Source organism: Brevundimonas diminuta (assembly GCF_039673845.1).
Classification (GTDB): domain Bacteria; phylum Pseudomonadota; class Alphaproteobacteria; order Caulobacterales; family Caulobacteraceae; genus Brevundimonas; species Brevundimonas diminuta_E.
The window spans coordinates 56,550-114,220 of record NZ_JBDJMK010000006.1; the positions used below are offsets into that span (position 1 = coordinate 56,550).

Sequence of the window (57,671 nt, forward strand, 5' to 3'; positions counted from 1 at the left end):
CGCGCCGACCGTATCCCGGCTGAACTGGTCGTCGACCTGAAGGGCCGTGAAATCGGCGAGAACATCCGCATCTCGGACATCCAGCTGCCGGAAGGCGCTGCGCCCACCATCACCGACCGCGACTTCATGATCGCCGCGATCAAGAACTCGGCCGCTGGCCAGTCGGACGCCGGCGACACCACGGCCGAGGCCGAAGCCGAAGCCTGATGGTTCTTCCCCGCTCGCCCTGCGCGGCTTGAGGGGATCAGGAAATCAGCCCCGCCCGGTTCGCCCGGCGGGGCTTTTCTTTGCCTGACGCACGGGGCATGAGAACCGCATGATCATCATCGCAGGCCTGGGCAACCCCGGCGCCAAATACGAAAAGAACCGCCACAACATCGGCTTCATGGCCGTGGACGAGATCGCCAGCCGCTGGCGCTTCGGCCCTGCGCGCGCCAAGTTCCAGTCGATCGTCGCCGACGGCGAGGTCGAGGGGACCAAGATCCTGCTGATGAAGCCCCAGACCTATATGAACGAGAGCGGCCGTGCCGTCGGCGAGGCGGCGCGCTTCTACAAGGTGAAGCCCGAGCACGTCATCGTCTTCCACGACGAGATCGACCTCGCCCCCGGCCGCTTCCGCATGAAGAAGGGCGGCGGCGCAGCGGGTCAGAACGGCGTGCGCAGCCTGATCAGCCACCTGGGCGCCGACTTCCGCCGCGCCCGCATGGGCGTCGGTCACCCCGGAGAGCCGCAACTGGTCATGCACCACGTCCTGGGCGACTTCCACAAGGCCGACAGGCCGTGGCTGGACGCCATGCTGCAGGCCTGCGCCGACGCCCTGCCCTTCGCGGTGAACGGCGACGACGAACGCTATCAGGGCGAAGTCATGCGCCTTGCTCCAGCGCCGAAGTTCAGCCCGCGGCAGGCGGCCAAAGGCGAATAACCCTCTCCCGATGGGAGAGGGCTTGAGCGCCCGAGAGCCGAAGGCGAGCGGCTGCGCGAAAGGGTGAGGGTTCACCGATGCAGTCGGCGACAGCCGTAACTGTTGTTGTCCCTCTCGAAAGCGACTCCGCAATCGACCGACCTGGGGCGTCTGGGTGATCCGACCGGGAACCCTCACCCTTTCGCCTGTTCCAGTCGCTGCGCTCCTGGAGGCTCAAGCCCTCTCCCATCGGGAGAGGGTCGATCAATCCGTCGTCGTCCACGCCGCCTTCAGGGTCGCCGCGCCATTCGCCGGCACGCTCAGCGTCCAGACCGGATAGCCGGTGTCGTCCACCCGGCTGCGCACCGACTGGCTGCGGATGCGGAAGCCGCGGTGCATGGCGGCGTCGGCGACCAGTTCGACGGTCACCGGCTCCGAGCGCGCATTGGTGATCGTGGTCTCGACCTCGGTGCGCTCGGTCGTGACGGCGCCGCGCGTCGCGCTGTCCGATTTCACCAGCCGCGTCTGCACCCGCACGTCCGGCGATTCGCCGAAGGCCAGCCGCACCGGCAACCCCACGCCCTTGTCTTCAAATCGGTCCTGACCAGCCAGCAGCAAGCCGCCCGCCCCGTCCGGCTGCATCACCGCCACCGAACCGCCGGGCATGGCCACGCCCAATCCTGCGCGCGCCTCATTACGCAGCTTCATGACGATGGCCGTAGGGCGCGCCTCTTCGTCCGGATTCAGCACCCCGGCGCGATAGACCCTTTCATAGGCCACGCCTTCGCGCTCCAGAAAGCGCACCTGCTTGGTCTGGCGCGCCGCCACCGTCGTCGGCTCGGGCAGGGTGTAGATCTTGTAGTCGCCCAGCTCGCCCTGTTCAGCCAGCTTCGGAGCGCCCGCCATTCGACTGGCGGTCACGACGACACCAGCGGCCTCCATCACCATCGGCCTCGGCGGCGCCGGCGGAGGCCCATCGCCATAGCCAGCGACCTGGCCCGACCCCAGCGTCGTCGTCCCCTGCGGCCAGCATTCGTTCTGCTGATAGCGGACCAGCGGCTCAACCGGTCTGGTGCCTGCGTCCTTCCGCAGCGTGCCCGCCACCACCTGCACCGGCGCGTCCGGGAAACCCGTGCCGCCGAAGTTGGCCAGCGTCAGCCAGCCGGTCAGGTCCAGCGTCCCGTCCGTCGGGTCCAGCCTCGCCACATAGTCGGCCGACCACTGCAACCCTGTCGTCAGATAGGCCAGCGTCACCGTGTGCCGCCCCGCCCGTTCGGCGCGCGTGCGCACCGACAGGGTCGGCTGGTCGCCCAGCCCTTCAGGGATGCGGTCGAACACGACCCGCTCGGTCTGGCCCGAACAGTCCAGCGCCTCGAACCGGCCGTCGATCTCCAGCACCGTTCCTTGAGCGCCCGCACGGATGACGGCGGCCTTCTCGACCTGTTCGCCGGTCGCGGGATTGGTGCGAACGACCCGCACCACCTCGCCCACCGACTTCGCCATCAGGCTGGCGGGGGACAACAGGTCGAAGTCGGCGTTGCGCTCGATCACATGGGCGGGCAGGCCCTCCAGCACCGCGCTCTGCGGCACGACGCCGGTGGCCAGTCCGCGAAAACGGACGATGCCCTCGCCCGCCGGAAGATCGACCGTGCGCGTCTCGACGATCAGGGCCAGTCCCTGACGGTCCAGTCGGCTCCACGACTGGCGCGACTGCTCCATCAGGGCGACGGTATCGACGGGCCGGTCGCGATAGATCACCACCGTCGCCCCGTCAGGACGCGCGGACACGCTTTCCGTCTGGGCCCAGGCCGCGGGGGCCCAGACCATGGGCGCCAGCAGGCTCAGCGCAGTGGTGATCGCCAGAAGACGGCGCATGGGATCAGCCGCCCGTGGTGATGGTCGCGGTCAGCTTGGTCTCGCCGTTGGCGGGCACGGGCACGCGCCAGACGACGGTGCGCGCGTCACGCATCTCGCCCGTGATGCTCTGGTCCGTCAGTTCCGTGTCGCGGCCCAGACCGCGCTGGCGCACCTCGACTGTCACCGGCTCGTGCCGGGCGTTGCGGACCGTGTATTCCATCGCATAGCGGGTGCGGAAATAGTCGACCAACCGCTTGGAAACACGCTCGGACGAGACCAGACGCGGCTGCACCGTCACATCGAAGGCGTCGCCGGTCGTCACCACGATCTCGGACCCGGCGGGCGAGTGGTCGACCTGGCTTTCGCCGATGAAGCGCGGCTCGCCCGCCTCATCCTTCACATAGACGCGGATCACCCCGGCAGGCAGGGCGCGCGCCGCGTTCCCCGATCCATTGGCGAAGATGACGCCGACCTCAGCCGCGACCGGTTCCTCGGCGCTGTAGAAGCCGTCGATGACCCGCAGATAGCGCTTGGTCGCGGGCACGCCCGCCGCGTCGATCAGGCCGACCTGCTTGGTCTGGTTGTTGGCGACCGTCACGGCCTCGGGCAGCGGATAGACATAGACGTCGGCCAGCGCGCCCTGCCCGCCCGACTGGGTCCCGTTGCCTCGCAGCGGGCCGCCGCCCCGGACCGGCGGGCGCGGATTATAGCCGCCCTGATTGCCGATCAGATTGACGTCGCCCGCCACCACCCGCGTCTGGGCGTTGCTGAAGGTCGCGCCCGAATTGTTGGTCAGCGTGACCCAGCCGTTCAGGTCCAGCTTGCCCGCCTTCTCGTCGAAACGGGCGACATAGTCGGCCTTCCACGTCAGACCGCTGGTCAGATAGGACAGGGTCGTCTCGCGCCGCCCCGCCCCTTCGGCGTCCAGGGTGACGCTGAGCGTCGGGCGCGGGCGCAGGTTCTGCGGCACCTGATCGAAGATGACGCGCGTCGGCACCCCGTCATCGCGCAGCACCTCGATGCGGTTGCCGATCTGCAGCACCACGCCCTGATTCGCCGCCAGCACGCGAGCGCGCTCGGTCGACTGGGCGCCCGATCCGGGGTTGGTGCGGACGATGCCGATCTCATTGCCGACGGCGCTTTCCATCAGCTTGCCCGGCGTCAGCAGATCATAGTCGAAGTTCTGCTCGACCACCGACAGGCCGCGCCCCGACAGGCCGACCGTCTCGGGCCGGATGCTGGCCGAAACGCCCGGAAACTCCTGACGCGAGCGCCCGGCGGGCACGTTCAGGTTCCGCACATCCTCCACCAGGGCGATGTTCTGATTATAGACCGTCAGGGAGACGCGATCGGGACCGCCCGGCCCCTCCTCTACCTGTTGGGCAGCGGCCGGCGCCGCGAAAAGCAGGGCCAGGGCGAAGGGTCCGATAGCGCGGATCATGCGTATCCTCGATAAGTGTCCGACCCCCACGCTGGCACGGAAAAAGCGACATTGTCGAGGCGGCGCGCGACCCTCGGTCGCCCCGTGCGGTCTGGCTTCCCTGCGTGGTAAGGTTTAAGGGGCCTGTATCGTGACCCGCTCTCAGGCAGAAAACTGGTCGACCTGGCGCTCGCTGGCCTTCCTGGCCGCGACGTTCGCCATCGTGATCGGCAGCCTGATGCCGTTCGCGGCGCTGGCAGCTTCCACGCCCGGCCAGCCCATCGTCATCTGCTCGGCCGATGGTCCCCAGACCATCCAGTCCGGCGGCGTCGATGGCCCGATCAAAGCCGAGATGGGCGCCAAATGCGCCGCCTGCGTCATGCCGCTGCTGGCCGCCCTGCCCGCGCCCGCCGCGCCGGAACCAGCGCCGGTCGTTCGCCTGACGCAGGCCGTCGTCTACGCTCCCTTCATCGCCAGCCCGCCGCCCCCGGCCCGCGCCCCGCCGCGCCCGCCGTCGCGCGCCCCGCCCCACGCCTGAAAACCAGACTGATCGACGCCGCGCGCCTGCTTGAAGGCCTGCGCGGCCCTGCCTCTGTTTTCAGGATTTCATCTCCATGTCTCTCAAGACCGCTGCGGCGCCTTGCGCCCTGCTGATCGGCGCCTGTCTGGCGCCCGCCCTTGCTTACGCCGACAGCCTGCCGGCTGCTGACAGCCCCACCATCGTCGACAGCATCATCGTCACCGGCCGCCGCAACGCCGAAGACCCGACCGTCGTGGCCGAGGCGCGCGACCGTCTCAGCCGCACCCCCGGCGCCGTCGCCGTGGTGTCGGCCGAAAGCTATTCCGACCGCTTCGTGCAGGGCTTTTCCGACACCCTGCGCAACGTCCCCGGCGTGCTGGCGCAAAAGCGGTTCGGCGAGGAAAGCCGTCTGTCGATCCGCGGCTCGGGCATCGCCCAGGGCTTTCACCAGCGCGGCGTCCTGTTCGCCCAGGACGGCGTGCCCTTCGCCGACGCTGACGGATTTTCCGACTTCCAGAGCGTCGATTCCCTCAGCGCCCGCTATGTCGAGGTGTGGAAGGGCGCCAACACCCTGCGCTTCGGCGGCGCCCAGCTGGGCGGGGCGATCAACCTCGTCACCCCGACCGGCCGCACGGCGGACCAGCGCGCCCTGATGCAGGTCGAGGGCGGCAGCAACGGCTTCGTGCGCGCCCACGGCGCCGTGGCAGAAACCTATGGCGACTGGGATATCTACGCCGCCGCCACCGCCATGCAGGGCGACGGCTGGCGCGACCACAGCAAACAGTCGCAAGGGCGCCTGACCGTCAATGCGGGCCGCTCGTTCGGCGAGGACCGCGAGGTGCGCCTGATCGCCCAGGCCGCCGACATCAAGCAGGACATGCCCGGCTCCCTGACACTGGAAGAGGCGCTGAACACCCCGCGCATCGCCTCGAACGACGCCCTGACCGGCAATCAGGCCCGCGATCTGACGGTCAAGCGGCTGACGCTCCAGACCCGCTGGCGCTTCAACGAGTCAACCTTGTTCGAGGGGGCGATCTGGGGCTGGAAGACATCGATGTATCACCCGATTTTCCAGGTGATGGATCAGGACACCACGACGCACGGTGCCTTCGCCCGCATCGACTGGACCGGCCATGTCGGCGGCCTGCGCGCCGACGCCTTCTACGGCTTTTCATGGCGCGAGGGCGAGGTCGAGGCCCTGCGCTATGTGAACCTTGCCGGGCTGCGCGGCGCCAAGACCGCCGATGCGCGTCAGGACGCCTCCGGGCTGGACGTCTTCGCCGAGGGGCGGCTGTTCGTCACCGACCAGCTGGCCCTGGTCGCGGGCGGCTCGTGGGGGCGCGCCACGCGCGACTATCTGGACCGCCTGACCCCGGCCAACGACGCCAGCCGCGATTATGAGTGGTTCTCGCCGCGCATGGGCCTGTTGTGGGAAGCGGAAAACGGCGCACAGGTCTTCGCCAACCTGACCCGTTCGGTCGAGCCGCCGACCTATGGCGCCCTGGTGCAATACCCGGTGGCCGGCTTCACCCCGGTCGATGCTCAGGACGCCTGGACCGGCGAGATCGGCACGCGCGGCCGTCACGGCCCGCTGGCCTGGGATCTGGTCGCCTATCGCAGCCGGATCGAGGGCGAGATGCTGGACTTCATCACCGGCCCCGGCATCCCCGCCGCCACCTTCAACGCCAAGAAGACCATCCACCAGGGGATCGAGGCCGGGCTGGACTGGACCCTGCCCGTCGGACTGGCGGACGGGTCGCTGATGCTGCGTCAGGTCTATAACTGGAGCGACTTCCGCTTCGACGGCGATGCGCGTTGGGGCGACAACCGCCTGCCGGTCGTGCCGCAGCATCAGTACCGGGCCGAACTGACCTGGCGCCATCCGACCGGCGTCTTCGTCACCCCGTCGGTCGAGTGGCGGATATCCAGCCCCTATGTCGACTACGCCAACACCCTGAAGGCGCCGGACTACGCCGTGCTGGGCCTGACCGGCGGCTTCAACATCAACGCCAACACCTCGGTCTACATCGACGCGCGCAACCTGACCGACAAGCGCTACGTCGGCGAGTTCGCCGCCGTCACCGACGCCGCAACGGCGTATACGGACGTCTTCTTCCCCGGCGAGGGCCGTTCGGTCTTCGTCGGCCTGCGGTTGGCCTACTGATGAGCGGCGCTGTCAAAAACCGGGCGACAGGCCTGATATCCGACGCCTATCGGGCCGTCTGGCGCTGGCACTTCTACGCCGGGGTGCTGGTGATGCCGTTCCTGATGCTGCTGACGCTGACGGGCGGCCTCTATCTGTTCAAGGACGAGATCGACCACGCCGTCTATCGCTCCATGATCGAGGTTCCGGCGGGCGCCCGGCAGGCCGATCCAGATCAGTGGCTGGCCGCCGCTGCCCGCGCGGGCGAAGGCCGGGCAGCCAACGTCCTGATCCCCGCGCGCGCCGATCAGGCCGTGCGCGTTCAGGTCGACCGCCCCGACGGCGCCCAGCGCACCGTCTTCGTCGATCCGCACACGGCCGCTGTCACCGGCGTCACCGCCTATGGCGGCGTGACCGAGACGATCAAGAAGCTGCACTCCCTGACCCTGTTCGGCGGGCCGGTCGGCACGGCGCTGAACATTCTGGTCGAGATCGTCGCGGGCTGGGCCATCATCCTGTGCGCCACCGGCCTCTACCTGTGGTGGCCTCGCCGGCGCACCGGCGCCGTGCTGAGGCCGCGTGAGACGGACGCCGGACGCCGCCCCTTCTGGCGCGACGTTCACGCCCTGACCGGCTTCTATGTCGGCGGGGTGATCATCTTCCTTGCGGTCACGGGTATGCCCTGGTCGGCCGTCTGGGGCGATCGGTTCATGGGCGTCATGCGCGACACGGGTCTGGGTCGTCCGCCCGCGCCCGCCGCCGCCAGCCCCTGGAGCCACGCCAAGCCCCACGACGCCCCCGCCGGCGTCGGCTGGACGCTGGAGAACGCCGTCCTGCCCGCCGATGACCACGCGGCGCATGGACACGACCATGAACATGGGCATGAACAGGGCCCCGCCGTCGCGCCCAGCCTGAACCGAGTGCTTCAGACGGCGCGTGAACAGGGCCTGCCCCGCCCCTTCACCGTCAGCATTCCCCAATCCTCCGACCTGGCCTGGACGGTCGCCCGCCAGACCCGCAAGGTCGAGGACACGCGCAGCCTCTATGTCGACGGCGCCAGCGGGGCGGTGAAGGCCGACCTGCGCTGGCATCAGTTCGGCGTCATGGCCAAGGGCTTTGAATGGGGCATCGCCGTCCACCAGGGGATGCAGTACGGCTGGATCAACCGCATCGTCATGCTGATCGGCTGCATCGCCGTGTGGCTGCTGGCGATCAGCGGTCTGGTCATGTGGTGGAAACGTCGCCCGCCCAGCCTGTCGGGCCGCCGCACGGGCGCTCCGCCCGCGCCGCCCGGCCCGCGCGCAAGAATCGCCGTGCTGTGCATCGTCATCCCCCTGTCCATCCTCTATCCCTTGACGGGACTGAGCCTCGTGGCCGCCCTGCTGCTCGACCGGGCGGTGCGGGCCTTCACCGGGCCCAAGCCCGTCGCAGCCTCTTGATAAGGAGCTTCAACATGAAACGTCTGTTCGCCCTGACCGCCCTGTCGGCCGCCGCCCTCAGCCTCGCCGCCTGCGGCCAGCCCGCCGAAAAGTCGGCCGAAACCGCCAAGGACGCGACCGTCGCCCCCGGCACGGTCCAGGTCGCCGACGCCTGGTGCCGCCCCACGCCCAACGGCGCCAAGGCCGGGGGCTGCTACCTGACCCTGACGGCAGGTTCCGACGACCGTCTGGTCAGCGTCTCCACCGCCCTGGCCCAGTCGGCCGAGGTGCATGAGATGAAGATGGAGAACGGGGTCATGAGCATGGCCCACCTGCACGACGGCCTGCCCCTGCCCGCCGGAACCCCGGTCGAGCTGAAGCCCGGCGGCAATCACATCATGCTGATGGGCCTGCGCGATCCGCTGGTCGACGGCGGCGTCGCCTCCTTCACCCTGACGTTCGAGAAGGCCGGCCCCATCGGCGTCCACGCCGCCGTCAAACAGCCCCCGGTGGTCGATTCGGAGGAATAACACCCTCTCCCGGCGGGAGAGGGCTTGAGCGCACGACGGCGCAGCCGTCGTTCTGGCGCGAAAGGGTGAGGGGCTTGGCCTGTCCGTCGGCGTAAGCCGCCGCATAGCCGATCGGCCACGGCCTTCGGCCGAGTTCACCCGCGAAACTCTCACCCTTTCGCCTTCGCCAATCGCCTCCGGCTCTTGGAGGCTCAAGCCCTCTCCCAACAGGAGAGGGCCCATTCCTTGCCCCACACCTGACAAACCGGCCCGAACCGGCTAAAGGCTCGCGCTCACGAGGAATACCATGGCTCTTAAAGTCGCGATCGTCGGCCTGCCCAACGTCGGCAAGTCCACCCTGTTCAACGCCCTGACCAAGACGGCGGCGGCCCAGGCGGCCAACTATCCGTTCTGCACCATCGAGCCGAACACCGGCGACGTGGCCGTGCCGGAACCGCGCCTGAACACGCTGGCCAGCATCGCCGGATCCAAGGAGATCATCCCCTCGCGGATCACCTTCGTGGACATCGCCGGTCTGGTGCGCGGCGCATCCAAGGGCGAGGGTCTGGGCAACCAGTTCCTGGCCAACATCCGTGACTGCGACGCCATCGCCTTCGTCGCCCGCTGCTTCGTCGACGACGACATCACCCACGTCGAGAACCGCATCGACCCCATCTCGGACCTCGAGATCATCGAGACCGAGCTGATGCTGGCCGACCTGGAGAGCCTTGAGCGCCGCCGCGTCCAGATCGAGAAGCGCGCCAAGGGCGGCGACAAGGAATCCCAGCTGAACCTCAAGCTGATCGACGCCGCGCTCGAAAAGCTGCGTGACGGCAAGCCCGCGCGTCTGGCCGACGTGTCCAAGGAGGACAAGAAGGCCTGGGACATGCTGCAGCTGCTGACCGCCCTGCCCGCCCTCTACGTCGCCAACGTCGAGGAAGGCTCGGCCGACAAGGGCAATGAGCTGTCCGACCTGGTCGCCAAGCGCGCCGCAGAGGACAACGCCAACTCCGTGGTCATCTCGGCCCAGATCGAGTCGGAAATCGCCGTCCTGGACGACGAGGAGCAGAAGGAGTTCCTCGAAACCCTGGGTCTGGAAGAGCCCGGCCTGAACCGCCTGATCCGCGAGGCCTACAAGCTGCTGGGCCTGCAGACCTATTTCACCGTCGGGCCGAAGGAAGCGCGCGCCTGGACCATCCCCGTCGGCGCCACCGCGCCGCAGGCGGCGGGCGTGATCCACACCGACTTTGAAAAGGGCTTCATCCGCGGCGAAACCATCGCGTTTGACGACTATGTCGCGCTGAAGGGCGAAGCCGGCGCCAAGGAAGCGGGCAAGATGCGCGCCGAAGGCAAGGCCTACATCGTCAAGGACGGGGATGTGATGCATTTCCTCTTCAACAACTAGGCCACTTTCTCAGGGCGGTTAGAAAGTCTGACCGCCCTGATAGAATTACTGAAATTCCATACCCTTGCAGGTATCGCCAAAGCCCTGGATGAATCAGCCCGACTGACGCTGAAAATTCTCCAGGGACGCCATGAAGTTCGATACCCTCGCCGTGCATGCGGGCTATTCGCCTGATCCGACCACCAAATCGGTCGCCGTGCCCATCTATCAGACCACCAGCTACGCCTTCGACGACACCCAGCACGGGGCGGACCTGTTCGACCTGAAGGTGGCGGGCAACATCTACACCCGCATCATGAACCCAACGTCCGACGTGCTGGAACAGCGCATCGCGGCGCTGGAGGGCGGCATTGCGGCGCTGACGGTGGCCTCGGGTCAGGCGGCGATCACCTATGCGATCCTGACCATCGCCGAGGCGGGCGACAACATCATCGCCACCTCGACCCTGTATGGCGGCACCTATAATCTGTTCGCCCACACCCTGCCCCAGTACGGCATCACGGTGCGCTTCATCGACGCCGCTGACCCGGCCGCCATCGCCGCCAATACGGATGAGCGCACCAAGGCGGTCTTCTGCGAATCCATCGGCAATCCGCTGGGCAATGTCGTCGACTTCGGCGCCCTGGCCGACGCGGCGCACGCGCAAGGTCTGCCGCTGATCGTCGACAACACCGTGCCGACCCCCTACCTGACCCGCCCGATCGAGCATGGGGCGGACATCGTCATCCACTCCCTGACCAAATACATCGGCGGCCACGGCACCAGCATCGGCGGCGCCATCGTGGACAGCGGCAACTTCCCCTGGGCCGAACACAAGGCGCGCTTCCGCCGCCTGAACGAACCGGAAGTCAGCTACCACGGCGTCGTCTACACCGAGGCGCTTGGCCCGGCGGCCTTCATCGGCCGGGTGCGCACCGTGCTGCTACGCAACACCGGCGCGGCCATCTCGCCGTTCAACAGCTTCCTGATCCTGCAGGGCCTTGAGACGCTGGCCCTGCGGATGGACCGCCACGTCGAGAACGCCACCGCCGTCGCCCAGTGGCTGAAGGCCCACCCCAAGGTGGAATGGGTCAACTACGCCGGGCTGGAAGACCACCCGTCCAACCCGCTGATCAAGAAGTATTTCGGCGGCAAGGCGTCCGGCCTGCTGACCTTCGGCGTGAAGGGCGGCCGCGAGGCGGGCGCCCGCTTCCAGGACGCGGTGAAGATCTTCACCCGTCTGGTCAACATCGGCGACGCTAAGTCGCTGGTCTGCCACCCGGCCTCAACCACCCACCGCCAGCTGTCGCCGGACGAGCTGAAGAAGGCGGGCGTCACCGAAGACACCGTGCGCCTGTCGGTCGGCATCGAACACATCGACGACCTGATCGCCGATCTGGATCAGGCCTTGGCCGCCGTCTGATTTAACGCCCTGTCCCAGCCAGGCGCCCCTGACAGGGCGCTTGGCTGTCGACACCCTCGATCAGGCTCTTTACGGTCCCCGGCAGTTATACTTACCGAGGGGTTGAGCCTGTATGCGTCTTTCATCTTCCGTCGCCGTTCTGGCGTTCGCTGTCGCCCTGGGCGGCGCAGTCGCCGTTCAGGCGCAAACGACGCCCGCCTTTGACGCCGACCGTATTTCCGAACACATCCGCATCCTGTCCGACGACAGCTTCGAAGGACGCGGCATCGCCACCCCGGCCGAGCAGAAGGTCATCGACTACCTCAGCCGCGAATATGCAGCCGCAGGCTTCGCCCCAGGCGGCGAGAACGGCGGCTGGACCCAGGCCGTGGGCCTGAACCGCTTCACCGTCTCCAACGTCTCGGGCCAACTGAAGCTGGGCGACTGGAGCCAGTCGCTGTCGCAGGGGCAGGAAGTCACCATCACCACCCGCCTGCCCAGCAACGGCGTCGATCTGAAGGACAAGCCGCTGGTCTTCGTCGGCTACGGCATCAAAGCGCCCGAGCGTCAGTGGAACGACTTCAAGACCGACGTGCGCGGCAAGGTCATCGTGGTTCTGGTCAACGACGCCGACTTCGAAGACCCGTCGCTGAACACCTTCGGCGGCGAGGCCATGACCTACTATGGCCGCTGGACCTACAAGTTCGAGGAAGCCGCGCGTCAGGGCGCCGCGGGCGTGCTGATCGTGCATGAGACCAAGCCCGCCTCCTATGGCTGGACCACGGTCGCCAACTCGTGGGGCGTGCCGCAGTTCGACATCGTCCGCGCCGATCCGTCGGCCGAGCGCGTGGCGATGGAAGGCTGGATCCAGCGCGATCTGGCCGTGGACCTGTTCCGCCGCGCCGGCCTCGACTTCGAGCAGGAGAAGATCAAGGCGCGCAGCCGCGACTTCCAGCCGGTCGAGTTGAAGGGCGCCTCCATCGACGCCCGCATGGACGTGAAGTCCGAACGCATCGTCACCCACAACGTCGTGGCCAAGCTGGAAGGCACGACCCACCCGGACGAGACCATCCTCTACACCGGCCACTGGGACCACATCGGCATGGGCGAGCCGGACGCCACCGGCGACCGCATCTTCAACGGCGCCATCGACAACGCCTCGGGCACCGCCGCCCTGCTGGAACTTGCGCGTCAGTGGGCGGCCGGGCCGAAGCCTGAGCGCACTATCGTCATGATCAGCTTCACCGGCGAGGAAAGCGGCCTGCTGGGCTCGGAATTCTACGCCGCCAACCCGCTGTATCCGCTGGAGAAGACCGTCGGCGGCTTCAACATCGACTCGGCCGCCGTCTTCGGCCGGATGAACAAGCTGGGCGTGACCGGCTACGGCCATTCGGAACTGGACGAGCCGGTGATCGCGGCGGCGGCGGCGCAGGGGCGCGGCTTCGTGGGCGACGCCGGGGCCGCAGCGGGCATCTATTTCCGCTCGGACCACTTCCCGCTGGCTAAGAAGGGCGTGCCGATGGCCTATCTGTCCTCGACCGGCGAGTTCATCGACGCCCCGATTGAGCCGCGCATGGCGCGCGCCGCCGACTACCGCGCCAACCGCTACCACCAGGCGGCGGACGAGTGGGAGCCGGATTGGGACTACCGCGGCATGCTGCAGGACCTGGAGGTCATGTTCACCGTCGGTCAGGATCTGGCCAACAGCCGCACCTGGCCTGAGTGGAAGGCCGGCTCCGAGTTCGGTCCGGAACGCGCCAAGAGCGCCGCTCAACGCCGCTGATCCCGGTCGTTCAGCGCAAACATGACAAAAAAGTAAGGGGCGGCCTCGCAAGGGGCCGCCCTAACACTATGCAACGGGCCTCGTGGGGAAGGCCGAAAGGAAACGCCATGCATCATCGCTTCATCCGCGGCGTCGCGGCCGCCGCACTGCTTCTTGTCGCAGGGGCCGCCACGGCGCAGGACTTCTCGATCCAGCGCCTGTCCGACGAAATCCGCATTATCAGCGCCGACGACTTCCAGGGCCGCTATCCGGGCACCGAGGGCGAGAAGAAGACGCTGGACTGGCTGCAGGCCCAGTATGAAGCCATGGGGCTGGAGCCCGGCGGCCCCAACGGACAGTGGCTGCAGGCCATCGACCTGAAGCGCCTGACGCCCAAGGCGCCGCCCGCCCTCAGCTGGACCGGCGCGAACGGCAAGGTCACAGCCCTGACGCCCGGCGCCGACTTCACCCTGCGCGCCATGAACAGCGCAGCGCAGGGACGTCTGGTCGATGCGCCCGTCGTCTTCGCCGGTTACGGCATCCATGCGCCCGAGCGGGGCTGGGACGACTATGGCGATCTGAATGTCACGGGCGCCGTCGTCCTGGTGGTCGCGGGCGAGCCGGACGGTGAACTGTTCAACGGCAGCTACGCCACCAACTATCAGTCCGCCGCCTATAAGGCCGACGAGGCCAAGCGGCGCGGCGCCCTGGCTGTTCTGACCGTCACCGACGGCGGCGCGGGCGAGGCCGCCTGGCGGCGCGAACTGATGGGTGCCGAGCGCACCCGCACCCTGACGCCCGGCTCGGCCGAACTGAGCCTGAGCGGCGCGATCAACCGCGATGTCGCCGTCGCCATGGGCGTGGATCTGGCGGCCATTACGCCGCGCCTCCAGACCGGCGACTTCCGCGCCTTCCCGATGGATGTGAAGATCACCGCCTCGGCCGAGGAAACGGTCGAAATCCTGCGCACCCACAATCTGCTGGCGCGGATCACGGGGATGGAACGCCCGAACGAGGTCATCATCTACTCCGCCCACTGGGATCATATCGGCGTCAATGAAAACGCCCCCGGCGATGACAAGATCTTCAACGGCGCCTGGGACAACGCTTCGGGCACCATCGGCGTGGTCGAGATGGCCCGCCAGTTGAAGGACGCCCCGACGCCGAAACGCACCTTCGTCTTCGCCCATATGGCGGCCGAGGAAATGGGTCTGCTGGGCGCCTACGCCTATGTCGCCGATCCGGTCTATCCGCTGGAGACGACGGTGGCCGACATCAACATCGACATGCTGCCCCTCAGCGGCCCGACCCGCGACGTGCCGATCTTCGGCAAGGGCCAGAACAGCCTTGAGGACAACCTTCAGGCGCTGGCTGAACAGGAAGGCCGCTATGTCTCCGACGACGGCGAGCCCGAACAGAACTTCTATTACCGCTCGGACCACTTCCCCTTCGCCCGCGCGGGCGTCCCGGCCCTGATGGCCTGGCACGGCGTGGACTGGGTCGACGGCGGCCGCGAGGCCGGTCTGGCCGCCTGGAAAGCCAAGTTCGCCGCCGACTATCACAAGGTCAGCGATGAATGGTCCCCCGACTGGGACCTGCGCTCGGCGGTCGAGAACCTGACCCTGATGTATCGTCTGGGTCTGGAACTGGCCAACAGCAGCGAATGGCCGACCTGGAAGCCGACTTCCGAGTTCGGCCAGGTCCGCGACCGCAGCGCCGCCGCGAGACGTTGAAGACCCCGCCCGGAGCGTCGCACAGGCGCTCCAGGCCCCCTCTCGGCGCTCCAACGGGCTCTGAGGCGTGCGCGGTCCCTCCGCGCGCCCGATGACAGGCAGACACGAAAAAGCCCGCCGGATCGCTCCGGCGGGCTTTCTTGTTCAGATCGGGGATCGCCTTAGTGGGCGACGCCCTTCCAGATGCGGCGATAGCTGGCGTAGGTCACGCCTGCGAAGGCCAGCAGGAAGATCAGGACGCCGAAGCCCATCTGCTTGCGCTCGACCATCTTCGGCTCGGAGGTCCAGGCGATGAAGGCGGCGACGTCCTTGGCCATCTGGTCCACGGTCGCCTCGGTGCCGTCGTCATAGGTGACCTGACCGGCGCTCAGCGGCGGAGGCATGGCGATGAAGCCGCCCTTCGGCACGTCGCCCTTGCCCGTCCAGAACGGAGTCATGTCCCCGGCCATATAGGGGTTGTAGTGCTGGGTCTCGGTCATCTTCAGGCCCGCCGGCGGGGCCGAATAGCCTGACAGCAGCGAGTAGATGTAATTTGCGCCGTCGTGGCGGGCCTTGGCCATGACCGACAGGTCCGGCGGCATGGCACCGCCGTTGGCCGCAGCCGCAGCCGTCGGGTTCGGATAGGGGTTGGGGAAGCGGTCGGCCGTGGTGGCGTCGCGCATCAGGCCCTCGCCCGTTTCCGAGTCGATGTCGGCGACCTGAATTTCCTTGGCCAGGGCCTTCACGATCGGGTTGTCGTTCGGGTTCGAATACTTCTCGTTCCAGAACGGCCCGTGCTTGTCGCCCAGGTTGCGGAAGTGCATCAGGTCCATGCCGTGGCACGAGGCGCAAACCTCGCGATAGACCTTGTAGCCGCGCTGCAGCTGGCCCTGATCAAAGGTGCCGAACGGCCCGTTGAAGCTGAAGCCGCCATCGCGCGGATGCTTGGCGCCCCCGGCGGCCATCGCCGGAGCGGCGATGGCGACCAGGCCGACAGCGGCCGTCACTGAGACAAGGATCTTGCGGAAGGACACGGTCTTTTTCTCGTTGCTCATCATCGCGCTCAGACCTTCTCGGCTGCGGTCGACGGGAGCACGGGCTCCGAGATCGTCGCCGGGATCGGCAGCGGCTTCTCGCGCAGGCCGACAACCGGCATCAGCACCACGAAGAAGACGAAGTAGTACGCCGTCAGGAAGCGCGTCAGCCACAGGTAGGAGTTCAGGTCGCCATCGATCAGGGTGAAGGTCTTGAAGCTGCCGATGACCGGCGAGTCCGGCAGTTGCGCGCCGCACCAGCCCAGGCCGAAGCAGACGAACAGGAAGATGATGAAGAAGGTCTTCATCGTCGGGCGGTAGCGCATAGAGCGCACCTTGGACGTATCCAGCCACGGCAGGACGAACAGCACGCCGATCGCCGCGAACATGGCCACGACGCCGCCGAACTTGTCGGGGACCGCGCGCAGGATCGCGTAGAAGGGCAGCATGTACCACTCAGGCACGATGTGCGCCGGGGTCTGCAGCGGGTTGGCCGGGATGTAGTTGTCGGCGTGGCCCAGGGCGTTCGGCTGATAGAAGACGAAGACCGCGAACAGGATCAGGAACAGGATGATCGCAAAGCCGTCCTTGACCGTGAAATACGGGTGGAAGGGCAGCATGTCCTTCTTGGCGCGATCCTTCGGGATCAGGATGCCGACCGGATTGCCCTGACCCGCAGCGTGCAGCGCCCACAGGTGCAGCACCACGCAGCCGGCGATGACGAACGGCAGCAGGTAGTGCAGCGAGAAGAAGCGGTTCAGCGTCGCGTTGTCGATCGCCGGGCCGCCGCGCAGCCAGATCAGGATCGGCTCTCCGACGACCGGAATGGCGCCGATCAGGTTGGTGATGACCTCAGCGCCCCAGAAGGACATCTGGCCCCACGGCAGGACGTAGCCGAGGAAGGCGGTGGCGATCATCAGGAAGAAGATCACGCAGCCGACGATCCAGATCATCTCGCGCGGCGCCTTGTAGGAGCCGTAGTAGAGGCCCCGCAGCATGTGCAGATAGACGGCGATGAAGAACATCGACGCGCCGTTGGCGTGCACATAGCGGATCAGCCAGCCGCCGTTCACGTCGCGCATGATGCGCTCGACCGAGGCGAAGGCCATGTCGACGTGCGGGGTGTAGTGCATGGCCAGGACGATGCCGGTGATGATCTGGGTCATCAGGCAGATCGCCAGGATGCCGCCGAAGGTCCACCAGTAGTTCAGGTTCTTCGGGGTCGGCAGGTTCGCATAGTCCATGCCGAAACGGATGATCGGCAGGCGGGTGTCCATCCACCGCTCAACGGCGGTCTTCGGGACGTAAGTGGATTCGTGATCGCTCATGGTTCCTCTGTCCGTCCTCAGCCGATCTTCACGCGGGTGTCGGACATGTATTCATAGTTCGGCACGATCAGGTTCAGCGGTGCCGGACCCTTACGGATGCGGCCCGAGGCGTCGTAGTGCGAACCGTGGCACGGGCAGAACCAGCCGCCGTATTCACCGGCGTTGAAGGTCGGCACGCAGCCCAGGTGGGTGCACGAACCGATGACGACGAGATATTTCTCGTGCCCGGCCTTGGTGCGCTCGGCGTCGGTCTGGGCGGGGCTGCCGACGGCGCCCTCGTCGATGACCTTCTTCAGCTCGGCCTCGGTGCGATAGCGCACGAAGACGGGCTTGCCCTGCCATTTGATGACGACCTGCTGGCCTTCCTGAACCTTGGTCAGATCGAATTCGATCGACGCCAGGGCCAGGGTGTCGGCCGCCGGGTTCATCTGGTTGATCAGGGGCCACGCCACCATCACGCCGGCGCCGGCCGCAGCCGCGCCCGCCGCAATGTGGATGAAGTCGCGGCGGGTGGCGTCGCCACCCCCGTGTTGGCCGTCAGGCCCGTCAGCATTCACGACCGATTCGGCCACGCGTTTCACCTCTGCATCGCCGGTCGCCCGCCCCAAGATGAGACGTCAACCGAATGGAACCCTATCATGCGATGGCAAACCCCTGCCCGTCCGGCCCCGGTTTCAGCTGTTCCCGCAAGTCGCTGAAGCGATTTGCGAAACAGTCGCAACAAAAGCCGCGACAAGGCCCCGCCCCGCGCGTATGACGGCCTTAGAATGCGTCTCGCCCTTTTTCAACCTGACATCCCCCATAATGTCGGCGCCTGCATCCGCTTGAGCGCCTGTTTCGGCGTGGAATTGCACGTCATCGAGCCCACGAGCTTCAATTTCGACGATCGTGCGATGAAACGGGCGGCGCTGGATTACGGTCCTCTGTCCCATATGACGCGCCATGCCAATTGGGACGCCTTCCAGCGCGACCGGGCCCCGGGACGGCTGGTGCTGTTCACTACGCGCGCGGCGGAACCGCTGACCGACTTCGCCTTCCGACCCGACGACGTCCTGCTGTTCGGCAAGGAGAGCGCCGGTTCGCCCGACTATGTCCATGCGGCGGCCGATGCGCGAATCTACATCCCCATCCGCCCCGAGACCCGGTCGCTGAACCTGTCGGTCAGCGCCGGGATCGGCCTGCATGAGGCGCTACGGCAGTTGCAGGAACTACCGACGCGCTGATCCTTCTCCCCTTGTGGGAGAAGGTGGACGGCGGAGCCGGACGGATGAGGGGTGCGAGGAAACTCGCTCCCAGCTTTCATATTCAAAGCGCCCGCCAACACCCCTCATCCGGCCCTAACGGGCCACCTTCTCCCACAAGGGGAGAAGGATTCGCCTTTACTGCGGCGCGCCGTCGTTCGGCAGTTTGGCCAGGCTGGGCCGCTCGCCGCGTTTGGACTCGGCCACACGCTCCACCGCCCGCATCACACGCAGCAGGTTCTCGCCCGAGATCTTGCGAATGTCCGCCTCGCTCCAGCCGCGGCGCATCAGTTCGGCCAGCAGGCGCGGATAGCCGTCCACGCCCTCCAGCCCTTCCGGCAGCTTGTCCACGCCGTCATAGTCGCCGCCCAGACCGATGTGGTCGATGCCCGCCACCTCGCGAACGTGCTGGATGTGGGCCACGACGTCCTCGATCGTCGCCACCGGCGCCGGGTTGGCGGCGCCCCAGGCGTCCATGCCCGCCTTCACCGCCGACGGATCGCCGGGGTTCATGCTCTTGAGGCGGGTGTCCTCGGCCGCGCGCGCAGCGCCCCAGGCGCGCACCTTCTCGCTGATGAAGCCCGGCACGAAGGTCACCATGACGATGCCGCCGTTGCCCGCCATCTGGCGCAGCACGGCGTCCGGCACGTTGCGCGGATGGGCCGTCACCGCCCGCGCGGAAGAGTGAGAGAAGATCACCGGCGCCGACGACACCCGGATCGCGTCGACCATGGTGTCCTCGGACACGTGGCTCAGATCGACCATCATGCCCAGACGGTTCATCTCGCGGACCACGTCCTCGCCGAAGGCGTTCAGGCCGTTCCACTTGGGCGCATCGGTGCCGCTGTCGGCCCAGGTCGTGCTCTTGGAGTGGGTCAGCGTCATGTAGCGCGCACCCGAATCATAGAACTCGCGCAGCAGGCCCAGCGAGTCGTCGATGGAATAGCCGCCTTCCATGCCGATCAGGCTGGCGATCTTGCCCGCGCGGTGGATGCGGACCAGATCATCGGCCGTGGTCGCCAGTTCAAACGTGTCCGGGTGGGCGGCGACGATGCGCTTGACCGTGTCGATCTGCTCGAACGTCGCCTTGGCGGCGTCGACCGGGGCCAGGCTGGCCGGAACGAAGACTGACCAGAACTGACCGCCCACGCCCCCGGCGCGCAGGCGCGGAATATCCGTATGCAACCGCGTCGAGCTGGACAGATTCTGCGTCAGATCAACGCCGTATGGGTCGTTCCCAAAGCCCTGACGCAGAGCCCACGGCAGGTCGTTATGGCCGTCGATCAGCGGCGTGCGCTTCAGGATCTGCATCACCCGCGCCTGTTCGGCCGAAGTGGTCTGGGCCGAGGCGGTCTGGGCCGACGCGGGCGCGGCGAGGACGGCGAAGGAGGCGGCGGCCAGCAGGCCGGCGCGCAAGGCGGTGCGGATCATGATTTCCCCTCTTCAATACAGCCCCGCCCGGCCGCCCACGGCGCCGTCATGCGGGCAGGCCACGCTGACACAGGCTGACGGCTTAGGGAACCTTCAGCGTGGCGGACGGATCCGCGCCTGTGATCTGGATCAAGGCCCCCCGCCCTCGCCTGCGGCATCAGGATCGCATCCGCGCACCCCGCCGGACTGTTCACAAAGGCCGCGTCATGGTTGAAGCCCTCATGATCCAAGCTGACCCCGCCCTGATGATTGAGCGCCGCGAGCGCGCCCGCGTCTGGTTCGAAACCCTGCGCGACAAGATCCACGCCGGTTTCGAGGCGCTGGAAGACGCCGCCCCCGCCGAACTGTTCACCGGAGAGCCCGGCCGCTTCGTCCGCACGCCCTGGGACCGCAAGGAGGGCGGCGGCGGCGTCATGGGCATGATGAGCGGCCGCCTGTTTGAAAAGGTCGGCGTCCACTGCTCGACCGTCCACGGAACCTTCCCCGCCGACTACGCCAGGAACGTGCCGGGCGCCGAGGAAGACCCGCGCTTCTACGCCACCGGCATCAGCCTGATCTGCCACCCGGTCAGCCCGCGCGTGCCCGCCGTCCACATGAACACCCGCCTGATCTCGACGACAAAGACCTGGTTCGGCGGCGGCGGCGACCTGACGCCCGTGCTGGATGCGGACCGCCGCGACGACCACCCGGACACCGTGGATTTCCACGCCGCCATGAAGGCCGCCTGCGACGCCTTCGACCCGGCCTGGCACGCCAAATACAAACAGTGGTGCGACGAGTATTTCTTCCTGCCCCACCGCAATGAACCGCGCGGCACCGGCGGCATCTTCTACGACCACCACGACAGCGGCGACTGGGAGCGGGACTTCGCCTTCACCCAGGCGGTCGGCGAGGCCTTCGCGAAGGTCTATTGCGACATCGTCGCCCGCCGGATGCACGAGCCGTGGACCGAGGCCGAGCGTGAGGAACAGTTGATCCGCCGCGGCCGCTATGTGGAGTTCAACCTGCTCTACGACCGCGGCACCATGTTCGGGCTGAAGACCGGCGGCAATGTCGAATCGATCCTCAGCTCCATGCCGCCCGTGGTGAAGTGGCCGTAAGACCCGCGCCTCAGCCCGCAGCCTGATCGCCCGTCCGGTCCAGCGCCCCGGCGACCGCCTGCGTCAGGGCCGCCACGCTCAACGGCTTGGTCAGATGGCCGTCGGCGCCTGCGCGGCGTCCAGCCTCGACATGTTCGCTCATGGCGTTGGCGGTCAGCATCAGGATCGGCGTCCGCGCGGCGCCGGTCCTTTGCTCATGGGCGCGGATCTCCATCGTCGCCGTCAGCCCGTCCATGACCGGCATCTGCATGTCCATCAGCACCAGATCAAAGCCGCCATCCATAAAGGCCGCCAGCGCCTGAGCCCCGTCCTCGACCACCGTCAACTCAACGCCCAGCGGCTCAAGCATCAGTTCGACCACCTTGCGGTTGACCGGATGGTCGTCGGCCAGCAGCACGCGCGGCGCCTCCCCCCGATCCGCCCGCACGACCGGGGCGGCAGGCGCATGGGCCTCAGCCTCGTCGTCATCGCCCTGCGCCGCCGGAAGATGCAGATCGAACCAGAACCGCGCCCCGCCCCCCGGCGGCGACTCGCAGTCCAGTTCTCCGCCCATCAGCCGCACCAGATCATCCGAAATCGCCAGCCCCAGTCCGCTGCCGCCGAACCGGCGGGTGATGGAGCCGTCCTCCTGCTGGAAGCGGTGGAAGATGCGGGCCTTGAAACCGGCGTCGAAGCCGATGCCGGTATCGGCCACGGCAAAGCGGACCTGATCGGCCTCATGCCGGACGACCGACAGCGTCACCGCCCCCTCCTGCGTGAACTTCAGCGCATTGCTGACCAGATTGGTCAGCACCTGACGCAGGCGCACGGCGTCGCCGACTACCCGACGCGGCAGGTCCGGGTCAAGCTCCAGCCGCAGCTCCAGCCCCTTGTCCATCACCAGCGGCGCCCACAGCCCCGAGACGTCGCGCACCGCCGCCTCCAGATCAAAGGGCGCCGGGTCGATCGCCACCTGTCCCGACTCGATGCGTGAGACATCCAGTATGTCCGACAGCAGACGTTCCAGCGTCACGCCCGAAGAGCGGATGATGTTGACCAGTTCCAGATCGCGTTCCGACAGATCGCGCCCGGCCAGCGTTTCGGCCATGGCCACCACCCCGTTCAGAGGGGTGCGGATTTCATGGCTCATATTGGCCAGAAACTCGCTCTTGGCGCGGCTGGCCGCCTCGGCGTGAAGCTGGGCCTTTTTCAGACGCTGCGACTGCCGCCGCTGCCACAGCAGCACCAGCAGGGCCGACAGAACGAAGACCAGACTGATGCCCAATATCCAGTTCTGCCCCCGGATCACGGCGCGCTGCAGCCGGGTGTTGGCGCGCGCCGTCTCCAGCTGGCGACGCCGCTCGGTCAGCTGCTGCTGCATGTCGCCCGTCACCTGATGGATGCCGGCGCTGAAGCGGCGGGACAGACTCAGGTCACGTTCGCGCTGATATTCACGCAGCACTTCAAAGGCTTCAGTCGGCTTCTTCAGGCCGAACAGAAGCTCGGCTTCCAGCAGCCGCTCCATCGGATCAGCCGCCCCGCCGGGCGCCAGTTCGCGCACCCGCTCCAGATCACGACGCGCGCCCGCCAGGTCGCCCAGCCGCGCCCGCGCCACGCCCCGCACCGGCAGGATGTCCAGCGCCAGAAACGCCTTGCCGTCGATAAGCGCCTCATGTTTCGCCAGACAATCCAGCACACCGCGCGGATCACGACGCGCCTCGGCCACGAAGGCGCACAGGGCGGCGTCATAGGCGCTGAGACTCTCCAGACCGGCCCGCTGGCTCAGGCGATGGTGCGCGGCGTAATAGAGTTCGGCGTTCGCAACGTCCCCGACCTGCACCGAGATGCGCGCCAGATTATACAGGCTGTCGAAGTCAGGGCGCGGATAGTCGGGATTGGAATCGTCGATCTCAAACCGGCGGAAGGCGTCGGCGGCGCCCGCCATGTCGCTCAGTTTCATCAACCCCATGCCGGTCACTTCCCACACCCCGGCGCGCGCCGTGGCGGCATAGGGGTCGTGTACGGGGATTTCCGCCTCGGCCATCGTCAGCAGCCGCAGCCCCTCGCCGATGCGGTCCTGATCCATCAGCGCCAGGGCGCTCAGCCGCGCGGCATGGGCCATGACGAACCAGTCGCGCGTCGTGCGCGCGATGTCCGTCATCTCGTCCTCCACCGACAGGTCGCCCTGATCATAGAGGATCGTCAGGGCGTTCAGCCGCGCGATGGCCTGATAGCGCGCATCGTTCTGCGTCCGCGCCTGTGCGGCCAGCCGGTTGTTCCACACCACGGCCTGCTCGAAATCGCCCTGGTTCAACGTCGTCCAGGCGACATGATAGAGGCGGTTCAGACCCTCGCGATCGCGCCGCTTCATCGCCTCGAGGCCGAACGCCTCCAGCGCCGCGAAATCCGTCGCCGCGGCCCGCTTCTCGACCGCCTGCGCCAGTTCGGCGGGCGAGACCTTCGCCACGGCGGTCGCAGCCGTCGTCGCCACGGCGAACGCGATCAGGGACGCGCGGACAAGAGTCTTGAGACGTGCGGGAGACATCCTGACGACCCTAGGCGGCCGGAAGTTGCCTAAGGCTTAGCGCCGTTCGACGAAACGCCCAGATAGTTGCGAATCCATTCCGCCAGCACCGCCCGGTCGTTCGCCTGTCCCAGCGTCGCATGGGCCTGATCCACCAGGGCGTCGTCGATACGCCCGCGGCGCCCCTCGGTCAGGGTGGCGGCGAAGGCGGGATCGAACTCGGGATGGCACTGGAAGCTGATGGCCTCCTGCCCCCAGGCCAGACCGGCATAGGGCGTAAAGTCGCTGGCGATCAGCACCCGGGCATCGGCGGGCGCGGCCACGACCTGATCCTGATGCGACACCGGAATGGCGATGGAGGCGGCGCCCGGCGTCATCCAGTCTTCAGCGCTCAGGACGTCATAGCGGTGCAGGCCGACGCCCCAGCCCTTGTCCGACTTCTCGACCCGGCCGCCGAAGGCGTGGGCCATGACCTGATGGCCGAAACATACGCCGACCAGCCGCGTCTTGCCGCGCGCCCCGCGCAGCCACGCCGCCAGCGGCTCGATCCACGGCAGGTCTTCATAGACCCCCGCCGCCGATCCGGTGACGATCGTCCCGGCGAAGGCCGACGGATCTTGCGGCAGTTCGCCCGCCTGAACGTCGAAGCGATGGGTGGCCGCCCCCTCGCCCAGCATGGCGCGAAACTGGCTGGCATAGTCGCCGAACGTCTCGGCCAGGGCGGCGGGCGGGCGCCCGGTTTCGAGGATGGCGATGGCGGTCATGAATATTCCACTGGCTTGACGGGCATGCAGAAAGCCTCAACCGCTGGAGTGCTGTAGAAGACGGCGCAAATCAATGAGACGAACCGCCCATGACCGCCTCCATCCCGCCCCCGGCCGCCGCAGCCGCCGATGATCCGGTCGTCCTGATCAACGTCTTCAAGTGTAACGCCGCGCAGTTGGACGATCTGATGGGGCGTCTGGCCGATCTGGTGCGCGTCCAGACCGCCCTGCCCGGCTTCGTCTCGGCCACCCTGCATCGCGGGCTGAACGGGCGGGTGGCGGCCAATCACGCCGTCTGGGCCGGCGCCGCCCACTGGAAGGCCATGACCCGCCATCCGCAGGTCGTCGCCGCGATGGAGCCGATCCTCGCCATCGCCACCTTTGAACCCCACCTCTATGAACCGGGCGAAGTCATCCAGCCCTAGCCCGCGCGCCAGACCTCGGCCCGGCCGCCCGCGTCGCCCAGCGTCTGCACCGTCCAGCCGCAGATTTCGGCCGCCGCCGCATCGGCGCCCGACGGCGCATTGACCACCGTCATGGCGCAACCGTTCATCTTCATCGGATTGTTCAGCGGACGCAGCCGCGCCTCGGCCACCAGCACCCGCGACAGCCCCGCCTGCTCCAGCCGCCGGATGAAGCCGTCGAAGGTCTCGAGATCCTTCAGCGGCGTCCAGATCGCCACACAGGCCGTCCGGTCGGCGCCCAGCACCGCCGCTGCCGTCTCGGCCGAGCGCACATAGTCGTCGGGCCGCTCGAACGGCGGGTCGATCAGCACCAGCGGCGCCTTCAGCCCCCGCGCCGCCCGCACCGCCTCCTCATAGCCGTCGCCCGCCTGTCCCGCCGCATTCGTCCACGGCGCCAGCGCCTCGCTGAGCAGGGCTTCGACCGGCGGGTTCAGTTCAAACCCGCGATAGGAATCCTCAGCCCGCAAAGCCCGCGCCGTCAGCACCGGCGAGCCGGGATAGAACCGCACCCCGCCCTGCGGGTTCAGCGCCGCGACCTCAGCCGCCAACGCCTCGATCAGCGGCGGCCGCGCCTCGGCGGTCATCAGCCGCGCCACCCCGGCCTTGGCCTCACGCGAACGGGCTCCATCGCCCGACAGGTCATACAGGCCCGCCCCGGCATGGGTGTCCAGCACGGCGACCGGCCCCTTCGCCTGCCGCTCCTTCAACAGCCACAGCACAAGGGCGTGCTTGACCAGATCGGCGAAGTTTCCGGCGTGAAAGCTGTGACGATAATTCATGGCCGCTCGTCCCCCGCCCCCGTCATCAGGTCAAGTCGTATAAGAGGGATCGACGCCCCGGTTTCAGGATACGCCATGCTGATCGACCACCCCATCCTTTCCGACGAAGACCGCACGCCCAGCGACGCCATCGCCGAAACGGCCGAGGACGGTCTGGCCCTACGCGAACAGCACGGGCGCGGCGGCACAGAGGTCGGGGTCAGGCGCGCCGAACAGTTGATGGCGCGCACCCCGCTCAGCGATCGGGACATCAAGTCGATGTACAGCTATTTCGCCCGTCACGCGGTGGACAGGCACGGCCGCCACTGGGCCGATCCCATCAAGCCGTCGGCGGGCTATATCGCCTGGCGCCTGTGGGGCGGCGACGAGGCGCGCGACTGGATCAACAGCCTGCGCGCCCGCCTTCGCGAAGTCGGCATCTAGAGCCCGCTCAGTCGGCCCAGTTCAGCACGACCTTGCCCGACTTGCCCGACTTCATGGCCTCAAAGCCCGCTTCGAAGTCCTGATAGGGCATCTGGTGGGTGATCAGCGGCGACAGGTCCAGACCGGCCTTCAGCAGGCCCAGCATCTTGCGCCAGGTGGTGAACATCTCGCGCCCATAGACGCCCTTGATGGTCAGGGCCTTCAGGATGATCGCGCCCCAGTCCGTCTCCATCGGCTTGCTGGGAATGCCCAGCATGGCCATGCCGCCGCCCATGATCAGAGTGTCGACGCACTGTTTGAAGGCGATGGGCGAACCCGACATTTCCAGCGCCACGTCAAAGCCGACCTTCAGGCCCAGCTCGTGCATGACGTCGCGCAGGTCTTCCTTGGTCGTGTTCACGGCGCGGATGCCGGGCGCAACCTTCTGCGCAAGTTCCAGTCGGAAGTCGTTGATATCCGTCAGGACCACGGTGCGCGCGCCTGCATGACGCGCCACGGCGGCGGCCATCATGCCGATGGGGCCGGCGCCGGTGACGATGACGTCCTCACCCAGCAGATCGAACTGCTGCGCCGTATGCACGGCGTTGCCGAATGGATCGAGGATCGAGCCGATCTCATACGGCACCTCGTCCGGCAGCTCGATGACGTTGAAGGCCGGGGCCACGACATATTCGGCGAATGCGCCCTGACGGTTCACGCCGATGCCGCGCGTGTCGGGGTCCAGATGGAAGTGACCGGCGCGGGCCGCCTCGGAGTTCAGGTCGATGACGTGCCCCTCGGCCGAGACGCGCTGTCCGACCTTCAGGCGGCGGTCCACGTCCTTGCCGATGGCGACGATCTCGCCCGAGAACTCATGCCCGGTGATCATCGGCACGGGCACGTTCTTCTGGGACCACTCGTCCCAGTTCCAGATGTGGATGTCGGTGCCGCAGACGGCGGTGCGATGCACCTTGATCAGCACATCCTCATCGCCCGCGACGGGAATGGGCGCATCGATCAGTTCCAGCCCCTCGGCCGGTTTCGTCTTGGCCAGAGCCTTCATCATATCCGCCATCAGCCTACTCCCTGAACTCTGTTGTCGCGCCCTTGCACAGGCGCAGTCTGAAGCCTGATTTCGGCGCTTCCTCGGCATCGCGCAAGACGCCGACGACAATGCCGAAGTCCGCGCTCATCGCTTCGGCCGAAACCTCCGCGTGGGTCCAGCGGACCGTCAGCGGCCCGGGCAGGACCGCCAGCACCAGATCGAACAGGGCGTCAAGATTGCGCCCGAACCAGTCGGGCACGCCCTCGATCCGCTCGATCTGCGCATAGAAGTCGTCACGGCTGCGGATACGGCGACCGTCCAGCACGACCTCCATGCTCGTCTCCGTCAGATGACCCCCAGTTCCCTGCCCGCCTGGGTGAAGGCGGCCACGGCGGCGTCGATCTGTTCAAAGGTATGGGCCGCCGACATCTGGGTGCGGATGCGGGCCTGACCGCGCGGCACCACCGGGAAGCTGAACCCGATGACATAGACGCCCAGCTCCAGCAGCCGCGCCGCCATGTCCTGCGCCAGCTTGGCGTCGCCCAGCATGACCGGAATGATCGGATGCTCGCCCGGCAGCAGGTCGAAGCCCGCCTCCGCCATGGCCGAACGGAAACGCGTAGCATTGGCGAACAACTGGGCGCGCAGCTTGTCGCCCTCATCCCCCGCAGCGATGCGGATGGCCTCCAGCGACGATCCGCACACGGACGGCGCCAGAGCGTTCGAAAACAGATAGGGCCGCGCCCGCTGCTTCAGCAGTTCCACCACGTTCGACCGGGCGCAGATGAAGCCGCCCATCGCCCCGCCCAGCGCCTTGCCGAAGGTGCCGGTGACGAAGTCGACCTCAACCCCGCAGTGCGCAAACGAGCCCTTGCCCCTGTCGCCCAGGAAGCCGGTCGCGTGGCAGTCGTCAACCATGATCAGGGCCTGATACTGGTCAGCCAGGGCGCGGATCTGGTCGATCTTGCCGATGTAGCCGTCCATCGAGAAGGCGCCGTCGGTGGCGATGATGATGTTGCGCGCCCCGGCGGCGCGCGCCTCTTTCAGTTTGGCCTCCAGATCGGCCATGTCCGAGTTGGCGAAGCGGTAGCGCTGGGCCTTCGACAGACGCACGCCGTCGATGATGGAGGCATGGTTCAGGCTGTCCGAGACGATGGCGTCCTCGGCCCCGAACAGAGGCTCGAAGATGCCGCCATTGGCGTCGAAGGCGGCGGCGAACAGGATGGCGTCCTCAAAGCCGAGATAGTCGGCAATCGCGCGCTCCAGCTCCTTGTGGATCTCCAGCGTGCCGCAGATGAAGCGCACCGAGGCCGTGCCCGCGCCCCACTTTTCCTGCGCCCTGATGCCGGCCTGGGTGACGCGCTCGTCGCCCGCCAGGCCCAGATAGTTGTTGGCGCAGAAGTTCAGCACATCGCGCCCGTTGACCGAAATCACCGGCCCCTGACGCGAGGCGATGACACGCTCGGGCTTGGTCAGCCCCTGGGCGTCGATATCGGCCAGTTCGGCAGAGACGCGGTCGTAGAAAGCCTGGTTCATATCTTGGATCATACCTGCTCCGCTACGCTGAATTCGGGCCGGTTTGAAGCCCTACTGACCCGCCCTCGCCGTCGCCCCCTCGGATGCGTCGGCGACCGGCCGCACAGGGCTGACGTCGACCTTGCCGCCGCAGGGGGTGAAGGCCAGCGACAGGGCGACCGCGCCGGTCGCGCCCGGCGCCGTGACGCGCACCGTCTTGGCCGAGGGGCAGCCCGTATCATTTTCATCATCCTGCGGCATAACGGACCAGGCCAGATCGAAATAGGCGTTCTGTTGCGGACGCAGTTCAACCGCCGTCGGCGCCTGCCCCTGCGCGAAATAATTGCCCGGCGTGTTCTTCGAACGAACGCTGCTCAGCGCCTGCCCGTCGTCATCCAGCAGCACCACCTGCGGATAGCCCGTCATGGTGCAGGCGGCCGCGCCCGCGTTGCGCAGCGCCAGCGTCGTCAGGCGATGGCCCATGCCTGCATCTCCGCCCACGACCGTCAGCCGCAGGTCCGAAGAGGCGCAGGGCGCGCCCGCAGGGGGAGGGGCGGCGGCGGCGACCGGACGGCTGCAGCGTTCGATCACCGTCGGCGCCTTGCCCGGTGCGGCCGTGCCGTCGCCGATGCGGCTGAGGATGCCGCCTTCCTGTTCGCCGCGCCCGGCGACGTGCCATTCCAGCCCCTCGCCCTTATAGCGGGCGCCGCTGGCCGCCACCGCGCTGGTCAGCAGATAGTCCTTGCCCTCATAGCGCACCCGCGCCGTCTGATCGTCGGGATAGGAGACGGCGATGGTCCGGCCGCTCTCACAAGCATAGCCGACGGCGACGGCGTTGGCTGCGGCGGGGGCCTCGATCGGCGAGGTCGGCTCGGGCGCCTTGTCGCGCGAACAGGCGGCGACCGTCAGGGCCAGACAGGTGGTGAGGACGGTAGCGGATCGTTTCATGGGGCCCTCAGGATTCGCGTTGCTGTTGCATCCTTGCACGATAGGCAAAAGCGCCCTTGAGGGAAATCGCAAGAAGCAGTTGCGGTCTGATACACTATAACATATCAAAACCTCCGCAAATGTATCGGGGGTGCGTGACATGCGATTTCAGACCTTTCTGCTGACCGCCGCGGGGGCGGCGGCGCTGACCAGCCTGGGCGTCGCCGCGCCCGCCATGGCCGCAGACGTTGCGGCAGACGCCATCCAGCGCCAGTCGCCGGGTGATCCGCATGATCACACGCCCCGCGACGCCTATGAGGTGGACGAAGTCGTCGTGCGCGCCCTGCCGCTGGGCCGGGCGGGCGATGATGTCGGCAGCCACGTCGCCCTGCTCAGCGGCGATGATCTGGTTCACCGGCGCCAGTCGACGCTGGGCGACACCCTCAGCAGCATTCCCGGCGTCAACTCCGACACCTTCGGCGGCGGCGCCAGTCGCCCGGTGGTGCGCGGTCAGGCCTCGCCCCGCGTCAAGGTGCTGAGCGAAGGCGCCGGTCTGATGGACGCCTCCGAGGTGTCGCCCGACCACGCCGTCTCGGGCGAGCCCATGCTGCTGGAGGGCATCGAGATCCTGCGCGGTCCGGCCGCCCTGCTTTACGGCGGCGGCGCCATCGGCGGCGCGGTCAATCTGCTGGACAAGAAGATTCCGACCCGCATCCCCGCCAACGGCGGCGAGGGCGTGGCAGAATACCGTCGCGGCTCGGTCGACAACGAAGAAGCGGGCGTCGTCGGCATGACGGTCGGCGGCGGCAATCTGGCCTTCCGCGTCGAGGCGGCGGCGCGTCGCAGCGACGACTATAAAGTGCCCGACTGGGACGGCGGGCGCCTGAACGGCTCCTATAACGACACCTCGACGGGAACGCTGGGCGCCTCATGGATCGGCTCGCGCGGCTATCTGGGCGCGGCCTATACCGAACAGACCAGCCGCTATGGTCTGGCGGGCCATACCCATGAATATGAGGGCTGCCACCCGCACGGCGAGGAACTGCACTGCGGCGCCCACGGCCATGACGACGGACACGACCATGACCACGATCACGGGCATGATCACGATCACGACCATGAGCATGACGCGCCCGAAGTGCGCCTGAAGAGCCGCCGGGTCGATGTGCGCGGCGAACTGCGCGACCCGCTGCCCGGCATCGAGAACGTGCGCCTGCGCGCCGGTTACACCGACTATCGCCACGACGAACTGGATCACGGCGAGATCTCCACCACCTTCACCAACCGGGGCTATGACGGCCGCCTCGAAGCCCAGCACCGCGAGATCGCGGGCTTCCGCGGCGTCGTCGGCCTGCAGTTGAGCAAGAGCGATTTCGCCGCCACCGGCGTCGAAAGCTTCCTGGCCCCCAGCACGACCAAGAACACCGGCCTGTTCGTGATGGAGGAATACGAGATCGGCCTGTGGCACCTGGAAGGCGCCCTGCGTCAGGAGTGGCAGGAGGCCTCGGCCCTCGGTCTGGCCGATGTCGAGCACAAGCCCTTCTCGGTCTCGGGCGCGGCGGTGTGGCACTTCATGCCGGGCTGGACCGGCGCCGTGTCGCTGTCACGCTCGCAACGCGCGCCTTCGGCTCAGGAACTGTATGCCGACGGCGTCCACCTGGCGACCAACACCTATGAGATCGGCGACGTCGGCCTGAACATCGAAACCGCCAACTCGATCGAACTGACCCTGCGCAAGACCGAAGGCGCCCTGACCGGATCGGTCAGCGCCTATCACTATGTCTATGACGACTACATCTTCGCCCGGACGCTGGATCAGTATGAAGACTTCCGCCTGATCCGTTACAGCCAGGCCGACGCCACCTTCACCGGCCTTGAAGGGGAGCTAAGCCAACAGTTCACCTCCTGGCTGTCGGGCACGGTGTTCGGCGACTATGTGCGTGGCGAGCTGAAAGGCGATGGCGGCAACCTGCCCCGCATCCCGGCGGCGCGGGCGGGCGCGCGGCTGGAGGCCTTCCACGGCCCGTGGTCGGGCGATGTCGAATACGCCCACACCTTCAAACAGTCCGACATCGCCGCCTTTGAAACGAAGACGCCGGGCTATGACATGGTCAACGCCACCGTCTCCTATGACGTCGATCTGGGGCCGGTGCGCTCGCAGATCTTCGTGCGCGGGACCAATCTGCTGGACGAAAAGGCGTTCAACCACGCCTCCTTCCTGGCCGAGACGGCGCCCCTGCGCGGGCGTAATCTGACGGTGGGCGTGCGCGCCCGCTTCTAGGTTTTTTACATCGCTACGAAAAAATGAGGGGCGCAATCCGACGGATTGCGCCCCTTCGTTCGTTTGTCTCTTGTCGGTTCGGACAGGACTAAGCCCCTTATTACAGGAGTTTAATCCAAAGGAATGAAACGCGCCCCTTTTCGGCGCACATCGTTCTTTATCCAATCTGATGCGGTCGACGGGACAGGGCGTCGGTCGCGAACGTGCGTCTCTCCGTTTTCGCCCCCAGGACCCGTCATGTCGCCAGTCGCCTTGCTGTTCGCCCTCGCCTCCCTGTCCGCGCCTGCGGAAGCGGCGCCTCAGACCACGCCCACCCAGACCTCCGGCCCGATCCCGCAGGCCGAGATCGACGAAGGCTCGATCGACCTGGGCACGCTGGAGGCTGTCACCACCAGCCGCCGCGGCGCCGCTCTGGGCGACTATGAGCCCGAGTTCACCCTCGATGAGGAACAGATCAAGGCCTATGGCGCCAGCAGCATCGAAGAGCTGATGACCCTGCTGGAGCCGATGACGCGCAGTTCGCGCGGCGGCTCTCCGGTCTTCCTGGTCAACGGTCGGCGCATCTCGGGCTTCCGCGAGATTCACGGCATCCCGCCCGAGGCCATCGAGCGCACCGAAATCCTGCCCGAAGAGACCGCCCTTTCCTATGGCTACACCGCCGATCAGCGCGTGGTGAACTTCGTGCTGAAGGCGGACTTCCGCTCGCTGACCACCCAGGTCACTGTCCGCCGTCCCGATCAGGGCGGCCGCACCTCCAGCCAGATCGATAACAACGTCCTGCGCATCGCCGGCAAGCAGCGCTGGACGATGGATCTGAAATACCAGCACGACAGCCCTCTGTTCGAGACCGAACGCAACATCGACCGCAGCGCGGCGGGCGGCCTGCCCTATGACCTGATGGGCAATGTCACCGCGCCCGGCGGCGGCGAGATCGACCCCGCCCTGTCCGCCCTGCTGGGCCAGCAGGCGGATATCGCCTCGGTCGGCGCGGGCGCAGCGGGCGGCGCGGCCCTGTCCGACTTCGGTCTGGGCGCACGCACCGGCGACCTGACCGCCTATCGCACCCTGTCGCCCAAGCGTGAGAACCCCTCCATCTCCGGCTCGATCGTGCGCGATCTGAACCAGACGATGTCCCTGACCCTCAGCGGCGAGCTGAAGGACACCACCAGCTTCTCCTATATGGGCCTGCCGGGCGTCACCCTGAATGTCCCGTCCAACAGCCCCTATTCGCCCTTCGCCGACGAGGTGCTGCTGCACCGCTATGTCGACGCGCCCGGCGCCCTCTCGCGCAAGACGGACACCCTGTCGGGCCAGCTGGGCTTCCTGGTCGACGGCTATCTGGGCGACTGGCGCTGGACCGTCAGCGGCGGCTATGACCGCACAGAGACCGACACAAAGACCGGACGCGGCCTCAACTTCTCGTCGCTTCAGACCGGCGTGACAGCGGGGACTATCGACCCCTTCGGCGATCTGGGCGCCCTGCCCGTCAATCCGATCGACACGGCGCGCTCAATCTCCAGCAAGACGAACATCGAAGGCGTCATCAACGGCAAGCCGTGGGAAGGCCCCGCCGGGCCGCTGTCCTCGACCTTCAAGGTCGGCTTCGACACCCAGTCGCTGGATTCCGAGACGCTGCGCTTCTCGGAACTGACGCAGACCAGCACCTTCACCGAGCGCTCCCTGTCGCGCGACCGGACCAGCGCCTCGGGCAACTTCAACCTGCCCATCGCCAGCCGCGACCGCGAGGTTCTGAGCGTCCTGGGCGACCTGTCGGCGAACCTGAATCTGGCCTACGAAGACCTGTCCGACTTCGGCGGCCTGTCGGCCTATACCGTCGGGCTGAACTGGTCGCCGTGGGAGAAGATCAACTTCACCGCCAGCTGGGCCGACGAGCAGAAGGCCCCGTCGATGTCGCAGTTGAACGACCCGACGCTGTCGACGCCGAACGTGCCCGTCTACGACTTCGCCACCGGTCAGTCGGTCAACATCGTCCGTATCGAGGGCGGCAACTCCAACCTGTCCGAAGAGACCAAGCGGGTGCTGAAGCTGGGCTTCAACCTGACGCCGTTGAAGGACCATGACCTGCGGCTGACGGCCGGCTACACCCGCACCGAAACGGAAGGCTCCATCGCCTCCTTCCCGACCATCACGCCTGAACTGGAAGCCGCCCTGCCCGAGCGCTTTGTGCGCGACAACGACGGCGTCCTGCTGTCGATCGACGCCCGGCCTCTGAACTTCAAAAAGGCCGAGCAGCAGGAAATCCGCTGGGGCCTGAACTTCTCGACAGCCTTCGGCAAGCCCGATCCGGTCGCCATGGAGCGCATGAACGCCCGCAACAGCGGCGCACGCGGACCGGGAGGCCCCGGCGGCGCGCCCGTCATGATCCGGACCGAAGGCGGCCCGCCTCCGGGCGGCGGCCACAACGCGGGCGGCCCCCCGTCGGGCGGCGCCCCTCGCATGCGCTCCAGCGGCGGCGGCATGCAGCCCGGTCAGGGGCGTTTCAACGTCTCCCTGTACCACACCTACAGAATGCAGGATGAGATCACGATCCGCGACGGTCTGCCGGTGCTGGACCTGCTGGACGGCTCGGCCGTCGGCGCGCGCGGCGGCCAGTCCCGCAACGAGGTTCAGCTGCAGATGGGCGCCTTCAAGAGCGGCATGGGCGGCTTCCTGAACGCCACATGGAAGGAATCCACCCGCATCAACGGCGGCACGGCGGCGGCGGACAACCTGACCTTCTCGGACCTGACGACGGTGAACCTGAACCTGTTCGCCGACCTGTCGTCGCGCGAGGGACTGGTCTCGCGCTATCCGTGGCTGAAGGGCTCGCGCATCAGCGTCGGCGTCGACAACATCTTCGACCAGCGTCTGGACGTGAAGAACGGTCTGGGCGAGACGCCGCTGTCCTATCAGCCCGACTACCTCGACCCGCTGGGCCGAACCTTCCGCATCAGCCTGCGCAAGATCCTGTTCTGACCCCCGCTCTCCGTCATCCCCAGCGCTGGTCCGGGGATGATGGCGGGCCGACGGGCGTTGAGCATTGGTCACCCCCTCACCTCCGCTCATCCCGGCGGACGCCGGGATCCAGTGCTTTGGCTTCAAAACGCCCGGCTCAACGGCCAGGCCCAGTTCGGCTCACTTACTGGGTCCCGGCGTCCGCCGGGATGAGCGGAAGGAAACGGCGCGCCCTATACCGATGGTGAGCTTAGCTATGAAAAAGGCCCGGTCACGCGACCGGGCCTTTTGTCTGCATCGGTTTACAAAACCGGAGCTCAGTGCGCCTCTTTCGGCGTCTCCATCAGTTCGATCAGCACCCCGCCCATTTCCTTGGGATGCAGGAAGACCACCGGCGTGCCGTGCGCCCCGATGCGGGGCTCGCCCGTGCCCAGAATGGTCACGCCCTTGGCGCGCATCTCTGCAATGGCGGCGTGGATATCCGCCACTTCAAAGCAGACATGGTGCTGTCCGCCCTTGGGGTTCTTGGCGAGGAAGCCGGTGATCGGGCTGGTCTCGTCGAACGGCTCAATCAGTTCGATCTGGGCCGTCGGCGTGTCGATGAAGCAGACCTTCACCCCCTGCGCGGGCAGGTCGAACGGCTCGCCGATCTTCGTCGCGCCCAGCACGTCGCGATACAGCTTGATCGACTCGGCGATGGAGGGCGTAGCGACGCCCACGTGGTTCAGATTGCCGATCACTTCTTCGTCTCCCCAATGTTCTGGGCTGGCGCGGGCTGAGCGTAGCCTAGGCGCTGGTTCAGCTTTTCGATCAGATCGGCCGCCGTGTCGGCGATCACCGAGCCGGGCGGATAGACGGCCGCCGCGCCCATATCGAGCAGGGGCTGCACGTCCGACGGCGGAATGACGCCGCCGACCACGATCATGATGTCCTCGCGGCCCAGCTTGGCCAGTTCAGCCTTCAACTCGGGCACCAGCGTCAGGTGCCCCGCCGCCAGTGACGAGGCGCCGACCGCGTGGACGTTCTTCTCGACCGCATCCTTGGCCGCCTCGGCCGGGGTCTGGAACAGCGCCCCCGCCGTCACGTCGAAGCCGATGTCGCCATATCCGGTGGCGACGACCTTCTGGCCCCGGTCGTGGCCGTCCTGGCCCAGCTTGGCGATCAGGATGCGCGGCGGGCCGCCGTCGTTCTCGACGAAGGCGGCGACCATTTCGCGTGCGCGGGCGACCTTGGGATCGTTCCCCGCCTCCTTGGCGTAGACGCCCGAAACCGTCTTCACCGTGGCGATGTGGCGGCCGAAGGCGGCCTCCAGCGCGTCGGAGATTTCGCCGACGGTGGCCTTGGCGCGGGCCGCCCGCACCGCCAGCTCCATCAGGTTCTCATTGCCGCGCGCGCCCTCGGTCAGGGCGTCGAGCGCTCCTTGCGTCGCCGCCTCGTCCCGCTCGGCCTTCAGGCGTTGCAGTTTTTCGATCTGGCGGGCGCGCACCTCGGCGTTGTCGACCTTCAGCATCGGAATGTCGTCGACCACGGGGTTCAGGTATTTGTTCACGCCGACGACCGTCTGCTGGCCCGTGTCGATGCGAGCCTGCGTCTTGGCGGCGGACTCTTCGATCCGCAGCTTGGGAATGCCCGCCTCGATGGCCTTGGCCATGCCGCCGTAGGCCTCGACCTCCTCCATCAGGGCGCGGGCCTTGGTGGCCAACTCCTGAGTCAGACGCTCGACGTAGAAGCTGCCGCCCCACGGGTCGATGACGCGCGTCAGGCCAGTCTCGGCCTGCGCCAGAATCTGGGTGTTGCGCGCGATCCGCGCCGAGAAGTCGGTCGGCAGGGCCAGCGCCTCGTCCAGGGCGTTGGTGTGCAGGCTCTGCGTCTGGCCGCCCGCCGCCGCCATGCACTCGACCATGGTGCGGGGCACATTGTTGAACACGTCCTGCGCCGCCAGCGACCAGCCCGAGGTCTGGCAGTGAGTCCGCAGCGACAGGGACTTGGGATTGACGCCCCCTTCCCGCTTCACCGCCTCGGCCCACAACAGGCGGCCGGCGCGCATCTTGGCCACCTCCATGAAGTAGTTCATGCCGATGGCCCAGAAGAAGCTCAGGCGCGGCGCGAAGCGGTCGATCTCCATGCCCGCCGCCTTGCCCGCGCGCAGGTATTCGATCCCGTCCGACAGGGTATAGGCCAGTTCGATATCCGCCGACGCCCCCGCCTCCTGCATGTGATAGCCGGAGATGGAGATGGAGTTGAACTTGGGCGTTTCCTTCGCCGTCCATTCGAAGATATCGGCGATGATCCGCATCGAGGGCGCGGGCGGATAGATGTAGGTGTTGCGGACCATGAACTCCTTCAGAATGTCGTTCTGAATGGTCCCGGTCAGCTTGGCGTGGTCGACGCCCTGCTCCTCGCCCGCCACGACATAGAGGGCCAGGATCGGCAGCACCGCCCCGTTCATCGTCATGGACACCGACATCTGGTCCAGCGGAATGCCGTCGAACAGGGTCCGCATGTCCAGAATGCTGTCGATGGCCACGCCCGCCATGCCGACGTCGCCCTTCACCCGCGGGTGGTCGCTGTCATAGCCCCGGTGGGTGGCCAGATCGAAGGCGACCGACAGGCCCTTCTGACCGGCGGCCAGGTTGCGACGATAGAAGGCGTTGGACTCCTCGGCGGTCGAGAAGCCCGCATACTGGCGAATGGTCCACGGCGCGCCCGCATACATGGTCGGATAGGGCCCGCGCACAAAGGGGGCGAAGCCCGGCAGACCGTGGATGAAGTCCAGCCCGTCCAGCGCATCCGCCCCATAGGCCGTCTCGACCGTCAGCCCCTCGGGCGTGGTCCATGCCGCGCGGTCCGGCCCGGCGCCGGTCGCGCCCAGATCAAGGGCGACCTTGGAGAAGTCAGGGAAACTCATTGGGCGGCCTCCTCGAAGGCGGCGGCGAAGCGCACGGGCGCCAGCGCCTCGAATGTCCCGACAGCGGCAGGCGCGACGGGCGCGGGCGTCACCGGCGCGGGCCGCACGTCCGGGTCGACGAATTTGGTGACGCCGACGATCTGCGCGGCGTCGTCCTTGAAGGCTTTCTCAGCCATCTCGCGGGCGCGGGCGATCCGGGGCTGGATCACCCCGCCTTCCAGACAGGCGATGACGCCGCCTTCGGCCTCATAGACCTGGAACTCGGCCCAGGCGGCCTCGGCCAGTTCGCGAGTGCGGGCGTCCAGATACCAGGAGCCACTGGCCGGATCGTCGACGCGGCCCAGATTGGACTCCTCCATCAGGATCAGTTGGGTGTTGCGCGCCTGACGCTTGGCGAAGTCGTCCGGCAGGCCCGCCGCGCGGGTGAAGCCGTCCAGCACCACCGCATCGGCCCCGCCCACGGCCCCGGCGAACCCGGCGGCGGTCAGGCGCAGCATGTTCGGCCACGGATCGCGCGCCGACAGCATCCGCCGCGACGAGCGCGCCTCGATGATAGCCGGAACCTCGGCTCCGAACGCCTTGGAAACGCTGGCCCAGATCAGACGCAGGGCGCGGATCTTCGCCAGAGAGTCGAAATAGGTCTGGTCCACGGCGACGCTCAGAACCACGCCCTTCAGCGCCGCCTCGGCCGACAGGCCCGCTTCAACCGCCGCCTTCACATAGGCCACGGCCGACGACGCAGCGAAGGCCAGCTCCTGCGCGATGGAGCCGCCCGCCTCATGCGCCACGCGGCCTGAGGCCATGAACAGCGTCGCCTCGGGATAAGTCGCGGCGTGGGTCGCCGCCGCCTTGGCCGTCTCGCTCATCAGGGCCGCGAAGTCGCCCGGCGCCCCGCCCGCTTCGGCGCAGGCCGAGATCGGGTCGAGATGGAAGGCCAGCTTGGCGCGTGGCGATCCCTTGGCAACCGCCGACAGGGCCTCGGCCGCCTTCACGCCGTCGAACCCGGCGTCCAGCGCCACCGGCGCCAGCTCCAGCGCCACGCCATCCAGCGCACGCGCCAGCTTCACAGCGTCCGTCGCTGCCGGACCGGCGATCAGGACGGAGGCCGCCCCGTTCTCCAGATCGGTCAGGATGGCGCGGTTCAGGGCGTCCGCGTCCTCGCCCTCGTTCAGCGCCCGCACGTCCCACGCCCGACCTTCGGAATCCGAGGGCCGGGGCGCGAAGACCGGCTCGCCGCCGTTCGCCGCCCCATACAAGGGCTTGGTCGCCAGATGGTCCGCATCCAGATGGATGAGGCTCTCCAGCGGACGCTCCTTCAGCGCCTTGACGGCGGCTTCGCGCCACTCCAGCGGGCTCGGGACGGCGAACTCGGTCATTTACTCGAACTCCACCAGCACGTCGTCGGCGGCGACCGGGTCGCCGGCCTTGGCCTTGACGGCCTTCACCTTGCCGTCGCGCTCGGCCTTGAGGATGTTCTGCATCTTCATGGCCTCGATGATGGCGACTGTTTCGCCGGACTTGACCTCCTGCCCCTCGACCACGGGGATGTCGACCACCAGACCCGGCATCGGCGACAGCACCAGCTTGGACGTATCCGCCGCCTGCTTCTCAGGCAGCAGAGCATACAGGTGCGCCACATCGGGACGCAGCACGCGCACCCGTGCCCGCGCCGCGCGGTGGCGGATGTCGAAACCGTCGGCGGCGCGCTTCACCTCGGCGGTGAAGGCGTCGTCGTCCAGCACCGCCTTGAACAGCGACAGGCCCGGACGCCAGTCGATCTCGGACAGGGAGACCTCTTCGCCGTCGATGGCGACGATCAGGTCTTCGGCCTCGTCATAGCCGACCTCGACCTCATAGGCCGTCTTGTCGACCAGCACGGTCCAGTCGGTGCGCTCGCTGGGGTCGCCGTCCTGTTCGGCGATGACCTCGTTCATGGCGACGGCCGAGGCGATCAGGATCTTCACCTGCTCAGCGCTCGGCGCCAGGCCGTGGAAGCCGTCGGGGAACTCGTCCTTGATGTAGCTGGTCGACAGTTGGCCGGACTGGAAGCGTTCCTGATCCATCACCGCCGCCAGGAAGGGTACATTGTGGCCCAGCCCCGCCAGATGGGTGTCCTCCAGCGCGCGGGCCATGCCGCGCACGGCGTCGTCGCGCGTCTCGCCCCAGGCGCACAGCTTGGCGATCATGGGGTCGTAGAACATGCTGATCTCGTCGCCCTCGCGAACGCCCGAGTCATTGCGGACCGTATAGTCGCCCTGATCGCCCTCTTCCGGCTGCTCATAGCGCACCAGACGGCCGATCGACGGCAGGAAGCCGCGATAGGGGTCTTCGGCGTAGATGCGGCTCTCGATGGCCCAGCCGTTGATCGACAGGTCGTCCTGTTTAATCGCCAGTTGCTCGCCCCAGGCCGAGCGGATCATCTGCTCGACCAGATCGACGCCGGTGATCAGCTCCGTCACCGGATGCTCGACCTGCAGACGGGTGTTCATCTCAAGGAAGAAGAACGACTTGTCCTGACCGGCGACGAACTCGACGGTGCCCGCCGAGTCATAGTTCACCGCCTTGGCAAGCGCGACGGCCTGCGCCCCCATGGCGGCGCGGGTCGCCTCGTCCAGCAGGGGCGACGGCGCCTCTTCGATGACCTTCTGGTTGCGGCGCTGGATCGAGCACTCCCGCTCGAACAGGTGGATGACGTTGCCGTGTTTGTCGCCCAGCACCTGAATCTCGATGTGGCGCGGGTCGACGATGAACTTCTCGAGGAAGACGCGGTCGTCGCCGAAGGCGTTCAGCGCCTCGGCCTTCACGGCGGCGAAGCCCTCGGCCATGTCGTCGTCCGAATGGGCGACGCGGATGCCCTTGCCCCCGCCCCCGGCCGACGCCTTGATCATCACCGGATAGCCGATCTCACGCGCGATCTTCACCGCCTCGTCCGGCGTTTCGATCAGGCCCATGTGGCCCGGCACGGTCGAGACGCCCGCCTCGGCCGCGAACTTCTTGGACGTGATCTTGTCGCCCATGGCGTCGATCGCCTCGGGGTTCGGCCCGATGAAGGCGATGCCCTCGGCCTTCAGCCGCCGCGCAAACCCGGCGTTTTCCGACAGGAAGCCGAAGCCGGGGTGCACGGCCTGCGCCCCCGTCTGCTTCACGGCGTCCACGATCTTGTCCTGGATCAGATAGGACTGGGCGGCGGGCGACGGGCCGATGTGAACCGTCTCATCCGCCATCTCGCAGGCCAGCGACCCGGCGTCGGCGTCGGAGTAGACGACCACCGTCTTGATGCCCATGCGACGGCAGGTCTTGATAACGCGAACCGCAATCTCGCCCCGGTTGGCGATCAGAATTTTATCAAACATTTCTGGGCCTTACAGCGGGATGTTGTCGTGCTTCTTCCAGGGATTTTCCTGGGTCTTGTTCTTCAGCGTCTTCAGCGCCTTGATCAGGCGACGGCGGGTGCCGTGGGGCATGATGACGTCGTCGATGTAGCCGAGGCCGGCCGCCACGAAGGGGTTGGCGAAGCGGTCCTTGTATTCGGCTTCGCGCGCCGCCAGGGCCTCGGGGTCGCCGGCTTCCTTGCGGAAGATGATCTCGACCGCGCCCTTGGCGCCCATGACCGCGATCTCGGCGGTGGGCCAGGCGTAATTGACGTCGCCGCGCAGGTGCTTGGAGCTCATGACGTCATAGGCGCCGCCATAGGCCTTGCGCGTGATGACCGTCAGCTTGGGCACCGTGGCCTCGGCATAGGCGAACAGCAGCTTGGCGCCGTGCTTGATCAGGGCGCCGTACTCTTGCTTCGTGCCCGGCATGAAGCCCGGCACGTCCACGAACGTCACCAGCGGGATGTGGAAGGCGTCGCAGAAGCGGACGAAGCGCGCGGCCTTGCGGCTGCTGTCGATGTCCAGCACGCCCGCCAGCGTCTGCGGCTGGTTGCCGACGATGCCGACCGGCTGGCCATCCAGACGGCCGAAGCCGCAGATGATGTTCTTGGCGAAGTCGGCGCCGATCTCGAAGAAGTCGGCCTCGTCGACCGTCTTCAGGATCAGTTCCTTCATGTCATAGGGCTGGTTCGGATTGGCCGGGACCAGGGTGTCCAGCGAGGCCTCGTCGCGATCCGGCTCGTCATAGGTTTCGCGGACCGGCGGCGTCTCGCGGTTCGACAGGGGCAGGAAGCCGATCAGGCGGCGCACCTCCGACAGGGCCTCCAGATCGTTCTCGAAGGCGCCGTCGGCGACGCCCGACTTGCCCGCATGGACGCGGGCGCCGCCCAGATCCTCGTGGCTGACGACCTCGTTGGTGACGGTCTTCACCACGTCGGGGCCGGTCACATACATGTATGAGGTGTCCTTCACCATGAAGATGAAGTCGGTGATGGCGGGCGAATAGACGTCGCCGCCCGCGCACGGGCCCATGATGACCGAAATCTGCGGGATGACGCCCGAGGCCAGGGTGTTCTGCAGGAAGATGTCGGCGTAACCGGCCAGCGACTCCACCCCTTCCTGAATGCGCGCGCCGCCGGCGTCGAACAGGCCGATGATCGGCGCGCCAGCCGTCAGGGCCATCTTCTGGATCTTGACGATCTTGGCCGCGTGGGCGCCCGACAGCGAACCGCCGAACACCGTGAAGTCCTTCGAGAAGACATAGACCAGACGGCCGTTGATCGTGCCGCGCCCGGTGACGACGCCGTCGCCGGGGATGCGCTGATCCTGCATCCCGAAATCGTGGCTGCGGTGCTCCACGAACATGTCGGTCTCTTCGAAGGAGCCTTCGTCCAGCAGGACGCCAATACGCTCACGGGCGGTCAGCTTGCCCTTGGCGTGCTGGCTTGCGATGCGCTTCTCGCCCCCGCCCAGCTTGGCGGCGGCGCGGCGGCGCTCGAGCTCCTCGAGGATGGCCTGGCTCATGGTTGGGCGACTCCCTGACTTCGTTCAGGGTCCAACAAGCCGCTTGGTTGTGAAAAGGCAATCGCAACTTTGCAAAAGATGCGTAAGTGCGTAAGCCTGCCAAGGCAGACAGGCGTTTTTGCAAAGTTGCAACGCCTTCAGAACGGCGCGGATCATGGCTGAGAAACTCTACCTCGGGACCAAGGTCCGCAAGCTGCGCGAGACGCGCGGCTGGACGCTGGAGCAGTGCGCCGGGCGGCTGGCGCTGTCGCCCTCCTATCTGTCGCAGATCGAGACGAACCAGCGCCCGGCCACGGCGCGGGTGCTGATCGCCCTGACGCGGGCTTTCGACGTAGACGCCAGCCTGTTCGATCTGGACGGCGACGCCCGCCTGATCGCCGACCTGCGCGAGGCGACCACCGACGTCGCGGGCCACGCTGAGGCGCCGACGGCGGGCGAGCTGAAGCAGGCAGCCATGAACGCGCCCCGGCTGGCGCGGCAGTTCCTGGCCCTGCATCAGGACTATCGCCGTCTGGACGAGCGGCTGAAGACGCTGAACGAGACGCTGGGCCGCGACGAACACGCCACCGTCGCCGCCCCCGCCCTGCCCTATGAGGCGGTGCGCGACTTCTTCCACTATCGCGACAACTACATCGACGCCCTGGACCGGGCGGCCGAGGATCTGGCCGCGCGGCTGAATCTGGGCGACGGCGTCCATCCCGAGCGCGAGCTTGAGGCCGCCCTCAACGACCTGTGCGGCGTGCGCGTCGCCACGGGTCAGGGGCGCGGCGCCATGCGGCGTTTCGATCCGGGCGCACGCATTCTCTATGTCGACGCCAGCCTGCCGGGCGCCACCCGCGCCTTCCAGATGGCGCACCAGCTGGTTCGCTTGCGGTTCGAGGACCTGATCGAGCACGAACTGGACCGCGCCGCCTTCGACATTCCCGCCGCGCGCGACGTATGCCGGGTCGGTCTGGCCAACTATGCGGCTGGGGCGCTGCTGCTGCCCTATCGCGCCTTTCTGGACGCGGCGCGGGAGCTGCGACACGACGTGGACCGCCTGCGCAACCGCTTCCACGTCAGCTTCGAGCAGGCCTGCCACCGGTTGTCGACGCTACAGAGGCCGGGCTGGCGCGGCGTGCCCTTCTACTTCGCGCGGGTGGACATGGCCGGGAACATCACCAAGCGGCACAGCGCGACACGCTTCCAGTTCGCCCGCTTCGGCGGCGCCTGCCCGCTGTGGAACGTGCATGAGGCGTTCAGCGCTCCGGACCGCATTCTGGTCAATCTATCGGAGATGCCCGACGGCGCCCGCTACGTCTGCATCGCCAAGAGCGTGTCCAAGCCGGGCGGGTCGTTTCTGGAGCCTGACCGGCGCTATGCGCTGGGGCTGGGGTGCGAGATCGAGCACGCGGCGCAGCTGGTCTATGCAGAGGGGCTGGACCTGAACGGCCCGCCGACGCGCATGGGGGTCAACTGCCGCATCTGCGAGCGGACGGACTGCACGCAAAGGGCGTTTCCGCCGATCGACCGCACGCTGACCGTGCCGGAGAATGAGCGGGGCGTGATCCCCTATACGCTCTCATAATTATTCCTTCTCCCGATGGGAGAAGGTGCCCCGAAGGGGCGGATGAGGGTTCCCGGCCTCAGTCGGCGCAAGCCGCCGCAAAAACGGCTGACTTCGGAACCCTCACCCTTTGGCTGCTTCGCGCCGCCCTTCGGGTCGCCTTAGCGGATCGCTTCGCTCTCCGAGGCTCTAGCCCTCTCCCATCGGGAGAGGCTCAAGGTTAGCCCATCGTCGGGATGACGAAGCTCGAGTCCGCGTGCTCCAGATCGCTATCCGGCCAGCGGGCCGTCACGGTCTTGGTCTTGGTCCAGAAGCGGACGCCTTCCATGCCGTGCTGATTGATGTCGCCGAAGGCCGAGCGCTTCCAGCCGCCGAACGAGTGATAGGCCACCGGCACCGGGATCGGCACGTTGATGCCGACCATGCCGACGTTGACGCGGGCGGCGAAGTCGCGGGCCGCGCGGCCGTTCTGTGTGAAGATGGCGACGCCGTTGCCGTACTGGTGCTTGCTGGGCAGGCTCAGCGCCTCCTCGAAGCTGGCGGCGCGCATGATCTGCAGCACCGGGCCGAAGATCTCTTCCTTGTAGGATTCCATCTCGGGCTTGACGTGGTCGAACAGCGACGGGCCGATGAAGAAGCCCTTCTCGTGGCCCTGCAGGCTGAACTCGCGGCCGTCGACGACCAGTTCGGCGCCTTCTTCCACGCCCTTGTTGATCCAGCCCAGAACCTTGTCCTTGTGGGTCTGGGTGACGACGGGGCCGTAGTGGGCCTCGGCGTCGGTCGAGACGCCGACGCGCAGGTTCGGGATTTCCGAGACCAGTCGCTCGCGCAGTTCGTCGGCGGTGCGCTGACCGACCGGCACCACGACCGGCAGGGCCATGCAGCGCTCGCCGGCCGAGCCGTAGGCCGCGCCGGTCAGATCCTTGATGACCTGATCCATGTCGGCGTCGGGCAGGACGATGCCGTGGTTCTTGGCCCCGCCCATGGCCTGAACGCGCTTGCCGTGGGCCGCGCCCTTCTGGAACACATAGTGGGCGATGTCCGACGAGCCGACGAAGCTGACGGCATGGATCAGCGGGTGTTCGAGGATGGAGTCGACCGCCACCTTGTCGCCGTGGACGACGTTCAGCACGCCCTTGGGCGCGCCCGCCTCCATCATCAGTTCGCCCAGACGCACCGGCAGGGACGGATCACGCTCGGACGGCTTCAGGATGAAGGTGTTGCCCGCAGCGATGGCCACGCCGAACATCCACATCGGGATCATGCCGGGGAAGTTGAACGGAGTGATGCCCGCCACCACGCCCAGCGGCTGGCGCATGGAATAGACGTCGATGCCCGGGCCGGCGCCATAGGTGTATTCGCCCTTCGAGGCGTGCGGGATGCCGCAGGCGAACTCGATCACTTCCAGACCGCGCTGGATGTCGCCCTTGGAGTCGGCGATGACCTTGCCGTGCTCGCTGGACAGCAGTTCGGCCAGTTCGTTCATGTTCGCCTCGACCAGGCGCTTGAACTCGAACATGACCCGGGCGCGGCGCTGCGGGTTGGTCGAGGACCAGCCTTCGAAGGCGGCCTGCGCCGACTGGACCGCGCGGTCCAGTTCCGACGGCGTCGCCAGTTGAACGCGGGCCTGAACCTCGCCGGTGTTGGGGTTGAAAACGTCGCCGAAGCGGCCCGACGCCCCATCAAAAGCCGCACCGTCGATGAAGTGGCGAATATCGCGCATTGAACGTCTCTCCCGATGATTATGGTTCTTCGTGAGCCTGCCCTAGCAGAGCGGGCCGGTCAGGCCCATTGCAATCTTGCAGGTGATGATGTGCATATCTGCATATGTTCGATTGGGATGATCTGAGGGTGTTTCTGGCCGCCGCGCGCGCCGGGTCTTTGGCCACGGCGGCGCAGCGGCTGGGCGTCGATGCGGCCACCGTCGGGCGGCGCGTGGCGCGGCTGGAGACGGCGCTGAAGTCGACCCTGCTGGTGCGTTCGGCCGCCGGGCTGCACCTGACGGCCACCGGCGCCCAACTGCTGGAGCGGGCGCTGGACGCCGAAAGCGCGATGGAGGCCGCCGAACGCGTCACCCAACCCGACCTGATCGCGGGCGCCGTGCGGATCAGCGCATCCGAAGGCTTCGGCGGGGCGGTGCTGGCCCCCGCCCTGCCCGGCCTGCTGGCCGCGCATCCGGGGCTGAACGTCGAACTGGCGGCCAGTTCCGGCTTTCTGTCGCCCAGCCGCCGCGAGGTGGACATGGCCATCACCCTCAGCCCCGCCGACAGCCCACGCCTGATCGTCGAGCCGCTGACCACCTATCAACTGGCGCTCTACGCCGCGCCCGACCATCTGGAACGCCACGGCGCGCCGGACAGCATCGACGACCTGAACCGCTTCGACATCGTCGGCTATGTCGACGACCTGATCTATGCGCCCGAGCTGCGCTATCTGGAGGAGATCCGACCCAATCTGCGGCCGCGTCTGGCGTCCTCGTCCATCCGCGCCCAGCGGGACATGGTGGCGGCGGGCGGCGGCATCGGCGTCCTGCCCTGTTTTCTGGCAGAAGGGCTGACGCGCGTTCTGGCCGATCAGGTGCTGATCGAGCGCCGCTTCTGGCTCAGCACCCACCGCGAGGTTCACGGGTCCGCCCGGTTGAAGACCGTGCGCCGCTGGATCAAGTCGTTATGCCGGGATCAAGCTGATAAACTTGCACCCAATTCGAAAAACACCGATTGGTGACTATATTTTACATTTTACAATGGCCTAAAATCAGCCTTCCAACGCTATGGGTTCCCGCGTTCTCGTCGGAGTTCCAGTACAGCCATGAAGATAGCGATATTAGACGACGATCCCGTCCAGCTGGAGTTCGTCTCTGAAGTCATCCAGGACGCCGGATATCGCGCCACCCTGTTCTCGCGGGGGCAGGCGCTGATCTCAGCCCTGCGCAAGGACACCTTCGACATGCTGATCGTCGACTGGAACCTGCCCGACCGTTCTGGGCTGGAGGTTCTGGCCTGGGCGCGCACCAACCTGAAGCCCGCCCCGCCCATGCTGCTGGTCACCAGCCGCGCCGAGGATGAAGACGTCGTCGCCGGTCTGGACGCCGGGGCCGACGACTACCTGCCCAAGCCCCTGTCCAAGCCGGTGCTGGCGGCGCGCATCAACGCCCTGATCCGCCGCGCCTACGCCCAGCCGACCACGCCGGGCGTGGAAGTCTATGACGGCGTCTCCTTCCACGAGGCGGCCGGTTCTGTGACCCGCGACGGCAAGGCTATCGCCCTGACGGCCAAGGAATACGCCCTGGCCCTGCTGCTGTTCCGCAACCTGCACCGGGCGCTGTCGCGTACCTATATTCTGGAGACGGTGTGGGGCAATGAGCCGGATCTGAACAGCCGTTCGCTGGACATGCACATCTCGCGCATCCGTAACAAGCTGGAGCTGCGGCCTGAGCGAGGCTTCCGCCTGACCCCCATTTACAGCTACGGATACCGCCTCGAACGCGTCGCAGGGGTCGAACCCGCACAGGACGCCTGAATAAGGGTGCAGTGAGCGCAATGAAGACGGATTGGTCAGCGGCCCTTGCGGTTGCGGCGATGCTGGCGGCGGGAAGCGTCTCGGCGCAGACTTCGGCCGCCCCGACGGCGCCGCGCCCCGCTGCGTCCGCCGCCGCCGTCGAGACGCTCGACTATGTGGTGCGCCCCGGCGACACCCTGATCGATCTGGCCGCCGCCTATATGAACCGGCCGCTCGATTACCGCCGGGTCCAGCGCGAGAACCGCGTGGCCGATCCGCGCCGCCTGTCCATCGGCCGCACCCTGATCTTCCCGGTCGAACTGTTGCGCGCCGACCCTGACGAGGCCCGCATCGCCGGTTTCCGGGGCGCCGCGACGCTGAATCAGGACGGCCGCGCCGCCGCCCCCGCCGCCGGTCAGGCCGTGCGTGAAGGCGCCGTCCTCAGCACCGGCGCCAACGCCTTCGTCCGCCTCGCCCTGTCGGACGGCAGCCATGTAGTCGTGCCATCCAACAGCCGCGTGCGCGTCAGCCGCCTGCGCCGCTACGCCATCAACGGCGCCGTCGACCACGCCCTGACGGTCGAGGCGGGCCGCGCCGAATCCCGCGTGACGCCGCGCAGCCGCCCCGGCGGCTTCGCCATCCGCACGCCCGTCTCCGTCTCGGCCGTGCGCGGCACCGACTTCCGAGTCTCCTTCGATGACGCCGCCGCCCGTTCGACGACCGAGGTGCTGGAAGGCGTCGTCGCCATCGCCGCCGGCGACGCCGAGGCCGTGGCTCAGGTTGATCAGGGCGTCAGCGCCGCTGCGGGCGCCGTGCGCCTTCTGCCCCTGCTGCCCGCCCCCGCCCTGACGCATCCGGATGCGCCGCAGACGAAGGCTCAGGTCTCCTTCGACATCCAGCCCCTGCCCGGCGCCGAACGCTATCGCGGTCGCGTCGCCCGCGACGCCGGAATGATCGAAGCCTTCGCCGAGGCCGACAGCCCGCCCGGCGGCCCGCTGGTCTTCGGCGAGATGGAAGAAGGCGCCTGGTTCCTGCGCCTGACCGCCCTGTCGCCCGAGGGGCTGGAGGGGAAGGCCACCACCTACAGCTTCATCCGCGCCCGCAACGGCGTCGGCGGTCTGGCCTCGACGCTGGATCAGCGCGACCACCGCCGCTTCTATCGTTTCCGCTGGGAATCCGAAGGCGTCGGCGACGCCGCCTTCCGCTTCCAGCTGTGGCGCGAGGCCGAAGACGGAACCGCTGACGGTCCCATGGTCGTCGATCAGCCCGGCCTGACCGAAGAAGCCTTCACCCTCAGCGACCTGCCGCCCGGCGTCTACAGCTGGCGGGTGCAGGCCGCGCGCCACCGCTTCGGCCGCCTGCTGGAAGCCTGGTCCGAGCCGCAGCAGCTGCGCATCGGACGATAGGCCGTGTTGGGGCCCGGCGGGCGGAAACAGCGCTGGACAGCCGGGCTCGGCGCCCGCCTGACCGGCCGTCGCGTCCTGCTCGAATGGGGGCTGGTGGCTCTGCTGTCGGGACTGCTGGTCGGCTGGATGACGCTGACGCCGGTGGCGAACCGCGCCGATCACCTGATCTATGACGTGCTGATGCGCGCCAAGGCAGGCCCCGCCGACGACGGCGTCGTCATCATCGCCATCGACGACCGCAGTCTTGAAACCCTCGGACAATGGCCGTGGCCGCGCGACCTGCACGCCCGCCTGATCGACCGGCTGACGCAGGCCAGCGCGGGCGCAGTCGCCTATGACGTCCTGTTCACCGAACCCTCGCCTCAGGACGACGCCCTGGCCGCCGCCCTGTCGCGCAACGGTCAGGTGCGCCTGCCCGTCGTGCTGGACGCTCCCGGCCTGAACGGCGCCGCCTATCGTGAGGACGCTCCCGCCCCTGCGCTGGCGCACGCCGCAGCGGGACTGGGCCACGTCAACCTGACCATCGACGACGACGGCGCCGTGCGTCGCCTGCCGCTCTATCTTCAGGCCGGACCGCGCACATGGCCGCACCTGATCCTGCAGCTGGCGGCGACGCGGGGGCCGATCCCGGCCGCGCCCGCGCCTCATGACGACAACGAACTGATCGCCGCCGCGCCCGAGGCCCTGATCTATCGCGGCCCGCCCGGCGCCTTCCGCACCCTCTCCTTCGTCGATGTATTGAGCGGCGAAACGCCCGCCGCCTTCCTGAAAGACAGGCTGGTGCTGGTCGGCGCCACCGCGCCCGGCCTCGGCGACCGCTACGCCACCCCGGCCACGGCGAACGGCGACCTGCGCCCCGGAGTCGAGGTGCAGGCCGCCCTGCTCCAGACCCTGATCGAGGGCGGCGGCCCGCGCAGCCTGTCGACAGGCTTGATTCTCGTCCTGTCGCTGACGCCGCTGGCGCTGCTGATCGCGGGCTTTCTGGCCCTGCGCCCGACGGTCAACATGGCGCTGGGCGGCGTGCTGATCGCCGTGACCCTGATCGCGACCGCCATCGCCTTTCTGGCGTTCGGCCTGTGGTTTCCGCCGTCCGCCGCCGTCGCCGGTCTGGCCCTGGCCTATCCATTATGGAGCTGGCGCCGGCTGGCCGCCGCCTCGGCCTATATGCAGAGCGAGGTCGACGCATTCGAGCGCGACGGCGTGCGCCTGACCGGCCGCGCCCGGGGCGGCGATGTCGTAGCCCGTCAGGTCGACGCCCTGCGCGCCGCCGTGCGTCAGGTGCGCGACCTTGAACGCTTCATCTCGGACGCCCTGCGCAGCCTGCCCGACGCCACAGTGGTCGCCAATCCCAACGCCCGCATCATCCTATCCAACGACCGGGCCGAGGCCCTGTTCGGCGCCCGGCTGAAGGACGACGCCGACCTGCCGCTGCTGTTTCAGTCGCTGGGCGAGCCCGCCTGGCGCCGCTTCCTCGACCCGGAAGGCGATCCCGGCGACATCACCACGCCCGACGGCCGCATCCTGAAGGCCGCCGCCTCCGTCCTGACCGACTCCGACGGCCAGCCCGCCGGCCACATCGTCCGCTTCGCCGACATGACCCGCTTCCGCGCCGCCGAGCGCCAGCGCGCCGAGGCCCTGCAACTGCTCAGCCACGACATGCGCGCGCCGCAGGTGTCGATCCTGACCCTGCTGGACGGCCCCTCCCCGCGACTGGACCCGAACGTCGAGCACCGCATCGCCAACTACGCCCGCCAGACCCTCGATCTGGCCGAGGGCTACGTCCAGCTGGCCCGCGCCGAGAGCCAGCCCTATCGCTCAGAACTGCTCGACCTGGGCCAGGTCGCCATGGACGCCGCCGACATCCTGTGGCCCCAGGCATCGAAGAAGGGCGTCCGCATCCTGACCCCCGACGGCGAGGAGGAATTCCTGGTCCAGGGCGATCCCGCCCTGCTGCGTCGCCTGACCACCAACCTGCTGGACAACGCCCTCAAATACGGCCCGGCGGGCGGCGCCATCCAGGTCGAGCTGACCGACGGCGAGGAAGACGGCCGCCCCGTCTGCATCCTGCGTGTCAGCGATCAGGGCCCCGGCCTGTCCGAAGAAGCGGCCCGCCGCCTGTTCCAGCCCTTCGGCCACGGCGGCGCAGATCACCGCGGCGCAGGCCTCGGCCTCGCTTTCGTCCGCACCGTCGCCGAACGCCACGGCGGAACCATCCGCCACCAGCCCGGCTCCCCCGGCGCAACCTTCATCCTCACCTTGCCGCGCATCAGGGATGAAGGAAGCGACGCCTCAACATAAACGCGCGCTGGAGCGCGGCTTAATCGCCCAGTTGCAGGCTGCCTGTCGCCGCCTCAGCTAACAGACTCGGCCCGCTGCCAGCCTGTCGACGCGTCAGCACGGCGCTCGCCGAAGCGCGATAGACGTTCGTCTGATCTCCTGGTCCGGTCAGGATCACAGTCAAACGGTGCAGGTCGCGACCACGGCTCCACCATTGCGGCAGACGCGGCGCCTCGGTCCATTCGCCCTGACGGGCGTCCGCGTCGGTGAAAGCGCCGGTTTTTTGAGGCCGCACAGCATAGGCCGTTTCCACCCGCCACGCCGCCTTGCTGTCCGTTTCAATCCAGCCGCGCGCGGTCAGCGCCTGGCGCACCGCCTCGACCGTTGCGAGATCAGGCGCTGTCGGCGTCTCAACCTGCACCAGATGATAGGTGGTCACGCCGTCAGGCACGGCTGACGACAAGTGCGTCTCAACGACGGGCGTAGTCGCGCAACCTGCCAGAACGGCCGCGCCGATCAAAGGAAGGGGCCAACGCAAACTCATGGCTGCGATACCTGCCCCGACGCGGACCATATGTCCACAACGGACGATATTGAGACGCAGGGAAAAGCGTGCGCGCCTTATCCGCGAGACCTGATCGCCGTGTCTAGCCTCCTGACGTCACAGCCCCGGTGACGCCCAGCATCCCGTCGGTGTTCTTGACCACGCCCAGTTCCTCGATACGCGCCCCGCCCTGCTCCAGCGCGGCCAGCCATCCAAAAGCCTGCGCCGTCGTCACGCGATCCAGCCGAAAGCCCAGCCGCCCGCTCTCGGACATGCCCAGAACCGGCTGCACCCCCGCCCCTGCGGCGGTCGAAGCAACGAGAGTCTGAAGGTCGACCGCCTCCGCAGGCGCCGCGCCGCGCTGGACCACGGCTGTCTCGATCTGCGTCAGCTGGCGCTCGGCCGCGAGACGGGCGCGCGCCTGATCGGCCTGCCACCCGTCCAGCGGCCGCGCCACGCCCAGCCACCCGACAAGGCCCAGCACCAGCACGCCCATGACCGCCAGCATCCGCCGTTCACGCAGCGACCGGCCGTCCCACCATGCGGCGGCCGGGGAAAACGGAGCCTTCATCGGGCGCCTCCGATCGTAAGGGTGCTGGTCATGCGTCCGCCTTCCTCGGATGAGGTTTCATCGGCCACCGCCAGTCCGGCCTCGGCCAGACCGGCGCGCACGGCGTCCAGATCATTGAAGTTCGGATGCGCCAGACCGACGCGCAGCCCCTCGCCCCCCAGCGCGACATCGTCCAGTTCCGCGCCCGGCACGCCCTCGACCGCGGCGAAGACGGCGGCCATCGCGCGCGCGATTCCGCCCGGCGGCGGTCCGGCATCCAGTCGGCGCATGGCTTCGGCCGCCGCCTCCTTCATCGTCGCCAGTTCAGGATAGAGTTTCGTCGCCCCGGCTCTCGCAGACGCCGCAGCGCGCTCGGCCGCCGCCCGATCACGCACACCTTCGGCCGCCATCAGGATCAGGGGCGAGATCAACAGCGCCGCCGCCAGCCCCGCCGCCAGCCGCCAGCCTCTCGCCGCCTGTCCCCTTTCACGACGGTCATGGGCCTGCAACAAGTCGACCGGCGCCGCCATCGCGCCAGCCGCCAGCGCTGCGTCCAGCGCCTCGCCTTCCAGCCAGTCGAGCGCACGCCCCGCCGCGATCGCCTCCGCCAGATCAGGCTGGACCGTCACCGCGAAGGCCGGACCGCGCAGTGCCACATCAGCGCCGACCTGCGCAGCGGTCAGCGTCTGCGCATCCAACGGCCCGGGCAGACACAGATTATCCGGAACGACAACGTCCGGCCGGATGTCGAACGTCTCCATCCAGCGCAACCACGCCTGTAGCAGCTTGGCCGACACCGCCGCGATCAGGCGCGGGCCGCCGTCGACCGGCGCCGCGCCCAGCGCAACGTCCAGCCCCTCCACCTCGCCCGCCGCCTGATCGCGCAAGGCCCAGCGCGCGGCGGCGCGGGCCTGCGCCATATTGCCCGGCGGCAGGTCCAGCCAGCGCGTCATGACGTCCGCGCCGGGGGCCACGGCGATGGTGCGCATCGGCGGCGGAGCGTCGGCCTGATGGGGGTCCAGCTCGCCGCGCCCGACCACGCGGCCCTCGCGGTCGACCATCAGGAAACGCGCGGGCAAGGTCGCGTTGGTCGGGATGAACAGGATGCGGGCGTGGCTCATTCTTCCATGCTCATTCTTCAGGCGTCCAGCGACGGATGACGGTACGCGCCACGCCATCAGGCGCGACGTGGATCAGGGCGGTGCGGACGGCGCGGGCGTCGCCGTGTTCGATCTCAACCCTCAGATCGAAATAGCGGGTGGCCAGCGTCACCTGCCCCTTGGTCTCTTCATCAACGACCACGCCAGACAGGGCGGGTTGAGCCCAGAAGGCGTCCGGGCTGCTCCAGCCCGCCGCCGGACGCGCGGCGATGGCCGCCTTGGCCGCGTTCAGCCCGACCACGCCCCGGCTGATCGCGACCAGTAGCACGGCGTCCTGCGGCTCCAGCGTATTCACATTCAGGGGCGACAGCCGCGCTTCCGGCAGGGCGCACAGATACGGTCTCAGACGGCGATAGAGGGCGTCGTCCACCCCCGCCACGGCGCGCAGTTCGCTGACCTCGGCCACCATAACGCCACCGGTGCGATAGGGCGTCGGGCGGCTGGCGTAGGCGGCGTCCTCCGCCCCCTGCGCCGAAACCTCGTCGTCGCCGTCCATCCAGTCGGTCAGGGCCGCCGCGACCGCCGCCATCTGCCCACGCGGCAGGCCCAATGCTTCGCCCAAGGCGATGAACTGCGCCGCTCCTTCAGGCCGCGCGATCAGATCCTCGCCCTGCCCCAGCACCAGACTGTTCAGGTTGAAACAGGACTGGCCGTCGCGGATCACCGCCCGCCCCTCGCCTTCTTCCAGCGGCAGTGCGAAGACGCGGCCGTTCCACTGCGGCTGAAGCGGCGTGCGCGCGGGATCTGCGCGGACCAGATCGGACAGCCGCCGCCGCGCCAGGGCCTCCGCCCCCGCCGCATAGGCTTGCGCCTGCGCCTGGCTCTCGGCGTTGGTCGTACGGCGCACCGAAAAGCGCACATCGTCCAGCAACACCACGCACAGCGCCGCCATCACCGCCACCAGCAGCAGGACAGTCAGCAGGGCCATGCCCCGACGATCGCGCGCCTCTTCCTTCATGCGGCGGCGACCAGAAACAGCTGTTCGACCGGGCCGAAGCCGTCGAGCGTCAGCGTCACCCGCACGGCGTCCGGCAAGGGGCGGTCGCTGCTGGCGGAAAAGGCGGGCGCTTCAGACCCGTTCTGGATGAAGGCGACGCGGGCGTCCTTCACCCCACGATACAGCACCTGCGGCGGCCCGGCCCGCGCGCCGTCCAGATAAGGCGCCACACGGCGCTCCAGCCGATCCTCGACCTGCCGGTATTCGACCCGCTGCAACGAAGCGCGCGGCGCGCCGTCCGGATTGCTCCAGCCGCTGCGGGCCAGCACCAGCAGCGGATCGCCCGGCCGTTGCGGCCCCATGATCGCCTGAGGCGCCGGACGCCCCGTCGGCCCGCGCACCCGCCGCGCCGTCGCCTGCGCCAGATCGGCGCGCAGCAGGGCTCGGGTCCGTTGCAGCGCCGCCACACGGTCTGCGTTGGCCTTGACTGCGAACCGATTGTCGATGGACTGCCCCAGCACCAGCGCACCCGCCCCCGCCAGCAGAGCGAAGATCAGCAAGGCGATCATCACTTCGACAAGGGTGAACCCTTGTCGATTTGTTGCGCTATCGCTCACGGCACGGGCGCTCGCTGCTTGAGCGCATTTTAGGACGCTATCGCTCGCCGCGCGGCGGCTCGCGGCTTGAGCGGGTTGTCGCCACCTCTTCATGCGCCCGCCGCCCGGAACAGCACGCGCTCGGCGGCCTGTTCCTCATCGGCGAAGACGCGCACGTCGATACGGCCGACGCCCGGCATGTCGGTCGCGCTGACCAGCCGAACCCAGCGCCATTCGCGCCCGCCCAGCGACGCCTGCCCCGAGGTGCTGCCGCTGAGCAGGTCGCGCGCGATCATCGCCTCCGCGGCGACATTGTCCGCGACGATGCCGCCCAGCGTCCGCGTCTCGACCCGCGCCGCCGAGCGCGTGCTCTCGCCCGACAGGTTCAGCAGCGCCATCGCCGCCAGCCCGAACACGGCCAACGCCACCAGACACTCGATCAGGGTGAAGCCCTCCCTTAAAGCCCTTCCCCTCGATGGGGGAGGGTTGGGTGGGGGTGACGACAGGGCGTTGGCGGTGAGGGCGCGGAGACGCACCGCCTCCCGCGCCCTCTCTCGCAAGGTCGCGCCCACACCCCCATCCCCGGCCCTTCCCCCCTCGAGGAGGAAGGAAGCAGACGCCCTATTCATGGATCGTCACCTCGCCCGCCCCGTCGATGGCGACGGTGACGGCTTGGTCCTCTCGCTCCAGCCGCACGCTGAACGCATCCGCACCGCCGGTCGGGTCGAACACGGCGCGGGCAGCTCCAGCGACAGCAGCGCCTTCGCCCCATACCTTCGGCGCCAGAACGCCGGTCAAAGGCGTCCAGACGGCGCCGTCAAAGCTCTCGAAACCATAGCCCGTCGCATCGGCGCGCAGGGCCACCGAGCGGTTGGTCATCACGGCCTCCTCGCGCGCCAGCGTCAGACGCGCGGCGAACCGCTCGGCCTCGACCGCCAGCGTCGGTCGCGGGTCCGGCATGGACAGCACCACCGCCCCCGCCGCCACGCCGATGATGGCCATGACCACCATCAGTTCGACGAGAGTGAAACCCGTTCTTTGCTCGCTAGCGAGCCGCCCTCCCCTCCTGCCGTTATTCTCGGGCTTGACCCGAGACCCCAGAGACGCTGATCGGCGCCGTTGAAGCGTTTCGTCCCAGCGATCCAGCCGCGAGTCTATGGATCCCCGGGACAAGCCCGGGGATGACGTGAATGGGGTGGAAGGAAGGGCCTCAGCCCTGCCAGTTGCCGATGTCAGCGTCATTCCCCTCGCCCCCTTCCTGGCCGTCGGCGCCGAAGGACCAGATGTCGAACTGGCCGCCGTGGGCGCTGCGGCGGCGGTACTGATAGGGATTGCCCCACGGGTCTTCCGGCAGGCGGCGGACATAGCCGCCCTGTCGATAGCGTTCCGGCCGCGTCAGATCGGCGGGCGGCGCGGTCAGGGCCTTCAGCCCCTGCTGGTCCGTCGGGAAGGTCAGATTGTCGAGGCGATAGGTCTCCACCGCCTGCTCCAGCACCGAGATGTCGGCCCGCGCCTTGCCGACCATGGCCTTGTCCTGACTGGGCAGGACATTGATGGCCACCACCGTCGCCAACAGTCCGATGATGACGATGACGACCATTAACTCGACAAGGGTAAAGCCAGCGCGACGCCCCCTCCAGCCGTCATCCTCGGCCTTGAGCCGAGGATCCAGAGACGCCGCGCCTTCCTTCCGAAGCGCCACAGCCTGACTGGCGACTGTCGAGCGTCTGGATCCTCGGCTCAAGGCCGAGGATGACGGCGAAGAAGGGTGAACGAGGGAACGGAACATCAAGACCTCTCTCACCCCAGAGCCAGGGTGTTGATCTGAAGGATTGGCAGCAGGATCGACAGCACGATCACGGCGACGATCCCGCCCATGACCACGATGATCGCCGGCTCCAGCAGGCTGAGCATCACGGCGGTGAAGTTGGAGAATTCGCGCTCCAGATAGTCGGCCGCGCGCTCCAGCATGGGCTCCAGCCGACCGCTGCTTTCGCCGGAAGCGGTCATGTAGACGAGGATGGGCGGGAAGACCTCGGCGCGGCGCATGGCGGCTGACAGGCCGCCGCCCTCGCGCACGGCCTCGGCCATCTGTTCGGTGGCGCAGCGCAGGGCGCGGTTGGAGACGGTGCGGGCGGTGATGGTCAGCCCCTCCAGCACAGGCAGGCCCGCCGCGATCATGGTCGACAGAGTGCGTGCCATGCGCGCCCCGTGCAGGTCGCGCGTCAACCGCCCGACCAGCGGCAGCCTCAACACCCAGGCGTCCAGCCTCAGCCGCACCGCCTCGCGCCGCCGCGCGATCAGCCCCGCGGCGACCACGGCGGCGAGGATCAACGCCATCAGCCAGCCCCAGTCGCGCATCAGGTCCGACAGGCCGATGACCAGCCGCGTCAGCAACGGCAGGGTCTGGCCCATGCTGTCGAACTGATCGACCACCTTGGGCACGATGTAGGTCATCATGGCGACGATGACGCCCAGCGCCACCACCGCCAGCACGCACGGATAGACCAGCGCCGTCAGCACCTTGCCGCGCACGACCTCGTCCCGCTCCAGT

At 67.8% G+C, this 57,671-nt stretch carries 49 protein-coding genes (2 of these 49 cut by a window edge); 21 read left to right on the forward strand and 28 right to left on the reverse strand.

Translation table 11 applies throughout. The features are described from left to right. Positions 1-207 carry the 3' end of a 50S ribosomal protein L25/general stress protein Ctc gene (locus ABE454_RS07895; protein WP_346530712.1) on the forward strand. It extends 408 nt beyond the left edge of the window, so the window shows 207 of its 615 coding nt (coding positions 409-615); its start codon lies beyond the left edge, outside the window; its stop codon occupies positions 205-207. Between the two features lie 109 nt (positions 208-316). Then, positions 317-922 carry an aminoacyl-tRNA hydrolase gene (pth, locus tag ABE454_RS07900; RefSeq protein WP_346530714.1) on the forward strand — a complete coding sequence of 202 codons (606 nt, stop codon included), beginning with the start codon at positions 317-319 and terminating at the stop codon, positions 920-922. Between the two features lie 243 nt (positions 923-1,165). Here pth and ABE454_RS07905 read toward each other — a convergent pair whose 3' ends face one another. Next, positions 1,166-2,776: a DUF4139 domain-containing protein gene (locus tag ABE454_RS07905; protein ID WP_346530715.1), complete on the reverse strand. Its 1,611-nt coding sequence runs from the start codon at positions 2,774-2,776 to the stop codon at positions 1,166-1,168. Positions 2,777-2,780: 4 nt separating this feature from the next. Continuing rightward, the gene (locus tag ABE454_RS07910; protein ID WP_346530717.1) at positions 2,781-4,199 is read right to left on the reverse strand and encodes a DUF4139 domain-containing protein; all 1,419 of its coding nucleotides are present in this window, start codon (positions 4,197-4,199) and stop codon (positions 2,781-2,783) included. Positions 4,200-4,329: 130 nt separating this feature from the next. Here ABE454_RS07910 and ABE454_RS07915 point away from each other — a divergent pair, with 130 nt between their 5' ends. The 8 genes from ABE454_RS07915 to ABE454_RS07950 all read left to right on the forward strand — a co-directional run bounded on the left by ABE454_RS07915 (position 4,330) and on the right by ABE454_RS07950 (position 15,049). Then, positions 4,330-4,716 (forward strand): DUF2946 family protein, encoded by a 387-nt coding sequence (locus tag ABE454_RS07915; protein ID WP_138141105.1) that lies wholly within the window; start codon positions 4,330-4,332, stop codon positions 4,714-4,716. A gap of 76 nt (positions 4,717-4,792) precedes the next feature. Further along, positions 4,793-6,862 carry a TonB-dependent receptor family protein gene (locus ABE454_RS07920; protein WP_346530718.1) on the forward strand — a complete coding sequence of 690 codons (2,070 nt, stop codon included), beginning with the start codon at positions 4,793-4,795 and terminating at the stop codon, positions 6,860-6,862. Next, positions 6,862-8,280, forward strand: a complete 1,419-nt coding sequence (locus ABE454_RS07925; RefSeq protein WP_346530719.1) for a PepSY-associated TM helix domain-containing protein — start codon at positions 6,862-6,864, stop codon at positions 8,278-8,280. The genes ABE454_RS07920 and ABE454_RS07925 overlap by 1 nt, the downstream gene beginning before the upstream one ends. A 14-nt stretch (positions 8,281-8,294) precedes the next feature. After that, complete coding sequence (locus ABE454_RS07930; RefSeq protein ID WP_346530720.1) at positions 8,295-8,789, forward strand: copper chaperone PCu(A)C; 495 nt, start codon at positions 8,295-8,297, stop codon at positions 8,787-8,789. Between the two features lie 286 nt (positions 8,790-9,075). Further along, positions 9,076-10,173, forward strand: coding sequence for a redox-regulated ATPase YchF (ychF, locus tag ABE454_RS07935; protein WP_346530722.1), 1,098 nt, complete (start codon positions 9,076-9,078; stop codon positions 10,171-10,173). 130 nt (positions 10,174-10,303) lie between these two features. Continuing rightward, the gene (locus ABE454_RS07940; protein WP_346530723.1) at positions 10,304-11,575 is read left to right on the forward strand and encodes an O-acetylhomoserine aminocarboxypropyltransferase/cysteine synthase family protein; all 1,272 of its coding nucleotides are present in this window, start codon (positions 10,304-10,306) and stop codon (positions 11,573-11,575) included. A gap of 112 nt (positions 11,576-11,687) precedes the next feature. Further along, on the forward strand, positions 11,688-13,337 hold the full coding sequence (locus tag ABE454_RS07945; protein WP_346530724.1) for a M28 family metallopeptidase: 1,650 nt from the start codon (positions 11,688-11,690) through the stop codon (positions 13,335-13,337). 107 nt (positions 13,338-13,444) lie between these two features. Beyond that, positions 13,445-15,049: a M28 family peptidase gene (locus ABE454_RS07950; protein ID WP_346530725.1), complete on the forward strand. Its 1,605-nt coding sequence runs from the start codon at positions 13,445-13,447 to the stop codon at positions 15,047-15,049. Positions 15,050-15,210: 161 nt separating this feature from the next. Here ABE454_RS07950 and ABE454_RS07955 read toward each other — a convergent pair whose 3' ends face one another. From ABE454_RS07955 to petA, 3 genes are read right to left on the reverse strand one after another with little or no spacing between them, the layout of a single operon-like run. Next, positions 15,211-16,086, reverse strand: coding sequence for a cytochrome c1 (locus tag ABE454_RS07955; RefSeq protein WP_346530726.1), 876 nt, complete (start codon positions 16,084-16,086; stop codon positions 15,211-15,213). Positions 16,087-16,091: 5 nt separating this feature from the next. Continuing rightward, positions 16,092-17,390, reverse strand: a complete 1,299-nt coding sequence (locus ABE454_RS07960) for a cytochrome b (protein WP_346530727.1) — start codon at positions 17,388-17,390, stop codon at positions 16,092-16,094. Positions 17,391-17,407: 17 nt separating this feature from the next. Next, positions 17,408-17,962, reverse strand: a complete 555-nt coding sequence (petA, locus tag ABE454_RS07965) for a ubiquinol-cytochrome c reductase iron-sulfur subunit (protein ID WP_346530728.1) — start codon at positions 17,960-17,962, stop codon at positions 17,408-17,410. A 195-nt stretch (positions 17,963-18,157) separates the two neighbouring features. On the opposite strand from petA, the gene ABE454_RS07970 reads away from it, so the two are divergent. Continuing rightward, on the forward strand, positions 18,158-18,613 hold the full coding sequence (locus tag ABE454_RS07970) for a tRNA (cytidine(34)-2'-O)-methyltransferase (RefSeq protein ID WP_346530729.1): 456 nt from the start codon (positions 18,158-18,160) through the stop codon (positions 18,611-18,613). A gap of 156 nt (positions 18,614-18,769) precedes the next feature. On the opposite strand, the gene ABE454_RS07975 is transcribed toward ABE454_RS07970, so the two are convergent. Beyond that, a complete protein-coding gene (locus tag ABE454_RS07975) occupies positions 18,770-20,062 on the reverse strand; it encodes a dipeptidase (RefSeq protein WP_346530730.1) in 1,293 nt (430 codons plus the stop codon). A 245-nt stretch (positions 20,063-20,307) separates the two neighbouring features. Between ABE454_RS07975 and hemF the strand changes: the two genes are divergently transcribed. Continuing rightward, positions 20,308-21,162 (forward strand): oxygen-dependent coproporphyrinogen oxidase, encoded by an 855-nt coding sequence (hemF, locus tag ABE454_RS07980; RefSeq protein WP_430825979.1) that lies wholly within the window; start codon positions 20,308-20,310, stop codon positions 21,160-21,162. A 10-nt stretch (positions 21,163-21,172) separates the two neighbouring features. Here hemF and ABE454_RS07985 read toward each other — a convergent pair whose 3' ends face one another. Together ABE454_RS07985 and ABE454_RS07990 are read right to left on the reverse strand one after the other, a co-directional pair. Next, on the reverse strand, positions 21,173-23,686 hold the full coding sequence (locus tag ABE454_RS07985) for a hybrid sensor histidine kinase/response regulator (protein ID WP_346530733.1): 2,514 nt from the start codon (positions 23,684-23,686) through the stop codon (positions 21,173-21,175). 29 nt (positions 23,687-23,715) lie between these two features. Continuing rightward, positions 23,716-24,429, reverse strand: a complete 714-nt coding sequence (locus ABE454_RS07990) for a glutamine amidotransferase-related protein (RefSeq protein WP_346530735.1) — start codon at positions 24,427-24,429, stop codon at positions 23,716-23,718. An 89-nt stretch (positions 24,430-24,518) separates the two neighbouring features. Here ABE454_RS07990 and ABE454_RS07995 point away from each other — a divergent pair, with 89 nt between their 5' ends. After that, complete coding sequence (locus tag ABE454_RS07995; RefSeq protein WP_346530737.1) at positions 24,519-24,854, forward strand: antibiotic biosynthesis monooxygenase family protein; 336 nt, start codon at positions 24,519-24,521, stop codon at positions 24,852-24,854. On the opposite strand, the gene rlmJ is transcribed toward ABE454_RS07995, so the two are convergent. Next, a complete protein-coding gene (gene rlmJ, locus ABE454_RS08000; RefSeq protein WP_346530739.1) occupies positions 24,851-25,672 on the reverse strand; it encodes a 23S rRNA (adenine(2030)-N(6))-methyltransferase RlmJ in 822 nt (273 codons plus the stop codon). The two genes, ABE454_RS07995 and rlmJ, sit on opposite strands and share 4 nt — an antisense overlap. 75 nt (positions 25,673-25,747) lie before the next feature. On the opposite strand from rlmJ, the gene ABE454_RS08005 reads away from it, so the two are divergent. Further along, positions 25,748-26,095 carry a hypothetical protein gene (locus ABE454_RS08005; RefSeq protein WP_346530741.1) on the forward strand — a complete coding sequence of 116 codons (348 nt, stop codon included), beginning with the start codon at positions 25,748-25,750 and terminating at the stop codon, positions 26,093-26,095. 7 nt (positions 26,096-26,102) lie between these two features. Here ABE454_RS08005 and tdh read toward each other — a convergent pair whose 3' ends face one another. The 4 genes from tdh to ABE454_RS08025 are packed head-to-tail and all read right to left on the reverse strand — an operon-like array spanning position 26,103 to position 29,582. After that, positions 26,103-27,149 carry an L-threonine 3-dehydrogenase gene (gene tdh, locus ABE454_RS08010; RefSeq protein ID WP_430825927.1) on the reverse strand — a complete coding sequence of 349 codons (1,047 nt, stop codon included), beginning with the start codon at positions 27,147-27,149 and terminating at the stop codon, positions 26,103-26,105. Positions 27,150-27,153: 4 nt separating this feature from the next. After that, positions 27,154-27,453: a barstar family protein gene (locus tag ABE454_RS08015; RefSeq protein ID WP_346530742.1), complete on the reverse strand. Its 300-nt coding sequence runs from the start codon at positions 27,451-27,453 to the stop codon at positions 27,154-27,156. A gap of 11 nt (positions 27,454-27,464) precedes the next feature. Next, the gene (locus ABE454_RS08020; RefSeq protein ID WP_346530744.1) at positions 27,465-28,655 is read right to left on the reverse strand and encodes a glycine C-acetyltransferase; all 1,191 of its coding nucleotides are present in this window, start codon (positions 28,653-28,655) and stop codon (positions 27,465-27,467) included. Positions 28,656-28,706: 51 nt separating this feature from the next. Then, positions 28,707-29,582: a DUF4232 domain-containing protein gene (locus ABE454_RS08025; protein WP_346530745.1), complete on the reverse strand. Its 876-nt coding sequence runs from the start codon at positions 29,580-29,582 to the stop codon at positions 28,707-28,709. A 139-nt stretch (positions 29,583-29,721) separates the two neighbouring features. On the opposite strand from ABE454_RS08025, the gene ABE454_RS08030 reads away from it, so the two are divergent. Next, positions 29,722-31,842, forward strand: a complete 2,121-nt coding sequence (locus ABE454_RS08030; protein ID WP_346530746.1) for a TonB-dependent receptor domain-containing protein — start codon at positions 29,722-29,724, stop codon at positions 31,840-31,842. A gap of 237 nt (positions 31,843-32,079) precedes the next feature. Next, positions 32,080-34,818 (forward strand): TonB-dependent receptor, encoded by a 2,739-nt coding sequence (locus ABE454_RS08035; protein WP_346530748.1) that lies wholly within the window; start codon positions 32,080-32,082, stop codon positions 34,816-34,818. Positions 34,819-35,114: 296 nt separating this feature from the next. On the opposite strand, the gene mce is transcribed toward ABE454_RS08035, so the two are convergent. The 5 genes from mce to ABE454_RS08060 are packed head-to-tail and all read right to left on the reverse strand — an operon-like array spanning position 35,115 to position 42,603. Further along, complete coding sequence (mce, locus tag ABE454_RS08040) at positions 35,115-35,537, reverse strand: methylmalonyl-CoA epimerase (RefSeq protein ID WP_024353133.1); 423 nt, start codon at positions 35,535-35,537, stop codon at positions 35,115-35,117. Continuing rightward, on the reverse strand, positions 35,534-37,705 hold the full coding sequence (scpA, locus tag ABE454_RS08045) for a methylmalonyl-CoA mutase (protein ID WP_346530749.1): 2,172 nt from the start codon (positions 37,703-37,705) through the stop codon (positions 35,534-35,536). The genes mce and scpA overlap by 4 nt, the downstream gene beginning before the upstream one ends. Continuing rightward, positions 37,702-39,081, reverse strand: coding sequence for a methylmalonyl-CoA mutase family protein (locus ABE454_RS08050; protein WP_346530750.1), 1,380 nt, complete (start codon positions 39,079-39,081; stop codon positions 37,702-37,704). Before ABE454_RS08050 ends, scpA begins: the two co-directional genes overlap by 4 nt. Further along, complete coding sequence (locus ABE454_RS08055) at positions 39,082-41,058, reverse strand: acetyl/propionyl/methylcrotonyl-CoA carboxylase subunit alpha (RefSeq protein WP_346530751.1); 1,977 nt, start codon at positions 41,056-41,058, stop codon at positions 39,082-39,084. Positions 41,059-41,067: 9 nt separating this feature from the next. Then, positions 41,068-42,603, reverse strand: coding sequence for an acyl-CoA carboxylase subunit beta (locus ABE454_RS08060; RefSeq protein WP_346530752.1), 1,536 nt, complete (start codon positions 42,601-42,603; stop codon positions 41,068-41,070). Positions 42,604-42,757: 154 nt separating this feature from the next. On the opposite strand from ABE454_RS08060, the gene ABE454_RS08065 reads away from it, so the two are divergent. Further along, positions 42,758-44,170, forward strand: coding sequence for a short-chain fatty acyl-CoA regulator family protein (locus tag ABE454_RS08065; protein WP_346530754.1), 1,413 nt, complete (start codon positions 42,758-42,760; stop codon positions 44,168-44,170). A 199-nt stretch (positions 44,171-44,369) separates the two neighbouring features. Here ABE454_RS08065 and ABE454_RS08070 read toward each other — a convergent pair whose 3' ends face one another. After that, positions 44,370-45,872: a CoA-acylating methylmalonate-semialdehyde dehydrogenase gene (locus ABE454_RS08070; RefSeq protein WP_003165585.1), complete on the reverse strand. Its 1,503-nt coding sequence runs from the start codon at positions 45,870-45,872 to the stop codon at positions 44,370-44,372. A gap of 104 nt (positions 45,873-45,976) precedes the next feature. Here ABE454_RS08070 and ABE454_RS08075 point away from each other — a divergent pair, with 104 nt between their 5' ends. The 4 genes from ABE454_RS08075 to ABE454_RS08090 all read left to right on the forward strand — a co-directional run bounded on the left by ABE454_RS08075 (position 45,977) and on the right by ABE454_RS08090 (position 51,351). Then, positions 45,977-46,873 (forward strand): LysR family transcriptional regulator, encoded by an 897-nt coding sequence (locus ABE454_RS08075; protein ID WP_346530755.1) that lies wholly within the window; start codon positions 45,977-45,979, stop codon positions 46,871-46,873. A gap of 84 nt (positions 46,874-46,957) precedes the next feature. Continuing rightward, positions 46,958-47,668, forward strand: coding sequence for a response regulator transcription factor (locus ABE454_RS08080; RefSeq protein WP_346530756.1), 711 nt, complete (start codon positions 46,958-46,960; stop codon positions 47,666-47,668). A gap of 20 nt (positions 47,669-47,688) precedes the next feature. Then, a complete protein-coding gene (locus ABE454_RS08085) occupies positions 47,689-49,053 on the forward strand; it encodes a FecR domain-containing protein (RefSeq protein ID WP_346530757.1) in 1,365 nt (454 codons plus the stop codon). 3 nt (positions 49,054-49,056) lie between these two features. Further along, on the forward strand, positions 49,057-51,351 hold the full coding sequence (locus tag ABE454_RS08090) for a CHASE2 domain-containing protein (RefSeq protein ID WP_346530759.1): 2,295 nt from the start codon (positions 49,057-49,059) through the stop codon (positions 51,349-51,351). A gap of 19 nt (positions 51,352-51,370) precedes the next feature. Here the strand turns inward: ABE454_RS08090 and ABE454_RS08095 are convergent, their stop codons facing one another. The 9 genes from ABE454_RS08095 to gspF form a co-directional block, all read right to left on the reverse strand. Continuing rightward, entirely contained in the window at positions 51,371-51,793 is a 423-nt protein-coding gene (locus ABE454_RS08095) for a hypothetical protein (protein ID WP_346530761.1), read from the reverse strand. 184 nt (positions 51,794-51,977) lie between these two features. Further along, the gene (gene gspM / locus ABE454_RS08100) at positions 51,978-52,445 is read right to left on the reverse strand and encodes a type II secretion system protein GspM (RefSeq protein WP_346530763.1); all 468 of its coding nucleotides are present in this window, start codon (positions 52,443-52,445) and stop codon (positions 51,978-51,980) included. Further along, entirely contained in the window at positions 52,442-53,545 is a 1,104-nt protein-coding gene (gspL, locus tag ABE454_RS08105) for a type II secretion system protein GspL (protein WP_346530765.1), read from the reverse strand. Before gspL ends, gspM begins: the two co-directional genes overlap by 4 nt. Positions 53,546-53,555: 10 nt before the next feature. After that, positions 53,556-54,512 (reverse strand): type II secretion system minor pseudopilin GspK, encoded by a 957-nt coding sequence (gene gspK / locus ABE454_RS08110; RefSeq protein ID WP_346530766.1) that lies wholly within the window; start codon positions 54,510-54,512, stop codon positions 53,556-53,558. A 26-nt stretch (positions 54,513-54,538) separates the two neighbouring features. Next, complete coding sequence (gene gspJ, locus ABE454_RS08115) at positions 54,539-55,138, reverse strand: type II secretion system minor pseudopilin GspJ (protein WP_346530768.1); 600 nt, start codon at positions 55,136-55,138, stop codon at positions 54,539-54,541. 89 nt (positions 55,139-55,227) lie between these two features. Beyond that, positions 55,228-55,623, reverse strand: a complete 396-nt coding sequence (gene gspI, locus ABE454_RS08120) for a type II secretion system minor pseudopilin GspI (protein WP_346530907.1) — start codon at positions 55,621-55,623, stop codon at positions 55,228-55,230. 115 nt (positions 55,624-55,738) lie between these two features. Beyond that, on the reverse strand, positions 55,739-56,359 hold the full coding sequence (locus ABE454_RS08125; protein WP_346530770.1) for a GspH/FimT family pseudopilin: 621 nt from the start codon (positions 56,357-56,359) through the stop codon (positions 55,739-55,741). Next, positions 56,328-56,789, reverse strand: coding sequence for a type II secretion system major pseudopilin GspG (gspG, locus tag ABE454_RS08130; RefSeq protein WP_346530908.1), 462 nt, complete (start codon positions 56,787-56,789; stop codon positions 56,328-56,330). Before gspG ends, ABE454_RS08125 begins: the two co-directional genes overlap by 32 nt. A gap of 128 nt (positions 56,790-56,917) precedes the next feature. Further along, a protein-coding gene (gene gspF, locus ABE454_RS08135) for a type II secretion system inner membrane protein GspF (protein WP_346530772.1) crosses the window boundary here: on the reverse strand, positions 56,918-57,671 show its 3' portion. Its footprint extends 461 nt past the window's final position; only the last 754 of its 1,215 coding nucleotides appear in the window; the start codon falls outside the window, past its right edge; it ends in the stop codon at positions 56,918-56,920.

Excerpts from the sequence above, each read along its gene's own strand:
- tdh (WP_430825927.1), bottom strand. The coding sequence starts at position 27,149 with ATGGCGGATATGATGAAGGCTCTGGCCAAGACGAAACCGGCCGAGGGG.
- ABE454_RS08025 (WP_346530745.1), bottom strand. The coding sequence starts at position 29,582 with ATGAAACGATCCGCTACCGTCCTCACCACCTGTCTGGCCCTGACGGTC.
- ABE454_RS08065 (WP_346530754.1), top strand. The coding sequence starts at position 42,758 with ATGGCTGAGAAACTCTACCTCGGGACCAAGGTCCGCAAGCTGCGCGAG.
- ABE454_RS07990 (WP_346530735.1), bottom strand. The coding sequence starts at position 24,429 with ATGACCGCCATCGCCATCCTCGAAACCGGGCGCCCGCCCGCCGCCCTG.
- pth (WP_346530714.1), top strand. The coding sequence starts at position 317 with ATGATCATCATCGCAGGCCTGGGCAACCCCGGCGCCAAATACGAAAAG.
- ABE454_RS07995 (WP_346530737.1), top strand. The coding sequence starts at position 24,519 with ATGACCGCCTCCATCCCGCCCCCGGCCGCCGCAGCCGCCGATGATCCG.
- rlmJ (WP_346530739.1), bottom strand. The coding sequence starts at position 25,672 with ATGAATTATCGTCACAGCTTTCACGCCGGAAACTTCGCCGATCTGGTC.
- ABE454_RS08080 (WP_346530756.1), top strand. The coding sequence starts at position 46,958 with ATGAAGATAGCGATATTAGACGACGATCCCGTCCAGCTGGAGTTCGTC.
- ABE454_RS08085 (WP_346530757.1), top strand. The coding sequence starts at position 47,689 with ATGAAGACGGATTGGTCAGCGGCCCTTGCGGTTGCGGCGATGCTGGCG.
- ABE454_RS07960 (WP_346530727.1), bottom strand. The coding sequence starts at position 17,390 with ATGAGCGATCACGAATCCACTTACGTCCCGAAGACCGCCGTTGAGCGG.
- scpA (WP_346530749.1), bottom strand. The coding sequence starts at position 37,705 with ATGAGTTTCCCTGACTTCTCCAAGGTCGCCCTTGATCTGGGCGCGACC.
- ychF (WP_346530722.1), top strand. The coding sequence starts at position 9,076 with ATGGCTCTTAAAGTCGCGATCGTCGGCCTGCCCAACGTCGGCAAGTCC.
- ABE454_RS08015 (WP_346530742.1), bottom strand. The coding sequence starts at position 27,453 with ATGGAGGTCGTGCTGGACGGTCGCCGTATCCGCAGCCGTGACGACTTC.
- ABE454_RS07950 (WP_346530725.1), top strand. The coding sequence starts at position 13,445 with ATGCATCATCGCTTCATCCGCGGCGTCGCGGCCGCCGCACTGCTTCTT.
- ABE454_RS08020 (WP_346530744.1), bottom strand. The coding sequence starts at position 28,655 with ATGAACCAGGCTTTCTACGACCGCGTCTCTGCCGAACTGGCCGATATC.
- ABE454_RS07925 (WP_346530719.1), top strand. The coding sequence starts at position 6,862 with ATGAGCGGCGCTGTCAAAAACCGGGCGACAGGCCTGATATCCGACGCC.
- ABE454_RS07955 (WP_346530726.1), bottom strand. The coding sequence starts at position 16,086 with ATGATGAGCAACGAGAAAAAGACCGTGTCCTTCCGCAAGATCCTTGTC.
- ABE454_RS08055 (WP_346530751.1), bottom strand. The coding sequence starts at position 41,058 with ATGTTTGATAAAATTCTGATCGCCAACCGGGGCGAGATTGCGGTTCGC.
- ABE454_RS07920 (WP_346530718.1), top strand. The coding sequence starts at position 4,793 with ATGTCTCTCAAGACCGCTGCGGCGCCTTGCGCCCTGCTGATCGGCGCC.
- ABE454_RS07945 (WP_346530724.1), top strand. The coding sequence starts at position 11,688 with ATGCGTCTTTCATCTTCCGTCGCCGTTCTGGCGTTCGCTGTCGCCCTG.
- ABE454_RS07985 (WP_346530733.1), bottom strand. The coding sequence starts at position 23,686 with ATGTCTCCCGCACGTCTCAAGACTCTTGTCCGCGCGTCCCTGATCGCG.
- ABE454_RS08030 (WP_346530746.1), top strand. The coding sequence starts at position 29,722 with ATGCGATTTCAGACCTTTCTGCTGACCGCCGCGGGGGCGGCGGCGCTG.
- ABE454_RS08060 (WP_346530752.1), bottom strand. The coding sequence starts at position 42,603 with ATGAGCCAGGCCATCCTCGAGGAGCTCGAGCGCCGCCGCGCCGCCGCC.
- gspM (WP_346530763.1), bottom strand. The coding sequence starts at position 52,445 with ATGAAGGCTCCGTTTTCCCCGGCCGCCGCATGGTGGGACGGCCGGTCG.
- ABE454_RS07910 (WP_346530717.1), bottom strand. The coding sequence starts at position 4,199 with ATGATCCGCGCTATCGGACCCTTCGCCCTGGCCCTGCTTTTCGCGGCG.
- ABE454_RS07975 (WP_346530730.1), bottom strand. The coding sequence starts at position 20,062 with ATGATCCGCACCGCCTTGCGCGCCGGCCTGCTGGCCGCCGCCTCCTTC.
- ABE454_RS08070 (WP_003165585.1), bottom strand. The coding sequence starts at position 45,872 with ATGCGCGATATTCGCCACTTCATCGACGGTGCGGCTTTTGATGGGGCG.
- gspK (WP_346530766.1), bottom strand. The coding sequence starts at position 54,512 with ATGGCCCTGCTGACTGTCCTGCTGCTGGTGGCGGTGATGGCGGCGCTG.
- ABE454_RS07930 (WP_346530720.1), top strand. The coding sequence starts at position 8,295 with ATGAAACGTCTGTTCGCCCTGACCGCCCTGTCGGCCGCCGCCCTCAGC.
- ABE454_RS08075 (WP_346530755.1), top strand. The coding sequence starts at position 45,977 with ATGTTCGATTGGGATGATCTGAGGGTGTTTCTGGCCGCCGCGCGCGCC.
- ABE454_RS07970 (WP_346530729.1), top strand. The coding sequence starts at position 18,158 with ATGCGTCTCGCCCTTTTTCAACCTGACATCCCCCATAATGTCGGCGCC.
- ABE454_RS08035 (WP_346530748.1), top strand. The coding sequence starts at position 32,080 with ATGTCGCCAGTCGCCTTGCTGTTCGCCCTCGCCTCCCTGTCCGCGCCT.
- ABE454_RS08125 (WP_346530770.1), bottom strand. The coding sequence starts at position 56,359 with ATGACGCTGACATCGGCAACTGGCAGGGCTGAGGCCCTTCCTTCCACC.
- hemF (WP_430825979.1), top strand. The coding sequence starts at position 20,308 with ATGATTGAGCGCCGCGAGCGCGCCCGCGTCTGGTTCGAAACCCTGCGC.
- ABE454_RS08005 (WP_346530741.1), top strand. The coding sequence starts at position 25,748 with ATGCTGATCGACCACCCCATCCTTTCCGACGAAGACCGCACGCCCAGC.
- ABE454_RS07905 (WP_346530715.1), bottom strand. The coding sequence starts at position 2,776 with ATGCGCCGTCTTCTGGCGATCACCACTGCGCTGAGCCTGCTGGCGCCC.
- gspL (WP_346530765.1), bottom strand. The coding sequence starts at position 53,545 with ATGAGCCACGCCCGCATCCTGTTCATCCCGACCAACGCGACCTTGCCC.
- ABE454_RS07940 (WP_346530723.1), top strand. The coding sequence starts at position 10,304 with ATGAAGTTCGATACCCTCGCCGTGCATGCGGGCTATTCGCCTGATCCG.
- ABE454_RS08050 (WP_346530750.1), bottom strand. The coding sequence starts at position 39,081 with ATGACCGAGTTCGCCGTCCCGAGCCCGCTGGAGTGGCGCGAAGCCGCC.